The organism is Rhodococcus ruber NBRC 15591, assembly GCF_001894945.1.
Lineage (GTDB): Bacteria > Actinomycetota > Actinomycetes > Mycobacteriales > Mycobacteriaceae > Rhodococcus > Rhodococcus ruber.
Window position 1 is genome coordinate 1 of the sequence record NZ_BCXE01000033.1, and the last position, 55,636, is coordinate 55,636.

A 55,636-nucleotide genomic window follows, 5' to 3' on the forward strand; every position below is an offset into this window, starting at 1 on the left:
TTCGAGGGGGCGGATCAGGTAGGGGGTGGCGACGGTGTTGTCGACGATCAGCGGCAGGGCGTGCTCGTGGGCGACGGCGGCGACGCCGGGGATGTCGAGGAGGTGGTTTTTGGGGTTGGCGATGGTTTCGCCGTAGAAGGCGCGGGTGGTGGGGCGGACGGCGGCGCGCCACTGGTCGAGGTCGTCGGGGTCGTCGACGAAGGTGACCTCGATGCCGAGGCGGGGCAGGGTGTAGTGCAGCAGGTTGTAGGTGCCGCCGTAGAGGTAGGGGCTGGCGACGAGGTGGTCGCCGGCGGCGGCGAGGTTGAGGATGGCGTAGGTCTCGGCGGCCTGGCCGGAGGCGAGGAGCAGGGCGGCGACGCCGCCTTCGAGGGCGGCGATGCGTTGTTCGACCGCGTCCTGGGTGGGGTTCATGATGCGGGTGTAGATGTTGCCGGGTTCGGTCAGGCCGAACAGGGCGGCGGCGTGGTCGGTGTTGTCGAAGGTGTAGCTGGTGGTCTGGTAGATCGGCAGGGCGCGGGCGCGGGTGTCGCCGCCGGCGGGCTGTCCTGCGTGGATCTGCTTGGTCTCGAAGCTCCAGCCGTCTTCGCGCCGGGTGTTCTCGCTGTCGGTCATGATGTCCTTACTGGCCGTGGTCGGGAGGTCGGGGCGGCTAGTGACGACAGCTCATGATCACAACCCTCATGACGAATACCTCCATCGGACCGGCTTGTCGTGCGGCGTGTCGCCGGACGACCGGGTCATCACCCGGAGCACCCCACCCTGGCCGGAGGGTTGCCGACCAGCAAGCCGGGGCTTCACGCTGGTACTCATGACCTGGCGCGAGTCTAGCGGCTCGGACGGACGCTTCGGTAGGCGACCCGTGCCTGCCGGGAGAGGGCGCCTGAGCAGGTGAAAGTTACCCGCGGGTAGCCGGGGGTGCGCTTGGCGGACCGGGGCGATAGCAGTACGCTCGTCTTGTTTGGACCGTGTTCCGCACGTGTGAGCACGCCATAAATGGTTCATTGAGCCGACCACGATCGCACCCACAAAGTGGGATCGACTTGGGACCAGGGACACTTCCTAGGAGGACGCGAAGCGCACATGTCCAAGATCAAGGTTGAAGGAACGGTCGTCGAACTCGACGGCGACGAGATGACCCGCATCATCTGGCAGTTCATCAAAGACAAGCTGATCCATCCCTACCTGGATGTGAATCTCGAGTACTACGACCTCGGCATCGAGCACCGCGATGCGACCGACGACCAGGTCACCGTCGATGCGGCCAACGCCATCAAGAAGCACGGCGTCGGCGTCAAGTGCGCGACCATCACTCCCGACGAGGCCCGGGTCGAGGAGTTCGGCCTGAAGAAGATGTGGCGCTCGCCCAACGGCACGATCCGTAACATCCTGGGCGGCACCATCTTCCGTGCCCCGATCATCATCTCGAACGTGCCGCGCCTGGTACCGGGCTGGACCAAGCCGGTCATCGTCGGCCGTCACGCCTTCGGCGACCAGTACCGCGCCACCGACTTCAAGGTCGACCGCCCGGGCACCGTCACCATCACCTTCACGCCGGAGGACGGCTCCGAGCCGATCCAGCACGAGGTGTGCCGGATTCCCGAGGACGGCGGCGTCGTCATGGGGATGTACAACTACAAGAAGTCCATCCAGGACTTTGCGCGGGCCTCGCTGTCCTACGGCCTGCAGCAGAACTACCCGGTCTACCTCTCGACCAAGAACACGATCCTCAAGGCCTACGACGGCATGTTCAAGGACGAGTTCCAGCGGATCTACGAGGAGGAGTTCAAGGCGGAGTTCGACGCCGCCGGACTCACCTACGAGCACCGTCTCATCGACGACATGGTCGCTTCCTCGCTCAAGTGGGAGGGCGGCTACGTCTGGGCCTGCAAGAACTACGACGGCGACGTCCAGTCGGACACCGTCGCGCAGGGCTACGGTTCGCTGGGCCTGATGACCTCCGTGCTCATGACCCCGGACGGCAGGACCGTCGAGGCCGAGGCCGCGCACGGAACCGTCACCCGGCACTTCCGGCAGCACCAGGCCGGCAAGCCGACGTCGACGAACCCGATCGCGTCGATCTTCGCCTGGACCCGTGGTCTCGAGCACCGCGGCAAGCTCGACAACACCCCCGAGGTGATCGAGTTCGCCCAGCAGCTCGAGGACGTCGTCATCAAGACCGTCGAGGCCGGCCAGATGACCAAGGACCTCGCCCTGCTCATCGGGCCCGAGCAGGCATGGCTGACCACCGAGGAGTTCCTCGCCGCGCTCGACGAGAACCTCCAGAAGGCCCGCGCCTGACGCACGGACCGCACACGACGGGACGCCCCTGCCGGGGGCGTCCCGTCGTCGTTCCGGGTCGGGACCGTCCGCTACGGTGACCGGCGTGCCTCATGTCGTCTCCACCGTCAACGTCAACGGTGTCCGTGCCGCCGCCGGCAAGGGCCTGCTCGCCTGGCTGGCCACCGAGCCCGCCGACATCGTGTGCCTGCAGGAGGTGCGCGCCACCGAGCAGCAGTTCCACGCGGCGATCGCGCCGGCCCTCGATGCCGGGTGGTACGTCGTGTCGGCCGAATCGGAGGCCAAGGGCCGTGCCGGGGTGGCGATCCTGTCCCGGCGCCCCGCCGACTCCTCGCGCGTCGGGTTCGACGAGGACGAGTTCGCCGCCTCCGGACGGTACGTCGAGGCGGACTTCGGCGATCTGACCGTCGGCAGTCTGTACCTGCCCACCGGGGAGGCCGGCACTCCGAAGCAGGAGGAGAAGGAGCGGTTCATGGCGTCGTTCGCGGCGCACCTGAACCACCGCGCCGCCGAGGCCGAGGCCGCGGCCCGGCACATGGTGGTGTGCGGGGACTGGAACATCGCCCACACCGAGCGTGACATCAAGAACTGGAAGGGCAACGTGAAGAAGTCCGGGTTCCTGCCCGGCGAGCGCGCCTGGCTCGATGCCCTCCTCGCCGACGGCCGCTGGGTCGACGTGGTGCGCGCCCTGCACCCGGACGTCGACGGCCCGTATTCGTGGTGGTCCTACCGCGGCAAGGCGTTCGACACCGACGCCGGCTGGCGGATCGACTACCACCTCGCGACGGCCGGGCTGGCCGCCCGGGCGAAGGAGGCCCGCGTCGAGCGGGCCGCCACCTATGCCGAGCGCTGGTCGGACCATGCCCCGGTCACCGTGCAGTTCCGCTGACCCGGGCGGACCCCGCGATCGGAGCCGACCTCCCGGGAGCGGCTCTCCACGCACGTGAAAGTATCGACAACCATGGCGAGCACTGCAGAACAGAACACCACCACGCCGACCGCCCGGCCGCGGGTGCTGTCGGGTATCCAGCCGACCTCCGATTCGTTCCATCTCGGGAACTTCCTCGGCGCGCTGCAGCAGTGGGTTCCGTTGCAGGACGAGTTCGACGCCTACTACTTCATCCCCGATCTGCACGCGATCACCGTGCCGCAGGATCCGAAGGGGCTGCGACGGCGCACTCTGCGCGCGGCCGCTCAGCTGCTCGCCGTCGGCATCGATCCGGACCGGTCGGTGCTGTTCGTCCAGAGCCAGGTACCCGAGCACGCCGAGCTGGCGTGGGTGCTGAGCTGCATCACCGGCTTCGGTGAGGCGGGCCGGATGACGCAGTTCAAGGACAAGTCCGCCAAGGAGGGCACCGAGCACGCCAGCGTCGGTCTGTTCACCTACCCCGTGCTCATGGCGGCAGACATCCTGCTGTACCGGCCGCAGCGCGTGCCGGTGGGAGAGGACCAGCGTCAGCACCTCGAGCTGACCCGTGACCTCGCGCAGCGGTTCAACACCCGGTTCGGCAAGACGTTCGTTGTTCCCGAGCCGCAGATCATCAAGGGCACCGCCAAGATCTACGACCTGCAGAACCCCACGGCGAAGATGAGCAAGTCCGCGGCCACCCCGGCCGGCCTGATCAACCTGCTCGACGATCCGAAGGTGTCGGCCAAGAAGATCAAGTCGGCGGTGACGGACAACGAGCGCGAGATCCGCTTCGACCCCGAGAACAAGCCCGGCGTGAGCAACCTGCTCACCATCCAGGCCGCGCTGTCCGGCCGGCCGGTCGACGAACTCGTCGCCGGCTACGCGGGCAAGGGGTACGGCGATCTCAAGGCCGACACCGCGGAGGTGCTCACCGAGTTCGTCGTGCCGCTGCAGGCGAAGGTCGACGAGTACCTCGCCGACGAGGCGGAGCTGCTGCGCATCCTGTCGACCGGTGCCGATCAGGCCCGCGAGGTGGCTTCCCGGACACTCGGGCAGGTCTATGACAGGGTGGGATTCCTGCCCCGCAAGTAGCCGGGGCGTGCCCCGCACACAGCCCGGGGCGGCGGAACGCGGAAGGAGCTGCCCACCGATGGCCGACGATTCCACCGAACCGTCGAAACCGGGGTTTCTCGAGCGGCAACGAGCGGCGCATCCGTCGCTCGACCACCTGGTACGGGCCGGCCTGCGGTACCAGGAGCAGAAGGGCGACTACTACGCCGCGGGAATCACGTACTTCAGTGTGCTGTCCCTGATTCCCATCCTGATGCTGTCGTTCTCGGTGGCCGGTTTCGTGCTCGCGGGCCGGCCCGAGACCCTCGAGCAGCTGCAGACCGCGATCGCCCAGAACATCCCCGGCGAGCTCGGCGCGACGGTGCAGGGCCTGGTGGACTCCGCGATCGCCTCCCGCAGCGCCGTGGGAACCGTGGGCCTGCTCACCGCCGCGTACGCGGGGATCGGCTGGATCACCAACCTGCGGGACGCGCTCACGGCGATGTGGGACCACCCGCATGTCAAGGACGGGTTCGTGCGCACCAAGGTCAACGACGCCCTGACCCTCCTCGGCCTGGGACTCGCCATCGTGGCGTCGCTGGCCCTGTCGGCCGCGAGCAGCGGACCCGTCATGGACCTCTTCGTCGGGGTGCTGCGGCTCGAGAACGTGCCCGGCATCGGGGTGGCGCTGACGGTGACGACGATCGCCCTCGCCGTGTGCGCGACGTGGTTGCTGTTCACCTGGGTGATCGCCCGGCTGCCCCGGGAGCCCGTCACCTTCCGCAGCGCGATGCGGGCCGGCCTGCTCGCCGCCGTGGCGTTCGAGGTGTTCAAGCAGGTCGGCTCGATCTACCTCTCCCGGGTCACCAGCGGTCCCGCCGGGGTAGCGTTCGGCCCGATCCTCGGCGTGCTGGTGTTCGCGAACCTGACCGCCCGGATGCTGCTGTTCGCCACGGCGTGGGCGGCGTCGTCCAAGGAGAATCTGGTCCTGGCCCACGTGCCGCCCCCGGAGCTGGCTCGGATCACGCCGCGGGTGGAGGTGCACGAGGGTCCCGGCCTGCGCGGCGGTCTGGCGCTCGTCGGTGCCGGTGCGGTCGGCGGGGCCCTGCTCAGCGAGCGCTCGCGCGCCATTCGTCGAGCTGTGCGAGCGCGGTTTCGGCGGTAGCGACCGCCTCGTCCCGGTCGACGCGGGCGAGCAGCAGCGTGCTCAGCGACAGCGACGCCAGCACCCGCACCCGGTGGGCCAGCGTCTCGCCGTCGGCGGCGGGATCGAGGGCGCGCAGCGCGTGGGCGAACGCGGTCGCCAGCTCGGTGCGGTAGGCGGCGACGACCGCGCGTTGCGCCTCGTCGTGCGCGGCGAGGCCCGCGGCGCTGTTGAGCAGCAGGCAGCCGCGGCGCGGCGAGTCGTCCGGCAGGGCCGCGACGGTGCGGGCCAGCGCCCGGAAGTAGCGTGCCGCCGCATCGGCGGCGACGGGTTCGTCGGTGAGGACGCGCAGCCGGGGACGCACGACGCGGTCGAGGTAGTCCCGCACGGCGGCGTCGAACAACCCGCGCTTGCTGCTGAAGGCGTTGTAGAGACTCGACCTGTTCAGGCCGGTCGCCCGCTCGAGCTCGGGGACGGACGTGGCTTCGAAACCCTTGTCCCAGAACAAATCCCGTGCTCTTTCCACGACATCGGTGGCGTCGAACCCCGGTGGTCGTCCCATGCGTCCTTCCGATCCTCCGTTGTGCAATGACCGGTCCAGTATATATTGGAAAGGTCAGTTCAATACTCCGGAGCCGCCGGGACTGTCCCGGCGGCTCGATACGTGAGGAAGGTTCACACCCGGTGACCTCTAGCACCCAGATCCAGCTGGTCCGGCGCCCCGTCGGCTGGCCGTCGCACGACGACTTCCGCACCGTGACGGCCGACCTGCCCGACCTCGGCCCGAACCAGGTCCGCGTCGTCAACGAGTTCGTCTCGGTGGACCCCTACATGCGGGGACGGATGAACGACGTGAAGTCCTACATCCCGCCGTTCGCCCTGGGGGAGACCATGACCGGCGGCGCCGTCGGCCGCGTCGTGGAGTCGACGTCGCCGGCCCACCCCGTCGACTCGGTCGTACTGCACGATCTGGGCTGGCGCGACGTCGCGCAGGGCGACGCCGCCGCCTTCCGCGTGGTCGACGAGCTGCCGGGGGTCCCGAACTCCGCCTACCTCGGCATCCTCGGGCTGACGGGACTGACCGCCTACGTCGGTCTGATGCACATCGCCCGCATGCAGCCGGGGGACACCGTCTTCGTCTCCGGGGCCGCCGGGGCGGTGGGCACCGCCGCCGGACAGATCGCCCGGCTCGAGGGAGCGAGCCGGGTGCTCGGCTCCGCCGGCTCCGAGAGCAAGGTCGCGATGCTCACCGAGCGCTACGGCTACGACGACGCGTTCGACTACAAGTCGGCGCCCGTGCGGCGTCAGCTGCGCCGGGCCGCGCCCGACGGGATCGACGTGTACTTCGACAATGTCGGGGGCGACCATCTCGAGGCGGCCCTCGACGTCCTGCGCGACGGCGGCCGGGCCGCCCTGTGCGGCGCGATCGCCTTGTACAACAACACCGAACGCACGGCGGGCCCGGACAACATGGCCAACATCATCACCCGCGGCCTGACCCTGCAGGGCTTCACCCTCGGCCACTACACCCACGTCTTCCCCGAGTTCGCGGCGAAGATGGGGCCGTGGCTCGCGGCCGGCGACGTGGTGTTCGACGAGACGATCGTCGACGGCATCGGCAACTCGGTCGATGCCTTCCTCGACCTCATGCGCGGGCGCAACGTCGGCAAGATGCTCGTCCGAACCGCCTGACGTCCGGAGCCGGAACGGCCGGCGTCGTGCAGCGGAAGATTCGCTCCAGTGCCGGGCGGGCGCACCTTCCCGGCCGTAGAGTCGGGCGCATGAAAGCCCTCCAGTACACCGAGATCGGCTCCGAGCCGGTCGTCGTCGACGTCCCCACCCCGGCGCCCGGGCCGGGTGAGATCCTGCTGAAGGTCACCGCGGCCGGCTTGTGCCACTCGGACATCTTCGTGATGGACATGCCGGCAGAGCAGTACATCTACGGTCTTCCCCTCACCCTCGGCCACGAGGGCGTCGGCACCGTCGCCGAACTCGGCGCCGGCGTCACCGGATTCGAGACGGGGGACGCCGTCGCCGTGTACGGGCCGTGGGGGTGCGGTGCGTGCCACGCGTGCGCGCGCGGCCGGGAGAACTACTGCACCCGCGCCGCCGAGCTGGGCATCACCCCGCCCGGTCTCGGCTCGCCCGGGTCGATGGCCGAGTACATGATCGTCGACTCGGCGCGCCACCTCGTCCCGATCGGGGACCTCGACCCCGTCGCGGCGGTTCCGCTCACCGACGCGGGCCTGACGCCGTACCACGCGATCTCGCGGGTCCTGCCCCTGCTGGGACCCGGCTCGACCGCGGTCGTCATCGGGGTCGGCGGACTCGGGCACGTCGGCATCCAGATCCTGCGCGCCGTCAGCGCGGCCCGCGTGATCGCCGTCGATCTCGACGACGACCGACTCGCGCTCGCCCGCGAGGTCGGCGCCGACGCGGCGGTGAAGTCGGGCGCCGGGGCGGCGGACGCGATCCGGGAGCTGACCGGCGGTGAGGGCGCGACGGCGGTGTTCGACTTCGTCGGCGCCCAGTCGACGATCGACACGGCGCAGCAGGTGGTCGCGATCGACGGGCACATCTCGGTGGTCGGCATCCATGCCGGCGCCCACGCCAAGGTCGGCTTCTTCATGATCCCGTTCGGCGCGTCCGTCGTGACGCCGTACTGGGGCACGCGGTCCGAGCTGATGGACGTCGTGGACCTGGCCCGTGCCGGCCGGCTCGACATCCACACCGAGACGTTCACCCTCGACGAGGGACCCACGGCCTACCGGCGGCTACGCGAGGGCAGCATCCGCGGCCGCGGGGTGGTCGTCCCGGGCTGACACGACGACGAAGGCTCCGCACTCGGATCGAGTGCGGAGCCTTCGTCGGGTACGGGGATCAGCGAGCGAACAGCAGCGCGCGCTTGACCTCCTGGATCGCCTTCGTCACCTGGATGCCGCGCGGGCACGCGTCGGTGCAGTTGAAGGTGGTGCGGCAGCGCCACACGCCCTCGACGTCGTTGAGGATGTCGAGACGCTCGGCGGCGCCCTCGTCACGGCTGTCGAAGATGAACCGGTGCGCGTTGACGATGGCGGCGGGACCGAAGTAGCTGCCGTCGTTCCAGTACACCGGGCACGAGGTGGTGCAGCACGCGCACAGGATGCACTTGGTGGTGTCGTCGAACCGGGCACGGTCGGCCTGCGACTGGATCCGCTCGCGGGTGGGCTCGTTGCCCGTGGCGATGAGGAACGGCTTCACGGCGCGGAACGCGTCGAAGAAGGGCTCCATGTCGACGACGAGGTCCTTCTCGACCGGCAGGCCGCGGATCGGCTCGACGGTGATGGTCACCGGCTTGCCGTCCTTGGGCAGCATGTCCTTCATCAGGATCTTGCAGGCCAGGCGGTTGACGCCGTTGATCCGCATGGCGTCCGAGCCGCACACCCCGTGCGCGCAGCTGCGGCGGAACGTGAGGGTGCCGTCGAGGTAGCCCTTCACGTAGAGCAGCAGGTTGAGCATGCGGTCCGACGGCAGCGCCGGAACCTGGAAGCTGTCCCAGTGCTGACCCTTGCCGTCCTCGGGGTTGAACCGCGCGATCTTGAGGGTGACCATCGTGGCGCCCTCGGGCACGGGTGGCAGGTTCGAGACGTCGGCTTCGTTCTTCTCGAGGGTTGTCATCAGTACTTCCGCTCCATCGGCTCGTAGCGGGTCTGCACCACCGGCTTGTAGTCCAGGCGGATGGGGGAGATCAGCTCCGTCCCCTCCTTGTAGGCCATGGTGTGCTTGAGGAACTTCTCGTCGTCGCGCTTCGGGAAGTCCTCGCGGGCGTGACCGCCGCGCGATTCCTTCCGGTTGAGCGCACCGGCGACGGTGACCTCGGCCATCTCGAGCAGGAAGCCCAGCTCGACGGCCTCGAGCAGGTCGCTGTTGTAGCGCTTGCCCTTGTCCTGGACGGTGATGTTCTTGTACCGCTCCTTCAGCGCGTGGATGTCCTCGAGCGCCTTGGTGAGCGTCTCCTCGGTGCGGAACACCGAGGCGTTGTTGTCCATGGACTGCTGCAGCTCGCTGCGGATGTCCGCCACGCGCTCCTTGCCGCCCGCGCCCAGGATCCGCTCGAGCCACTCCACGACGTTGCGGGCCGGGTCCTCCGGCAGGTCCACGTGGTCGTGGGTGTTGGCGTACTCGGCCGCGGCGATGCCGGCGCGACGGCCGAACACGTTGATGTCGAGCAGCGAGTTGGTGCCGAGACGGTTGGCGCCGTGGACGGAGACGCAGGCGCACTCGCCCGCGGCGTACAGGCCCGGGACCTCGTCCTCGTTGTTGCGCAGCACCTCACCGTTGATCTTGGTGGGGATGCCGCCCATCACGTAGTGGCAGGTCGGGTACACCGGCACGAGCTCGGTGACGGGGTCGACGCCGAGGTAGGTGCGGGCGAACTCGGTGATGTCCGGGAGCTTCTCCTCGAGGACGTCCTCACCGAGGTGCGTCACGTCGATGTAGACGTAGTCCTTGTTCGGGCCGGCGCCGCGGCCCTCGAGCACCTCGAGCACCATCGAGCGGGCGACGATGTCGCGGGGCGCGAGGTCCTTGATGGTGGGGGCGTAGCGCTCCATGAAGCGCTCGCCGTCGGCGTTGCGGAGGATGCCGCCCTCGCCGCGCACGGCCTCGGAGATCAGGATGCCCAGGCCCGCGAGTCCCGTCGGGTGGAACTGGTGGAACTCCATGTCCTCGAGCGGCAGGCCCTTGCGGAAGATGATGCCCATGCCGTCACCGGTGAGGGTGTGCGCGTTGGACGTCGTCTTGTACATCCGGCCCGAGCCGCCGGTGGCGAACACGATCGACTTCGCGTGGAAGATGTGGATCTCGCCGGTGGCGAGCTCGTAGGCGATGACGCCGGTGGCGACGGGACCCTCGGGGGTCTGCGTCAGCGAGATGTCGAGGGCGTAGAACTCGTTGAAGAACTCCACGTCGTGCTTGACGCAGTTCTGGTAGAGCGTCTGCAGGATCATGTGACCGGTGCGGTCGGCCGCGTAGCAGGCGCGCCGTACCGGGGCCTTGCCGTGGTCACGGGTGTGGCCACCGAACCGGCGCTGGTCGATCTTGCCCTCGGGGGTGCGGTTGAACGGCAGACCCATCTTCTCGAGGTCGAGCACCGCGTCGATGGCCTCCTTGGCCATGATCTCCGCAGCGTCCTGGTCGACGAGGTAGTCGCCACCCTTGACGGTGTCGAAGGTGTGCCACTCCCAGTTGTCCTCCTCGACGTTCGCGAGGGCGGCGCACATGCCGCCCTGCGCGGCGCCGGTGTGGCTGCGGGTCGGGTAGAGCTTGGTCAGAACTGCGGTGCGGGCGCGGGGACCGGCCTCGATGGCCGCACGCATGCCGGCGCCGCCGGCACCGACGATGACCACGTCATAACGATGTTCCTGCATGAAGTCGTAGCTCCCCTAGCTCGCAACGATGTTGGGGTCGAAGGTGAAGATCACATAGGTGCCCAGGCCCATGATCAGGATCATCGACACGACCAGGATCGTGTTGAGCCAGAATCGGGTCGAGTCCTTGCGGGAGTAGTCCGCGATGACGGTGCGCAGGCCGTTGCCGCCGTGGAGCTGCGCGAGCCAGAGCATCGACAGGTCCCAGAACTGCCAGAACGGGCTGGACCAGCGTCCGGCGACGAATGCGAAGTTGATGCGGTGCACGCCCTCGTCCAGCATCAGCATGATGAACAGGTGGCCGAGCACCAGGATGATCAGGGCGAGACCGGACAGGCGCATGAACAACCAGGCGTAGAGCTCGAAGTTGTTCTTCGCGGCGCGGCGCGGGGAGCGCGGATTGTCGAGGCTGGCCGGGCGGTCGTACGCCGTGCCGAGAGTCTTGGCTTCAGTCATCTCAGTGCCCCGCAAACATGTTGTAGAAGATGCGACCGGCGGCCGGGATCATCACCACGAACCAGATCGCCAGGACCGTCCAGAGCATCACCCGCTGGTACTGCGGGCCCTTGGACCAGAAGTCCACGAGCATCACGCGCAGGCCGTTGAGGGCGTGGTAGAGCACCATCGCCACCAACCCGAGCTCCATGAGACCGACGACGGGATTCTTGTAGGTCTCGATGACACTGTCGTAGGTCTCGGGATTCACCCGGACGAGTGCCGTGTCCAGGACGTGGACGAAAAGGAAGAAGAATGTCGCCACGCCTGTGATCCGGTGCAGAACCCAGGACCACATGCCCGGGTCTCCCCGGTAAAGCGACCGTGTGCGCCCCGGTGCGGGAGCGGCTTCAGTCGTGCTGCTCATCGAGTGCTGTGCCTCCAACGTCAATGGTGGACGCGTCGAGCCTCTCCAGCCTCTGGGGGATTCCGCAGCACGGGCTCGACGTGAACCTGAACCGACTTCGACCGACTTTAGTCCTATCCGAAAGTCGGGAACTAATTCGCGTGGCGGTTCGTACGGCCGCCAAATAACAAGTTAGGTATGCCTTTCCAACTGTGATCTGGCCCGGGCGGGGCGGTGGACCGTGGAATCGGCCACCGTGACAGGATGGGCAACCATGCCGGACGTAGACTGGAAAACCTTGCGCGCCAAAGCACATGAGGTGATGGGCCGCGCGTACGCACCCTACTCCCGTTTCCCGGTGGGGGCTGCGGCGCTCGTGGACGACGGACGGATCGTCGTCGGATGCAATGTGGAAAATGTCTCACACGGAGTGGGCCTGTGTGCCGAATGTGTACTGGTCGGTAACTTGATCTCCGGTGGTGGCGGGCGGTTGCGCGCCGTCGCCGTCTGCGACGCGCGTGGGGCCGTCCTGAGCCCGTGCGGGCGCTGCCGGCAGATCCTCGCCGAACACGGCGGTCCCGAACTCGAGGTCGACACGCGTCGCGGTCCGCGGCCCCTCTCCGAACTGCTGCCGGACGCGTTCGGGCCCGGTGACCTGGACGCGGTGCGCGAGGCGGGAGGGACCGATCGTGCCTGACGCCCTGTCGATCATCACCCGCAAACGGGACGGCAAGGAACTCGGCGGCGCCGAGATCGACTGGATCATCGAGGCGTTCACCCGTGGTGTCGTCGCCGACGAGCAGATGGCGGCCCTCGCGATGGCGGTCTACTTCCGGGGCATGACGCGCGCCGAGACCGCCCGCTGGACCACCGCCATGATCGACTCGGGCCGGCGTCTCGACTTCACCGGACTGGGCCTGCCCACCGTCGACAAGCACTCCACCGGCGGCGTAGGCGACAAGATCACCCTTCCGCTGGCTCCGCTCGTCGCTGCCTGCGGCGTCGCAGTACCCCAGCTCTCCGGCCGCGGACTCGGCCACACCGGCGGCACCCTCGACAAGCTCGAGGCGATTCCCGGCTGGCGGGCGGAACTGAGCACCGCCGAGATCGCCGAAATCCTCGCCGACCCGGCGGTGGGTGCAGTCGTCTGCGCGGCCGGCGCCGATCTCGCCCCGGCCGACCGCCGCCTCTACGCCCTGCGCGACGTCACAGGCACGGTCGAGTCCATCCCCCTGATCGCCAGCTCGATCATGAGCAAGAAGATCGCCGAAGGCACCGGCGCCCTCGTCCTCGACGTCAAGGTCGGCTCCGGGGCGTTCATGAAGAACCTGGGCGACGCCCGCGAGCTCGCCCGCACCATGGTCGAGCTGGGCGAGGACGAGGGGCTGCACACCACCGCGCTCCTCACCCGGATGGACGTCCCGCTCGGGCGCACCGCCGGCAATGCCCTCGAGGTGCGCGAGGCCGTCGAGGTGCTCGCCGGCGGCGGCCCGTCGGACGTGGTCGAGCTGACCCTCGCCCTCGCCCGCGAGATGCTCGCCGCCGTCGGTCGCGACGACGTCGACCCCGCAGACCGGCTGCGCGACGGCACCGCCATGGACCGGTGGCGCGCGATGATCGCCGCGCAGGGCGGTGACCCCGACGCGCCGCTGCCCGCGGCCCGGTACACCGAGGAACTGCGCGCACCCGGCGACGGCGTGCTGGCCGAACTCGACGCGATGGCGGTGGGCGTGGCCGCATGGCGACTCGGCGCCGGCCGGGAACGGCAGGGCGAACCCGTGCAGGCTGCGGCGGGGATCGAGCTGCACGCGAAGCCGGGGGACCGGGTCCGCGCCGGGGACACGATCGCCACCCTGCACACCGACACCCCGGTGAAGTTCCCCGCCGCGATGGCGACCCTCGGCGAGGGCGTGCACATCGCCGATTCCGCGCCGGCGACACGACCGCTCGTCGTCGAGCGGATCACCGCCTAGCCGACTACCGTCGGGGCATGACGGAGCCGGCGACGACACTGACCGAACCCGCGCTGCGGACCGCGCCGAAAGTACTTCTGCACGACCACCTGGACGGCGGTCTGCGGCCGGGAACCGTGCTCGAACTGGCCGAGGCCTGCGGCTACCGGCTGCCGGCCGGCACGGAACCCGAACTGGCGCGCTGGTTCCGGGACTCGGCCGACAGCGGCTCGCTCGAGCGTTACCTCGAAACGTTCGCGCACACGGTGGCCGTCATGCAGACCCCGGACGGCCTCGAGCGGGTCGCCCGCGAATGCGTGCTCGACCTCGCCGCCGACGGCGTCGTCTACGCCGAGGTCCGCTTCGCCCCCGAACAGCATCTCGAGCGGGGACTCGACCTGGACTCCGTGGTCGAGCACGTGCTCGAGGGCTTCCGATCGGGGGAGTCCGCGGTGGAGGCCTCCGGTGCCCAGCCCATCCGGGTGCGGCTGCTGCTCACCGCGATGCGGCACGCCGCCCGGTCCCGTGAGATCGCCGAACTCGCGGTGCGGTTCCGCGACCGCGGCGTCGTCGGGTTCGACATCGCCGGTGCCGAGGCCGGCTACCCACCGAGCCGGCATCTCGATGCCTTCGAGTACATGCGCGCCGCCAGCGCGCACTTCACGATCCACGCGGGGGAAGCATTCGGACTGCCGTCCATCCACGAGGCCATCGCGTTCTGCGGCACCGACCGCCTCGGTCACGGTGTGCGCATCGTCGACGACATCACCGTCGCCGAGGACGGCACCGCCACTCTCGGTCTGCTGGCGAACTACGTGCGCGACAAGCGGATTCCGCTCGAACTGTGCCCGAGTTCGAACGTGCAGACCGGCGCCGTCGACACCCTGGAACAGCATCCGTTCGACCTGCTGGCACGCCTGCGGTTCCGCGTCACCGTCAACACCGACAACCGGCTGATGAGCGACACGACGATGAGCAAGGAGATGATGCGGCTGGTCGAGACGTTCGGGTACGGCTGGTCCGACCTCGAGCGGTTCACGATCAACGCGATGAAGTCCGCGTTCCTGCCGTTCGATCAGCGGCTCGAGATCATCGACGACGTGATCAAGCCCGGCTACGCCGTCCTGATCGGCTGACAGTACCCGCGGCGGACAGTACCGTCGGCGGACCTCACCTCGTAGGGTCGGGGGTATGAGGGACCGCGTCCCGCCCTCGGCAACTCTCGGCGACGTGCTCGCCGCGCGCCGACGCCGCCGGTTCGTCGGGCGTGCGGCCGAACTCGAGCTGGTACGTGCCGCCCTCGACGCACCCCGGTCCCCGTTCTCGGTGCTGTACCTGTACGGACCCGGAGGGATCGGCAAGACCAGCCTGCTCGACGAGGTCGCCGATCTCGCCGCGGGGGCCGGGTCGGCTCTCGTGCGTCTCGACGGGCGGGACCTCGTCCCCCATCCGGCCGCCGTCCTCGCCGCGTTGGAGAAGCACCTCGACGTGGGCGCGGACCGAATCGCCACCGCGTCCGGGCAACGCCTCGTGACGGTGATCGACACGTACGAGGCACTCGCACCGATCGACGGCTGGATCCGCCGGAATCTGCTGCCGCGGTTCCCGGACGACGCGGTGACCGTGATCGCGGGGCGGGATCCACCGTCGCCGCAGTGGCGCTCGGATCTCGCCTGGGGCGAGCTGCTGCGGGTGGTGTCGCTGCGCAACCTCGCTCCCCGGGAGAGCGTCGAATACCTGCGCGCCGCCGGGGTCCGGGACGACCTGCACGAGCGTCTCTGCCGCGTGACCCACGGCCACCCCCTGGCGCTGTCGCTGCTCGCCGACGCGGTGCTCCGCGGCGGCAGCGCCGACGCCGATCCGCTGACCCCCCACCTGGTGGGAACTCTGCTGCGCCGGTTCGTCGACGAGGAACCCGGCACGGTCCACCGGCGGGCACTGGAGGTGTGCGCACTCGCCCGCGTGACCACGGAATCGCTCCTGCGGGACGCGCTCGGCGCGGACGACGACTGTGCGCACGACGCGTTCCGGTGGCTTCGGAGCCTGTCCTTCGTCGAGACCGGCGCCGACGGGCTCCATCCTCACGACCTGGCCCGCGACGTCATCGACGCCGACCTGTGGTGGCGGGACGCCGACAGCTATGCCGACGTCTTCCGCCTCGTGTGGCGGCACATCCATCGGGCGCTCGACTCGACGACCGGCCGGCGGCAACAGCAGGCGATCTTCGATCTCAAGTTCGTGTTCCGCAACCTCGCCGGCGTGCTGTCGCCCGTGCAGTGGGAGAGCTGGGGCCGGCACTATCCCGAGCCCGCCACCGCTGCCGACCGCGCGGCGGTCGTCGAGCTGATCGGGACCGCGGAGGGAGAGGAGTCCGCCCGGCACGCACAGTGGTGGCTCGCACGGCAACCCGACGGCTTCTTCGTGCTCCGGTACCTGGACGGGACCGTCCGCGGCGTGATCGGGCTGCTGGATCTCACCCGCGCCGCCGAGGCGGATCGGGTCCGCGACCCGGGTGCCGCGGCGGGATGGCGGGTCGCACAGCGATGTACGCCGGTGCGCGAGGGCGAGGTCGTCACCCAGACCCGGTTCGTCGTGGACCGGGAGGAGTACCAGGACCCCTCGCCGACGCTCAACGCAGTCCCGATTCTCACGATCCAGCGATGCCTCACCACCCGGGGCCTTGCCTACGACGTGCTCGCCCTGGCCGAGCCGGACCGGTGGGACGACTACTTCGCCGTGGCCGATCTGCCGCGCGTCGCCGGCGGCGATTTCGTCGTCGGTGGCCGCCGGTTCGGTCTGTTCGCCCACGATTTCCGGCGCGTCCCGGTCGACGCCTGGCTCGAGCGGGTGACGGACCGGGCGCTGGCCCGCGGTCCGTCCCCGTCCGCGCCCGGCGCACCCGTGCTGCTCGTCCTCTCCCAACCCGAGTTCGCGCAGTCGGTCAAGCAGGGCCTGCACGACCTGCGGCGGCACGATCTCCTCGCCCGCAATCCGCTGCTGCGAACTCGAGTGCTCCACGACCGGACCGGCTCCGGGGAACCCGACGTCGCGCTGCTCGAGGAGGTGCTCCGCGACGCGGTCGCCACCCTGGCCGACCACCCCCGCGACGACAAACTGCTGCGGGCCGTGGATCGGACGTACCTGCGACCGGCCGCAACCCAGGAATCGGCCGCAGCGGCGCTCGGACTGCCGTTCAGCACCTATCGCAGGCATCTGACCGCAGGTGTGGAGCGGATCGTGTCGTGGCTGTGGGACCAGGAGGTGTACGGCCGCCGGCAGTGAGCACGACCGAGCACCGAACGGACTGGTGACCGAGCACAATCCGGCCGCATGCTTCTCGCACTCGAACGAGGAGGTGCCGGAAATGGTGACACGAATCGGTGATCGTGCCGTGGTGCTCGGAGCGGGAACGGCCGGTTTGCTTGCCGCACGGGTGTTGTCGGATGCGTACTCGGATGTGGTGGTGATCGATCACGACCGGCTGCCGGACGGTGCCGCGGCGCGGCGCTGTGTACCGCAGGGACGGCACATCCATGTGCTGGTGGCCGGCGGGATGCGCGCCATCGAGAATCTGCTGCCCGGCCTCACCGCGGAGCTCGTCGCAGACGGGGCGCCGCTGGTGGACCAGTGCGGCGACGTGCGCTGGTATCTCGGCGGCCACCGCCTCCGGCAGACGGAGAGCGGCCTGACGGCGGTGAGCGCGAGCCGGCCGAATCTCGAACATCGGATCCGGTCCCGCGTCGCCGCACTGCCCGGAGTGCGGATCGTCGACCGGTGCGACGCGCTGGGGGCGATGGTGAGCGGTGACGGTCGACGGGTCACCGGCGTGCGCGTGCTCCGCCGGGCGGACGGCAGCGTCGAGGAAGTGCTCGACGCCGATCTCGTCGTCGACGCCACCGGGCGTGGTTCGCGAACCCCGGCGTGGCTCGAGCAGCTCGGATACCCCCCACCCGAGCGGGAGGAGGTCCGCGTCGATCTCACGTACGTCACCCGTACCTACCCTGCCGATCCGGCACGCATGGGCGGCGACCTGGGTATTCTGCTCGCGCCGTCCCCGCCGGACCCGCGCGGCGCCGCCCTCCAGACGATCGAGAACGGTCGCTGTCTCGTGACGGCGGTCGGCATGCTCGGTCACCGGCCCCCGGCCTCACCGGAGGGCTGGGTGGACTTCGTGCGGTCCTTGCCGTGGCCGGACGTGTACGACGCGATCCGGGACGCCGAGCCGCTCGACGCACCCCGGTCGTACCACTTTCCGGCGAGCCGGCGCTTGCGATACGAACGGTGCCGGCGGCTGCCGCAGGGGCTGCTGGTGATCGGCGACGCGGTGTGCAGCTTCGACCCGATCTACGCGCAGGGCATGAGCGTCGCGGCGTTCGAAGCCGTGCTCCTCGCCGAACACCTTGCCCGCGGCCGGGAACCGGACCCGCACCGGTGGTTCCGGGACGTGGCGAAGGTCGTCGCCGTGCCCTGGGACATGGCGACCGGCGGTGACCTCGCCTGGCCGGAGGTCCAGGGCCGGCGCGGCGCGAAAGTGCGCGTGGCCAACCGCTATCTGCCGCTCGTCCACGCCGCTGCCGTGCAGGATGCCGAGGTGGTCCGCGCATTCTTCCGGGTCGCGGCGATGGTGGACCCGCCGGGGCGGCTGGTCGCCCCGCCGATACTGCGCCGGGTGCTCCGGCGATCGATCAGTGCTTGTGCAGCCGGGCCTCGAACTCCCGCTCGAGAGCCCGCCACGCCTCTGCCTCCGCGGTGAACGGCGCGCTGGGCGCGAGCCGTGTCGGATCCGGTTCGAGCACGTAGTTGACGAACCAGCCCAGCTCGGTGGAGCCGGCCAGCGTGGCGTCGGTGCTGTCGTCCTCGGCGTAGTTCGCGGCGTCGGTGAACAGCTCGACCGCCAGATCCAGCTGATCGGCGTCCACCGCCTCGGTGCCGTGCTCGATGTCGTCCGCGATCCCGGGCAGCACGTACACGTTCTCGTCCGTCACGTCGATCTCGAGGGAACCGTCCGTCGCCGCGTGCCGGATGTCGTCGTAGGTGCTCAGCGCCGCCAGGTCGTGGTCGTGGTGGTCGGCGAGATAGCGCGCCAGCGCCCGCTCGGTGGGGAACACCAGGATCGTCCCGTCCCGGCCGAGGAACAACGCATCGTCGTCGACGTAGCAGCGCAGGGTGAACCACGTGCCGTCGGAGGCGATGATCTTGACCGGGTCGATCCCGACCGCGGTCCAGAAGCTCGTCTCCTCGTCCTCGTCCCCGTCGACGAACTCGTACTCCTCGTCCTCCGCCTCCTCGGCCGCGTCCTCGGCCTCGACGACGTTCTCCTCGGCCGCGACGAGTTCCGCCTCGGCTTCGGCGACGAGTTCGGGGTCCACCTCGGGCGACTTCACGACGCCGTCGATCGCGTCGAGCACCGCGTCCCAGTCCTCGGCGACGGCCGCGCCGACCCGATTCCACAGTTCCACGCCCTCGCGGCCCTCGAACGCCGCGACTCCGTGGCTCAGCAGCGCCTCGATCTCGGCGCGCTCGAAGAACTTCGTCACCGGCTCGAGTTCGCACACGTCGCCGAGGACGGACGCGATGTCGAACGTGTTCTGCAGTTCGGCGACGGACTCCGGATCCGCGTCGTCCGCCACGAGTTCCGGCACGCCGATCAGGTCGTACGAATGGCTCTCGTCCGGCTCGAACTCCTCCGCCGCGAGTTTCGACACGACCGGCCAGGCCGGATGCTCGACGAGGTCGTTGTCGGCGCCGGAGCGGACGAACGCAACGAGCTCGGCCACCGCGCCGAACGCATACAGATCGTCACCGTGGCCCAGGAACGCCTCCCATTCGTCGTCGCCCTCGCGCCACCGCGGCGCCCAGAGGGTCGCGACGTCGCCGTCGGTGAGACCGAGCTCGATCGGGACGATGTCTCCAGCCATGGTCGCCAAGCCTAGCCACCTCCGGGCCGAAGACATAGCGGAGCGGCGGTGAGACAGCCGTCACCCGAGCGCGCCACGGAGATCCCCGAGCAGACGGGCCCGTTCGGCGGCGGCGACCCGTGCGGCCTCGTGCGCCGTGGCCAGGATCGATGCCGCCACGTCCCGGGTGCGGTGCCCGCGCAACGTCTCGGCGAGCCACAGTCCGGTCAGGGCGCCGTTGCCGTCCACCTCGGCCCGCACGAGACCGTCCGGACTCGTCGCAGTGCCCGAGACCACGCCGAGCGCGGCCACGCAGTCCTGCAGGGCCCCGAGCCTCGTGCGCACACTCTCCACGATCTCCGTCACGCGCTGGTCGCTCGCCGACATCGCGCTCACCACCGGAGCGCCGCACGAGTTCCGGCCGCGTGCCCGTCGTCGCGGCGCGCCCGCTGCACGGCATCGTGGGTGGTCAGGCCCAGCCGGTTCAGCAGTCCTTCCGGCATGCCTCCGTCCGCCAGTTCCTCTCGGTGCCGCGCGGCGGCCTCGAGTGTCGTGAGTCGGCACAGCGACACGATCTGCTCGGCCAGTTGTGCTGTGCCGTAGCGTAGTTCGCTCTGATCGATGTGAAGGTCGACGGGCAGGCCCTGTTCGGTGGTGCGCACCGAGATGGTGCCGGCCCGGTTCCGGGCGGTCGCCGTCGTGATGGTCGTCTCCGGGGTGTCCATACCGGACTTGGACGCGCACCCGCACCGATCGGTTCCCGTGTCACCCGGTGGGCCGGAAGAATCCCTGGAATCCCATCCCGCTGTTCGTGGTCCGGATCGGCGACACTTGCACCGGGTCACCCGCCTCGACCATGAGGCCGTTTCCGACGATCATCGCGACGTGCCCGTCCCACACCGCGAGATCGCCGGGTTGCACCGCGCTCGCATCGACTGCGGTTCCCACGTCCTGATCCTGGGCCAGGCGCGGAATCTGTACTCCGGCCTGTCCGTACGCCCACTGGGTCAGTCCGCTGCAGTCGAGGCCCTGCCCCGGCACGGTCCCACCCCACACGTAGGGCGTGCCCTGCTGGGAGAGCGCGTGACGCACCGCATCGGCCGCCGCTCGATTCGGTGCGACGGCCACGCTGCCGTCCGGTAGCCGCACCTCGGTTCCGGGGCCGCCGAAGGCCCGCGGCTCGCCGGACTGCGACGCGGCCGGACCCTGGCCCGGCGACACGGCCGGATCCTGGCCCGGCGACACGGCCGGATCCTGGCCCGGCGGTGCGGCCGAGGCAGGATCCGACGGCATCAGCTCTGCCATCCGTGCCGTGTGCTCCGCCAGCGCCGAGGTGACCCGGGCCAGGACGTCGAGTCCCGCTGCGATGTGCTCGACGGCCGCCACCAGCAGCATCATCTGTGCCTGCGGGAGGGCGGCAAGGGGAGCGGAGCGCTCGGCCAGCGTCGTGAACGAGTCGATCAGCCGGGCGATCTCGGCGGCGCCGGTCACGACGGTCGTCGTCGCGTCCACCGCGACGTCGGCGATGGCCGTCCCGCGGTCGGCGGCGGCGACGAGGTCGGCCAGGGCCCGTTCGCCGCTGCGGACGGCGGTCTCGGCGGCAGCGCCCGCCCAGTCCCACGCGAGCTCGCCCAGCGCGGCCCGGCCCACCGTGTGTACGCCCTCGACCAGTTCCGTGCAGGAGCGCAGTGCCGCGGCCGGATCGGTGGCGACGGCGCCGGTGCCGAACGCCGACAGCAGCTCGGCCAGGGGAGCGGTGAGCAGATCCACCTCCGGCATGCCGGTCACCGCGGCGCTCCGGCGGCCTTCAGCAGTGCCGACTGGGCGGTGACGGCGTGCTCGTAGGCGGCCGCGGTGGCACCGGCGACCGCACCCATTGCCGCGAAGGTGCCGCCGAGCCGGGTCAGTTCCGTCTCGTGGGCGCGGTGGGTGGCCGCGAACGCGGCGAGGAACGCGGCGCCGACCGGACCGAATGCCGTCGTGAGTGGCGCCGGATCCACCGCGTGTGCCTCGCCGGCGGCTTCGTGGAGCCGCTCGGCCATGGCCGTAGCGGTGCGTCCGAACGCCGCGATCGTCTCGGGTCGGGCACGTACCACGTCGTGGTTGCCGGTGCCTGCGTCCATTCGGGCTGCTCCCCCTCGGTGAAACGGATCGTCCTTCGACCGGTTGGACGCAGCGGGTGGTGCCCCGGTTCCGCGTCGACGAGCCGGATTTGTTCCCCGCCACGGGTTGTGGGACCTTGGAAGCGAGCCCGGAACCCGGGTTCCCGGACGAGGGGCGCCGTACCCGGTGTGCGACAAGACGGCCCGAGGGAGCCTGTGATGTCGTGGTTGGTGCTGGTGGTGTCCGGGGTGCTGGAAGCGGTGTGGGCCACGGCATTGGACAGATCCCGAGGCTTCACCCGTCTGGTTCCGACGGTCGTGTTCGTCACGGCGCTGACCGCGAGCATGGCGGGACTGGCCTATGCGATGCGTCGATTGCCGGTGGGAACGTCCTACGCCGTGTGGGTGGGGATCGGCGGGGTGCTCACCGTGGTCTACGCGATGGCGACCGGGAACGAATCGGTCTCGGCATGGAAGATCCTGTTCCTGACCATGATCGTCGGCGGCGTGGTGGGACTGAAGTTCGTCCACTGACACGGTCGCGGGTGCCGCCGCTGTCCTACTCGACGAAGCCCTCCTGCACGAGCCAGTCGTAGGCGACCTCGGCCGGCTCCTGGCCGTCGACGTCGATCCGTCCGTTCAGTTCGATGAGAGTCTCGTCGGTCAGTTTCCGGGAGACGGGAGCGAACAGCTCCGCGATCTGCGGGTTCTCGGTGAGGGTCTCGTCGCGGACGACGACCGCCACGTTGTAGATGGGGAAGAACTTCCGGTCGTCCTCGAGCACGGTCAGATCGAGGGCCTCGATCCGGCCGTCCGTGGTGAACACCTCGCCGAAGTTGCAGTCGCCGCGCGCCGTCGCCTCGTAGATGGCGCCGGTGTCGAGCGTCCTGATGTTCTCGCGTGGGACACCGGATCCGAGCGGAATGCCGTAGGTGTCGAGCATCGGCTGCAGGCCGTCGTTGCGGTTGGCGAACTCGGATTCGACGCAGAAGGTGCGTTCGGCGACCGGGATGTTCGCGATGTCGGAGAGCGACGCCACGCCGAGTCGCTGGGCCTCGGCGCTGGTGGCCGCGAAACCGTAGGTGTTGTTCATGGGGGCGGGCGGCAGCCACACCAGGCCGTTCTCGCGCAGGTCCTCGTCGCGCACGGCCTCGTACTGCTCGCGCTCGTCGGGGATCGCTTCCTCGTGTCCGAGATAGGCGATCCAGGCCGTGCCGGTGTACTCCCACTGCAGATCGACCTGTCCCTCGAGCTGCGCCTGGCGGGAGCTGGCACTGCCGGGGATGTTGGTCAGATCCGTGACGTCCGCGCCCGCCGAACGCAGGAGGATCACTGCCATCTTCCCCAGGAGGATGCCCTCGGAGAAGTTCTTCGATCCCACCGAGATGCTCGCACCGTCGAGCGGCTCGACGGACTGCAGCGGGCCCGCGAGTTCGCCGGTGGGGACGAAACCGCCGGCGGTTCCCAATCCGCACGCGGCCAGCGTCGACGCCGCGAGGAGCGCTCCGGCGAGCCGGGACAGCAGGCGCGCGGTCACGGGCGGAGCCCCTTCGGCCGGACCGTGAACTCGAGCATGCGCCCCGCCCAGTCGACCAGAAGGGCGAGCAGCGCCACCAGCAGCGCGCCGCTGACGAGGACGGGATAGCGGAAGAGGGTGATGCCGGTGACGATGAGGGATCCGAGGCCGCCGGCGTTGATGAAGGTGGCGAGGGTGGCGGTGCCGACCAGCAGAACGAGCGCGGTGCGGACGCCGGTCATGATCACCGGCAGGGCGAGGGGCAGCTCGACCCGGAGCAACACGCCGAGCCCGGACATGCCGAGGCCGCGCCCGGCCTCGACGAGGGTCGGATCGACGCCTTCGATGCCGGTGATCGTGTTCCGCAGGACGGGCAGCACGGCATACAGGGTCAGGGCGACGACGGCGGTGCCGAATCCGAATCCCAGCCAGATGGCCAGCAGCACGAGCAGTCCGATGGCCGGCGCCGCCTGCCCGGCGTTGGCGACACCCACCGCGACGGGCGCGAGGGCGCGCGACGCGGGCCGGGTGAGGACGATCCCGAGCGGCACGGCGATCACCACGACGAGGATCGCCGAGACCACCGTGAGTTCGATGTGTTCGCGGAGGAGGGTCGAGATGGTGGCCCATTCGAGCTGGCGGGCCTCGATCGAGTCGAGGTCCGCGTTCGCGCGCCACAGCGCCCAGGCGGCGAACACCACGGCGACGACGAGTGGCAGGACGAACAGCATCGCGATACCGCCGCGCCGGCGCGGGGGAGGACCTGGACGGGTTCCGGCCCGGGAGGACGCCGGTTCGGTGTCGATGCTCATGTGTGCTGTCCCGTCTCACCGGGGCCTGCGGCCGCGGACTGCGACTCACCGCCGCGGATCCGTCCGGTCACCGATTCGAAGTTGATCAATCCCTGGAATTCGCCGTGCCGTCCCGTCACGATCGCGGCCCCGTGAGCGGAGGCGAGCATCGTGTCCAGTGCGTCGTTGAGGGTGGCGTGCCGGTCGAGGGTGACCAGGTCGTCGGGGTCGCCGTCCGGGACGGTGCCCGAACCCTGCAGTTCGCGCACCCACAGCCAGGCCACGGGACGACGGCGCCGGTCGAGGACGACGACGGTGTCGTCCCCGCGTGCCCTGGCGCGTGCGACGGCCTCCTCGGCGGAGCTGCCGACTTCCGCGGTGGTGGGTTCGGCCAGTTCGACCTCCGCGACGCGGCTGAGCGAGAGCTGTTTGAGTGTGGAACCGGCACCGACGAATTTCTCCACGAACGGGCTCGCGGGTGCCGACAGGATCGTCTCGGGGGTGTCGTACTGTGCGACGTGCCCGCCCTCCTGCATGATCAGGATCCGGCTGCCCAGTTTGACGGCCTCGTCGATGTCGTGGGTGACGCACACGATCGTCTTCCGCAGATCGTCGTGGATGCGCAGCAGCTCGTCCTGCAACCGGAGCCGGGTGATCGGGTCCACCGCGCCGAACGGCTCGTCCATCAGCACGACGGGCGGGTCGGCGGCGAGGCCCCGGGCGACGCCGACCCGCTGCTGCTGCCCGCCGGACAGTTCCCGCGGGTAGCGGTCCCGGTACCGGTCCGGGTCGAGGTTGACCAGTTCGAGCAGTTCGGTGACGCGGTCCGCGGTTCGCCGCCGGTCCCAGCCCAGCAACCGGGGCACGATCGAAATGTTCTGCGCGACCGTCATGTGCGGAAAGAGGCTGCCGCCCTGGATCACGTACCCGATCCGCCGCCGCAGGTCGTCGACGTCCGCGGACCGGATGTCGTCGCCGCCGATCCGGATGGTTCCGGACGTGGGTTCGACGAGACGGTTGATCATCTTCAGCGACGTGGTCTTGCCGCAGCCCGACGGGCCCACGAACATCACGATCTCGCCCGCGGGGATGTGCAGGCTCAGACCGTCGACTGCCGGGCGCGCCTGCCCGGGGAACGTCTTGACCACGTCGATCAGGTCGATGTCGGTGCCGCTGATCTGCGCTGCGGACGGCGGCGGCGTGTTCATGTCAGGCACGGATTCCCTTCGAGACGGTGACCTTGCCGAGCGCGAGGAGCAGCGCGTCGAGCGCCAGCGCGAGGACGACCACTCCGATCGTGCCGACCAGGGCCGAGTTCAGTGCGTTCGCGCCGCCGATCTGCGACAGGCCCGTGAAGATGAACGAGCCGAGACCGGGGCCGAGCACGTAGGCGGCGATCGCGGCGATGCCCATGGACATCTGCGTCGAGACCCGCACCCCGGCGAGGATGACGGGCCAGGCCAGCGGGAGCCGGACGCGGGTGAGCGTGCCGATCTCGCCCATGCCGATTCCGCGTGCGGATTCGACGAGGGTGCCGTCGACGCCACGCAACCCGACCACCGCGTTGCGCAGCACCGGCAGGGTCGCGTAGAAGGCGACCGCGAGGAATGCCGGTGCCACCCCGATCCCGACGAGCGGGACGAGGATGCCGAGCAGCGCGAAGGACGGGACGGTCAGGCCGACGGCACTGAGGGTGTTGGCCACCGGTTCGAGCCGGGGGATCCGGGTGACGACCACCGCGAGCACGACGGCGACGACGGTGGCGAGAAGCACGGCCTGCACGACGAGGCTCACATGCTGGTACGCGCTGAAGGCGATCTGCGCCTTGCGCTCGTCGATGTAGTCCCACATGCCCACCCGTCCCGTCCGTCCGCAGGCCCGACTGTCACGATGGCACACGTGCCCCGCGGTCGGGGCGAGTCCGGAAAACGGGACTGCGGCGGACCGTGCGGGCGGGCTGCGCCGGTGGGCTGTGCCGGGAAGCAGCCGGCGACGGCGGGCGAGCGACGGCGTTCTATCCTTCCGGCATGGATTCGCTCGTCGTCGACCACCCGCTCGCCGCTGCCCTCCTGACCACGCTGCGCGACGAGCGCAGCGACAACGCAGCCTTCCGCTACGCGCTGCGCCGGCTGACCCAGATGCTGGTGTACGAGGCGATCCGGGACGCCCCGGTCGAGCAGTTCGAGGTGCGCACGCCGGTGGCGACGACGGTCGGTGTGCGCCTTCGGCAGCCACCGCTGCTGGTGCCGGTGCTGCGTGCGGGCCTCGGGATGGTGGAGCAGGCCCATGCGCTCATCCCGCAGGCGCGGGTGGGCTTCGTCGGACTGGCCCGCGACGAGAAGACGTTCGAGCCCGTGCCGTACCTCGAGTCGCTTCCCGACGACCTGTCCGGGCTGCCGGTGTACGTGCTCGATCCGATGCTCGCCACGGGAGGTTCGATGGTGCACACGATCGACCTGCTCGTCGCGCGCGGCGCGACCGATGTCACGGCGGTGTGCGTGGTCGCGGCTCCGGAGGGGGTGGCAGCCCTGTCCGAGTCCGGTCACCCGGTCCGGCTCGTGACCGCGTCGATCGACGACGGTCTCAACGAGAACAAGTACATCGTTCCGGGTCTCGGGGATGCCGGCGATCGGCAGTTCGGCCCACGCTGACCCCCTACGCGGACCCGCTCGGGCGGTATCGGCGATCCGCCCGAACGTCCGTATCGCGCATTTTATCCGAATGGTCTGTTTTGTTGCAGGATAACAATAGAGTTTCGGATGAGGTTGGACGGTGGTGCCCGGCCGCGCGGGCGACGGGCGGTGCATGGACATCGAAATGCCAGCCCGGAAGAGGTTTTCGGTGCAGAGCGTGGGGCGCCGAGGATCCCGATCCGAGCGGCAGCGACCGGGCGGGCACCGTCTCGATTCGGGGAAGTTGATCAACTCTCCTTTTCCACGGGCCCGTTCTGGTTACGCTCCCCGTGATCGGTTGGAACGTCCACTGTCCTCGACCGCCCACGAAAATGAGGTCCGCTCGATGATCAACACCTTCTCCGGCAGCAGATTTCGACAGTGCGCCCGGGCCACCGCACTCGGTGCGGCCGCCGTGCTGGGCATGGTGGTGGGGTCCGGTAGTGCCGGAGCCGCTGTCGACAACGCCCGGACGCTGCCCCTCGGCAACAACAACGCCATCGAAGTCCTTCAGGCCGACACGTCGATCCAGTCCTATCCGCCGCTCGACAGCTCGCCCGTCAGTTTCGAGTTCTTCCACGACGAGGTGGTGTCGGTCAACTTCACCGGGCCCGATGCCGACTCGTTCCAGGACACCAAGCTGACCATCGGATACCAGATCGGCTACCCGGTCGCGCTCAACGGGGCCGTCGTGCACATCAACACCCCCAGTCTCGACTGGGAGGTCGGCAACGAATTCGGTATCGGCGTCGAGCTCGCCCCCGAGTTCGGCCTCGGGCTCGACGCGAGCACCGGCGCGACGATCGGCGGGTCGATCATCCCGTCGCAGGAGATCGAGGTCGATCTCTCGCCGGGCGGCATCACCGACGTGGCGTTCGTCGAGGACATGGAGTTCGACGGCCGGTCGGCGACCGTCCGGCTGGCCGGAGTCCACGGCTCGGTCTCGGGGGCACTCGGCCCGGTCACGATCCGGCCGTACGCCCGGGCTGTCACCTCGAACAACGACACCGTCATCACCTACGGTGTGCCACACCGTCTCTGAGGGTGGCCGTTCCTCCGCCGGGCCGGTGGCGACCGCGAGAAGCGGCCGTCACCGGCCCGGTGTCGCGCGTCAGCGCTCACCGAGGCCGGTCGCCCACGCGCGCAACGCCTTCAGTCGCGCGGTCGCGCCGTCGCGGTCACCGTCCGCGGCGACGGACTCGAGGTAGCACTTGAGCTTCGGCTCGGTGCCCGACGGCCGGACCACGACCCGCACCGACGCGCCCTCGAGTACCACGGCGTCCGTGCGCAGCGGGCCGCTCGCCGCCGCGAGGTCGGTGGCCGTGACCGGCTCTCCGGCGAGTTCGGCCGGCAGCGCGGACCGCAACCGGCTCATGATCGCCCCGATCCGGGCGAGATCGGCCACCCGGATCGAGACCTGATCGCCGAGGTGCAGCCCGAACTCTCGGTGGAGGGCGTCGAGCGCGTCGACGAGAGTGCTTCGGCGAGACTTCAATTCGGCGGCATAGTCCGCGACGACGACCGCCGTCGCGATGCCGTCCTTGTCGCGCACCGCATCCGGGTCGACGCAGTGACCGAGGGCCTCCTCGTACGCGTACACGAGTCCGTCGCCCGCGCGAGCGAGCCACTTGAAGCCCGTGAGGGTCTGCGCGTAGCGGGCGCCCCGGGCGGCGGCGAGTCTGCCGAGCAGGGCCGAGGAGACGATCGTCGTCGCCACCAGCGCGCCGCGCGGGGCACCCGCGAGAATCCGGTCCCCGAGCAGCGCCCCGGTCTCGTCGCCGCGCAGCATCCGCCAGCCCTCGGGCGTGGGGACGCCCACGGCGCATCGGTCCGCATCGGGATCGAGGGCGAGCGCGATGTCCGCGCCCACGTCGGCGGCGAGTGCGAGCACGGCATCGGCGGCCCCCGGTTCCTCCGGATTGGGGAACTCGACGGTGGGGAAGCGGGGATCGGGGGCGAACTGGGCGTCCACCACGTGCACGTCGCCGAAGCCCGCGGCGTGCAGCGCCGCGACGGCGGTCTCGCCGCCGACGCCGTGCAGCGGTGTGAGCGCGATGCGCAGGGTGCGCGCCGTGCCGCGCGGTAGGGAGGCGACGCGCGCCAGATAGCGCGCCACCAGGTCGTCCCCGGTGGGCGCGACGGCGGTGCGCGGCACGGACGACGCCGCGCCGACGGCGTCGATCGCCCTCTCGATCTCGCGGTCGTCCGGCTCGACCAGTTGTGCACCGCCCCGGGTGTAGACCTTGTAGCCGTTGTCCGGGGCCGGGTTGTGGGACGCGGTGATCTGCACGCCCGCGACCGCATCGAGGGCCCGCACGGCGTACGCCGTCACCGGGGTCGGCAGCGGGCGCGGCAGGGCCACGACGTCGAAACCGGCGGCCGCGAGGACCTCGGTGGCGGCGGCGAAGAACTCGGCGGATCCGGTGCGGGCGTCGCGGCCGACGACCACGGTGCCGCCGCCGCACCCGCGCGCGTCGAGCCATCGGGCCAGGCCCGCGGTGGTGCGGACGACCACGTCCTCGTTGATGCAGCCGGGTCCGTCGCCGACGGGACCGCGCAGCCCGGCGGTCCCGAAACGCAGGCTCACAGCCGGCCCGCCAGCTCGCGCAGCAGGTCGCCCATACGGGTCGCGGCGGCCCGTCCCGCCGCGAGTACCTCGTGGTGGTCCAGGTGCTCACCGGTGAGTCCCGCGGCGGCGTTGGTGACCAGGGAGATGCCGAGCACCCGCGCGCCCGCGGCACGCGCGGCGATGGTCTCGTGCACGGTGGACATGCCCACCAGGTCGGCGCCGAGCGTGCGCAGCATGCGGATCTCGGCGGGGGTTTCGTAGTGCGGGCCGGGCAGTCCTGCGTACACGCCCTCGTCGAGGGTGGGGTCGATCTCGCGGGCGAGGGCGCGCAGCTCCGGACAGTAGGCGTCGACGAGGTCGACGAACTGGGCGCCGCGCAGGGGCGAACGGCCGGTGAGGTTGAGGTGGTCCGAGATCAGCACCGGCTGACCGACCGTGTGGTCGGGCCGGATGCCGCCGGCGGCGTTGGTGAGCACGACGGTGTGCGCGCCGGCCGCGACGGCGGTGCGCACCGGGTGCACGACACGGCTCAGGTCGTGCCCCTCGTAGGCGTGGGTGCGGCCGGCGAGGAGCAGCACCGGGGTCTCGCCGACCCGCACCGAATGCACGGTGCCCGAATGCCCTTCGGCGGTGGGCGGGGCGAACCCGGGAAGTTCGCCCATCGGGACGTCGGCGACCGCCGGGCCGAAGCGCTCCACCGCGGCGCGCCAGCCCGAGCCGAGGACCACCGCGACGGGGTGTTCGGGCACGCCGGTGCGTTCGGCGAGTGCCGCGGCGGCGCGGGCGGCCTCGGCAGGGGGGTCGGCGATGGCGTCGGGTGTTCCCATGTCGGTCGACCCTAGCGCCAAGCCTGTTGTTACTCGTCGGTAGGTTGTGGCGCTATCCTCTCCGCATGCCATACCTCGACCGCGACGGCGACGTCTTCGTCCTCCATCTCGGCGACCGCTCCGGCGGCGACACCGAGAACCGCTTCCATCCCGGCTGGCTCTCCGCCGTCCACGAGCTGCTCGACGAGGTCGTCGCCCACGACGGCCCGGCCGCGCTCGTGACCGCGGCCACCGGGAAGTTCTGGAGCAACGGCCTCGACACCGACTGGATCTTCGGCAACCTCCCCGACCTTCCGGGCTACCTCGATTCCGTGCACGAGTTGTACGTGCGGATCCTGACCTTCCCCGCGGCGACCGTCGCGGCGGTGCAGGGCCACGCGTTCGGTGCCGGTGCGATGCTCGCGCTGACCCACGACTTCCGCGTGATGCGGTCCGATCGCGGCTTCTGGTGCCTGCCCGAGGTGTCCCTGAACATGCCGTTCACCGTGGGCATGTCCGCGCTCCTGCGCGAGCGGCTGCCGATCCAGGCCGCGGTCGAGGCGACCACGACCGGCCGCCGGTTCGGCGGCGCCGACGCCCTCGCGGCGGGCATCGTCGATCGCGCCGTCGACGGTGATGCCGTGCTGGCCGCCGCCGTCGAACGGGCCGCCGCGCTGACGGGCACCCGCGGCGCCAACCTGGCGGGCATCAAGCGTGGTCTGCATGCACCGCTGATCGCGGCACTCGAGACGAAGACGGACGAGTCGAACTTCCGCCTCGGGTGAGGTGCGCGCTTTCCGCCCGTGCCAGACTGAGCGGGTGACGAGCGATGCGGACAGGGCGATCGAGGCTGCGTCGGACGGCCTGATCGCCCTGTCGCATTCGATCCATGCCGAGCCGGAACTGGCCTTCGACGAACACCGCAGCGCCGCGAAGATCGTGGACCTGCTGCGCAGCGGCGGATTCGAGGTCCGCACCGGGATCGCCGATCTGCCCACCGCATTCGACGCCCGGTTCGGCAGCGGAGACCTCGTGGTCGGCCTCTGCGCCGAATACGACGCGCTGCCCGGCATCGGGCACGCGTGCGGGCACAACATCATTGCTGCTGCCGCCGCCGGCGCGGGCCTGGGACTGGCCGCCGTCGCCGACGCGCTCGGCGTCACCGTCCGCGTCATCGGCACACCCGCCGAGGAGACCGGCGGCGGCAAGGTGCTCATGCTCGAACGCGGGGTGTTCGACGACGTCGGCATGGCCCTGATGGTGCACCCGGGTCCGTTCGACATCACCGGGGCGACGTCGCTGGCCCTCGCGGACATCGCGGTCAGCTACACCGGCCGCGAGGCGCACGCCTCCGCGGCTCCCGAGTACGGCCGCAACGCCGCCGATGCGGCGACCGTCGCGCAGGTCGCCGTCGGCCTGCTGCGGCAGCACCTGCTGCCCGGTCAGCAGATCCACGGGATCGTCAGCGACGGCGGCACCGCCCCGAACATCGTGCCCGCGCACACGGAACTGCTGTACTACCTGCGGGCGGCGACCGCGGAGTCCCTCGCCGACCTGTCCGAGCGCGCCGGCAGCTGCTTCGCCGCCGGGGCCCTCGCCGCCGGCTGCACGCACGAGATCCGCACCGTGTCGCCGACCTATACGGAACTGACTCCCGACCCGTGGCTGGTCCGGGCTTATCGTGAGGAGATCATCGGTCTCGGGCGCACGCCGCTGCCCGTCGAGGAGGAAGGATCGCGCCCGCTGGGCAGCACGGACATGGGAAACGTGACGAACGTGGTGCCGGGTATCCACCCGGTGATCGGTCTCGACTCCGGTGGCGCGGTGACTCACCAGGCGGCGTTCGCCGACGCGTGCGTCACCGCCTCGGCGGACCTCGCCGTCCTCGACGGCGCCCGCGCGCTGGCCGCGACGGCGGCCCGGGCGGCGGCCGATCCCACGCAACGTGCGCGGCTGCTCGAGAACGTGGCACGCCGATGAACCCGTACATCGAGAAGTGGCTGGGCGAGCACACCGACGACCTGTCGGGGTGGCGCCGGCACATCCACGCCAATCCCGAACTGGCCCGCCAGGAGTACGCGACCACCGAGTTCGTCGGGAGCACGCTCGCGGCCGCCGGGCTCGAACCGAAGGTGCTGCCGCGCGGCACGGGCCTGATCTGCGATCTCGGTCCCGACGGGCCGCGGATAGCCCTGCGCGCCGACATGGACGCGCTGCCCATGCAGGAGATGACGGGCCTGCCGTTCGCCTCCACCGTGCCGGGTGTGGCGCACGCCTGCGGGCACGACGCCCACACGACCGTGCTCCTCGGCGCGGCCCTGGCGTTGAACTCGGTGCCCGAGCTGCCGGTGGGGGTGCGGCTGATCTTCCAGCCCGCCGAGGAGGTGATGCCCGGCGGCGCGCTCGACGTGGTGGCCGCCGGCGCGCTCGAAGGCGTGGCCCGGATCTTCGCGCTGCACTGCGATCCCAGACTCGAGGCCGGCAAGGTGGGGGTGCGGGTCGGGGCGATCACCTCGGCCGCCGACACGGTCGAGCTGGTTCTCGACTCGCCGGGAGGGCACACCTCCCGCCCGCACCTGACCGGCGATCTGGTGTACGGACTCGGCACCGTGATCACCGGGCTGCCCGGCATGCTCAGCCGGCGCATCGACCCCCGTACGAGCACGGTGATGGTGTGGGGCGCGGTCGCGGCGGGCAAGGCCGCGAATGCGATTCCCCGCACCGGGATGCTGACCGGCACCGTCCGCACCGGCGACCACGAGACGTGGGAACTGCTCGAACCGATGGTGCGGGAGATCGTGCACGGCCTGCTCGCGCCCACGGGACTGAGCTACGAGCTGGACTACCGGCGCGGGGTGCCGCCCGTCGTCAACGACGAGGTGTCGGCCCGGATGGTCGAGGACGCGGTGCGGGCGATCGACCCGGACGCGCTGGCGGACACCCCGCAGTCCGGCGGCGGGGAGGACTTCTCCTGGTACCTCGAGCAGGTTCCGGGTGCGATGGCCCGGCTGGGTGTGTGGCGGGGGAGCGGGCCGAAGCTCGACATCCACCAGCCCGATTTCGACCTCGACGAGCGCGCCCTGGCGGTCGGCGTACGGGTGATGACGAACCTGGTCCTGGGATCAGGTTAGGCTTGCACAACCTGTACATCGCCTGTGAGCCGTCGCTCACGCCAGGAGGTCCGGAATGCAGTTTCGACGCAGAGCCGTCGCAGTAGTGTCGGCCGGGGTACTCGCCGCCGCGTTGGCCGCGTGCGGCAGCGACTCGGGTGGGTCCGAGGGCGACTCCACCGGCGCGCTCACCCTGTACTCCGGGCGCAGCGAGAACCTGGTCGCCCCGCTGATCGACCAGCTCGAGGGCACGCTCGGCTTCGAGGTCGACGTCGTCTACGGCAGCACCCCGGAGATCACCGGGAAGCTGGTGGAGGAGGGTGACTCCTCGCCCGCCGACGTGGTGTTCACCCAGGACGCGGGTGCCCTCGGCCTGCTCGACCAGGCGGGGCTGCTCGAGACGCTGCCGGCCTCGGTGACCGACCTGGTTCCCGCCGACTACCGCGCTGCCGACGGCACCTGGGTGGCGACCTCCGCACGTGCCCGCGTACTCGTCTACAACGACGAGAAGGTGCAGCCGCAGGACCTGCCCACCGGCATCGACGGTCTGCTGGACCCGAAGTGGAAGGGCCAGATCGGCTTCGCCCCGACCAACGCGTCGTTCCAGGCGTTCGTCACCGGGCTGCGCGTCGCCCGCGGCGAGGACGGCGCCCGCGCCTGGCTCGAGGCCTTCAAGGCCAACGAGCCGGTGGCGTTCGAGGGCAACGGCCCGCTGATGGAGGGGGTCGACGCCGGCCAGGTCACCCTCGGTCTGACCAACCACTACTACTGGTACGGACTCGCGGACGAGCGCGGTGCCGAGAACCTGAACGTGCAGGTGTACTACTTCCAGGCCGGTGATCCGGGCGCACTGGTGAACATCGCCGGGGCGGGCGTCGTGCGGACCACCGACCAGAAGGAACAGGCGGAGCAGTTCGTCGCCGCGCTGCTCTCGCCCGAGGCACAGACCTACTTCGCCGACGAGACGTCCGAGTATCCGGTCGTCGAGGGTGTCGAGACGAAGGATCAGCTGCGTCCGCTGTCCGAGATCGGTAATGCCGACATCGAACTCGCCGAACTCGCCTCGCTCGAGCAGACCCAGGCGTTGCTGCAGGAGCTGGGATTCATCTGATCCAGCTCGCCTCGCTCCGTCCCACCCGGCGCAGCCGGCCCGTTCTCACGCTGGCCGCGCTGGGTGTCTCGGTCTTCGCACTCGCCCCCGTGGCGCACCTGGTCATGCGCGCGTTCGCCGACGGCCCCGACCGGGTGTGGTCGCTGGTGTTCCGGCAGCGCACCCTCGATCTGGTGTGGCGCAGCGGCATTCTCGCGCTCACCGTCACCGTGGCCTGCCTCGTCGTCGGCGTCACCGCCGCATGGCTCACGGCACGCACCGACCTGCCCGGCCGGCGGTGGTTCGCCCTCGCGCTGAGCGTTCCCCTCGCCATCCCGTCGTACGTGTCCGGGTTCGTGTACATCGCCCAGTTCCCCGGACTCGCGGGCTTCGCGGGTGCTGCGCTGGTCCTGACCGCGGCGAGCTTCCCGTACGTGTACCTGCCGGTGTCCGCCGCGCTGGCCTCGGTCGACCCGGGGCTCGAGGAGGTGGCGCGCACCCTCGGCCGGTCCCGGCTGCGCACCACGCTCACCGTCACCCTGCGACAGGTGTGGCCCACCGCGGCGGCCGGCGGCCTGCTGGTGGCGCTGTACACCCTCAGCGACTTCGGTGCCGTCGCGCTGATGCGGTACGAAGCGTTCACCCTCGCCATCTACGGCAGCTACCGGGGGTTGCTCGACCGCACCCCCGCGGCGGTGTTCGGCCTGGTGCTCGTCGTGCTCGCCGTCGCGCTGACCGTCTCCGAACGCCGGGTGCGCCGGGGGGCGACCGCGCGCATCGGCTCCGGCGCCCCACGGCCCGCCGCGCCCGTGCCGCTGGGCCGGCAGCGGTGGACGGCCCTGGCGTTCCTCGCCGTCGTGCTGACGGTCGGCGTCGGCGTGCCGCTCGCCGGACTCGCGCGCTGGCTGTGGTTCTCGCAGCAGGCCGCGATCGACTGGGCGGGGATCTGGACGGCGACGACGTACACCCTGTGGGTGGCGGCCCTCGGTGCGCTGCTGACCACGGCGCTGGCCCTGCCGGTCGGCATCCTGGCGGCGCGTTCGACCTCGCCGGTCTCGCGGTTCACCGAGAGCGCCGCCTACGTCGGATTCGCGCTGCCCGGCATCACCGTGGGCCTGGCCCTGGTCTTCTTCGGGATCCGACTGCTGCCGCAGTGGTACCAGCACACCCCGATGCTCGTGATGGGCTACGCGGTGTTGTTCCTGCCGCTCGCCGTCGGCTCGATCCGCGCGGCGGTCGCCTCGATTCCGCTCGGCCTCGAGGACGCGTCCGCGACCCTCGGCAGCGGACGGATGCGGACCGGCATCCGGGTGATGATCCCGCTGGCCGCGCCCGGAGTCGTCGCGGGGGCGGCACTGGCGTTCCTCACCATCGCGAAGGAACTGCCGGCGACGTTGTTGCTCGTGCCGATCGGGGAGGACACCCTGGCGTCACGGATGTGGAAGTACACCGAGACCCTCGAGTACGGGTCGGCGGCCCCGTACGCGGCGATCCTGGTGCTCGTCGCCGCGCTGCCGTCCCTGGTGCTGGGCCGGTTGCTGCGCGGCCGGGTCGATGCGGAAAGTGGCGGTGAGGAATGAGCGGGCTCTGTCTCGAGGGCGTCTGCGCCCGGTACGGGCGGACGGAGGTCGTCAGCGACGTCTCGCTGACGGTGGAACGAGGCGCGCTGCTGGCCGTGCTCGGGCCCTCGGGCGGGGGCAAGACCACCCTGCTGCGGGTGGTCGCGGGTCTGCACCCGGCGAGCGCGGGACGCGTCGTCGCGGACGGGCGCGACCTCACGGCGCTGCCGCCGGAACGCCGGGGGGTGGGACTGGTCCCGCAGGAGGGCGCTCTCTTCCCGCACCTGAGCGTCGCACGCAACGTCGGCTACGGGCTCGTGCAGCCGACGTGGCGGTCGATGGTGCGGCAGCAGGCCGTGCGGCAGCGCCGCGTGGAGGAACTGCTGGAACTGGTCGGCCTGGCCGGCACCGGTCAGCGCAAGCCTTCCCAGCTGTCCGGCGGTCAGCAGCAGCGGATCGCGCTGGCCCGGGCGCTCGCGCCCAATCCGGCCGTCGTCCTGCTCGACGAGCCGTTCAGCGCTCTCGACGCCGGGCTGCGGTCCAGCCTGCGCACCGAGGTCCGCACCCTGCTGCGGGACCAGGAGGTCGCCTCCGTGCTCGTCACCCACGACCAGGCCGAGGCCCTGGCCATCGCGGACACGGTCGCGGTGATGCTCGGCGGGCGTGTCGCCCAGGTGGGCACGCCGGAGGAGGTCTACCGGTGGCCCGCGACGCTCGAGGTGGGCGCCTTCGTCGGGGATTCGGTCGTGCTCGACGCCGATGCGGCCGGCGACCGCGCGCACACGGTGATCGGTGCGGTTCCCCTCGCGACCCCGGCCCACGGCAAGGGCCACGTGCTCGTACGCCCGGAACAGGTGCAGGTCGCTGCGGCCGACGAACCGTCGAAGTTCACCGTGCTCGACGTCGCCTTCGGGGGCGCACTGACGGAGGTGCGGGTGACCGGGGCCGGGCAGACGATCCGGGCGCAGCGGGCCGCGTCGCACGACGTGCAGGCCGGGGATCCGGTGACGCTGCGGGTCGGCGTCCCGGTGCCGTTCTACCCGGCTCGGCCGGCCGAGGCCGAGAAGACGGCCTAGAAGCTGTCGGGCCGGCCGGGCCCGACGTTGCGGCTGTTGCGGGTGCGCAGATCCCGCACGTAGTCGGCGGGGGCTCCGGCGATCTCGGCGGCGTCGGCCATCACGCCCAGGTAGCGCGCCGACGGCAGGCCGCCCTCGTACGCGTCGAGGACGTACAGCCAGGCGAGCACGGGCCCGTCGTCGGTGTCCACCCGCAACCGGATCTTGCGGTGGATGCCGAGTTCGGAGCCCTCCCAGCGGTCGAGGCTGCGTTCGTCCTCGTCGGGCACGTCGTAGAGCACGACGAACACCTTCGAGTCGGGATCCTCGACGACGGTGGCGAGCGCGCCCTCCCAGCCGATGTCGCCGCCGCTGAAGGTCAGCCGCCAGCCGTGGAGCCAGCCGGTTCCGGCCATCGGCGAATGCGGGCAGCGCTGCAGCATCTGCTCGGGATGCATGTTGGAGCCGTAGGCGGCGTAGATCGGCACGGGGTACAGGCTAATGGCTGACCGTCCGGCGCAGGACACGGGGCGCCGGCCGCTTCGTGGCGGCGTCCGCGTGCGCGGGACGGTGCCCGTGACATAGCGTGTCTGCGGACGTTCGGCAACCCCGGCGCCCGCACACACCGGACCGAGGACCATCTCGGAATCGATACAGAGGAGAACAATGACCCGGATCGTGATCATCGGCGGCGGCCCCGCGGGCTACGAAGCGGCGCTGGTGGCGGCCCAGTACGGCGCGGCCGTGTCACTGATCGATTCGGACGGGATCGGCGGCGCCTGCGTCCTCTTCGACTGCGTACCGTCCAAGACGTTCATCGCGTCCACGGGCATCCGCACCGACATGCGCCGGGCTGCCGACCTCGGCGTGCGGCTCGAGAGCGCCGGGGTGGCGCTGCCCGAGGTCAACACCCGTGTCAAGAGCCTCGCCCGGGCGCAGTCCGCGGACATCCGCACCAAGCTCGAGGCGGCCGGCGTGCAGCTGCTCAGCGGCCGCGGCGAGCTCATCGACACCCAGGTCGGAATGGCGGCGCACCAGGTGCGCGCCGACCTCTTCACGGGCGAGGAGCGGATCCTCGATGCCGACGTCGTGCTCATCGCGACCGGCGCGAGCCCGCGGGTGCTGCCCGGCGCGGAGCCGGACGGTGACCGCATCCTCAACTGGCGTCAGCTCTACGACCTCGACGCGCTGCCCGAACACCTCGTGGTCGTCGGCTCCGGTGTCACCGGCGCCGAGTTCGTCTCCGCCTATACGGAGGTCGGCGTCCAGGTGACGCTCGTCTCGAGCCGCGACCGGGTGCTGCCGCACGAGGACGAGGACGCCGCCCTCGTGCTCGAGGACGCCTTCGCCGAGCGGGGCGTGAACCTGGTCAAGCACGCCCGTGCCGACGCCGTCGAGCGCACCGGGGACGGGATCCGGGTCAAGCTGGCCGACGGCCGCATCGTCGAGGGCAGCCATGCGCTGATGACGGTGGGCTCGGTGCCGAACACCGCCGGCCTCGGCCTGGAGAAGGTCGGCCTGCAACTCGACCGGGGCGGCTACATCCAGGTCGACCGGGTCTCGCGCACGTCCGTCTCGGGGATCTACGCCGCCGGCGACTGCACCGGGCTGCTGCCGCTGGCATCGGTGGCCGCGATGCAGGGTCGCATCGCGATGTACCACGCCCTCGGCGAGGGGGTCAGCCCGATCCGGCTCAAGACCGTCGCCTCCGCGGTGTTCACCCGGCCCGAGATCGCCACGGTCGGCGTGAGCCAGGCCGCGATCGACAAGGGTGAGGTCCCGGCCCGCACCGTGATGTTGCCGCTGCACACCAATCCCCGCGCGAAGATGGCGGGGCTGCGCCGTGGTTTCGTGAAGATCTTCTGCCGTCCCGCCACCGGCGTCGTGATCGGTGGCGTGGTGGTTGCCCCCACCGCCTCGGAGCTGATCCTGCCCATCGCGATCGCGGTGCAGAACAATCTCAGCGTCGACGACCTCGCCCACACCTTCTCGGTCTATCCGTCGCTGACCGGGTCGATCACCGAGGCGGCGCGTCAGCTGATGCGGCACGACGATCATCTGGACTGAGCGGGATGGTCGGCGTCGACGTTCTTGACTCTCTCGCTGGGGGAGGGTCGACGGTGGAGGCATGCGAACGAACAGCATCTTCCCCGTGGTCCCCGCTCACGACGTCGCCCGCAGCCGCGACTTCTATGCCGGGCTGCTCGGTCTGCGTGTGGTTTTCGACAGCGGCTGGTATGTCCAGTTGCAGGCGGCGACCGACGAGACCGTGCAGCTCGGTCTCGTGGCACGCGGCCACGAGACGATTCCCCGAGCCCATCTCTCCGCTCCGGCCGGCGTGCTGATCTCGGTGGAGGTCGACGACGTGGACGCCGTGTATGCGCGCGCCGGCGACCTCGCACTCCCGGTCGCGTCGGACCTGCGCGACGAGGACTTCGGGCAGCGGCACTTCATGACCGTCGATCCCGACGGCCTGCTCGTCGACGTGATCACGGTGATCCCGTACGCGCCGGAGGTTGCCGGAAGCGGGGCGGTGGTGACCGGGTGAGCCCGGCCGACGGCTGGCTGAGCATCGGCGAGTTCGCGCGGATGTCGCGGCTGAGCGTCAGGACGCTGCGCCACTACGACCGCGAACGGCTGCTCGCTCCAGGCCGGGTCGATCCGCGTACCGGATACCGGTACTACTCGCGGGAGCAACTCGCCTCGGCTCTGCGCATCGCGGTGTTGCGCCGAGCCGAGGTGTCCGTCCCCGCGATCCGTCTCCTCCTGCAGGATCCCGGACACACCGAGGCCGTCCTCGCCGCGGAGCGGGAACGGATCGAGCGCGAGGCCGACCGTAAGCGCCGCGCGCTCGCCCTCGTCGCGTCGCTCGCCGAGGCCGAAGCCGGCGGACTCTCCGTGCGCCGGCACCGGGTCGAGGATCGAACGGTCTTGTGGCGCAGTGGGGAATCGACCGCCGAATCTCTCGATTCGGATGTGACGAATCTCGTGACGGCGCTGCTGACCGAGGCGTCGAGCGCCGGGCTGCCCACCGACGCGCCGGTGGTGGGGCAGTACCCGGCCACCCTCGACGGCGTGGTGCAGTTCGGCGTCGGTCTCGAGTTGCGGTCCCCGCCCGGACGTGCGGAAACTGCCACGACGACGCTGCCGGGCGGGGCGTTCGCGGGCGTGGACTTCGTCGGTCCGGTCGCGCTGCTCCCGGTCGCCTACCACGCACTGTTCGGGTGGCTCGACGAGCGCGGTCTCGCGGCCGAGGGGCCGTTCCGGGAGTACTACCTCGCCGACCCGCGCGACGTCGCTCCCGATGCGATGCGTACGCGGGTGCTGCACCCCGTCCCCGGTGACCACGTTCCGGGATGAGGGGTCCCCGAGGCCGGCGCGCCGAGGCTCCCGCGCCGGCCTCGCCCCACCGGATCGACCGACTCAGGCCCAGCCGTAGGTCCGTTCGACCGCCCGGTTCCACTCGGCGTAGAGCCGTTCCCGCTCGGCGGCGTCCATCTTCGGTTCCCAGGTGCGGCCGGCCGCCCAGTTGTGGCGGATGTCGTCCTCACCCTCCCAGAAGCCGACCGCCAGGCCCGCCGCGTACGCCGCGCCGAGCGCGGTGGTCTCGGAGACCACGGGGCGGACCACGGGGGCGCCGAGGATGTCCGACTGGAACTGCATCAGGGTCTCGTTGACGACCATCCCGCCGTCCACCTTCAGCGTGTGCAGTTCGACACCGGAGTCGGCGTGCATCGCCTCGATGACCTCACGGGTCTGGTAGGCGGTCGCCTCGAGTGCGGCCCGCGCCAGGTGCCCCCGGTTGACGAAGCGGGTGAGACCGGCGATCACCCCGCGCGCATCGGGTCGCCATCGCGGTGCGAACAGTCCCGAGAACGCCGGTACGAAGTAGGCACCGCCGTTGTCGGGGACGGTCGCGGCGAGGTCCTCGATCTCCGCGGCCGTGCGGACGAGCCCCAGATTGTCGCGCATCCACTGCACGAGCGAGCCCGTGACGGCGATCGAACCCTCGAGGGCGTACACCGCCGGGGCGTCGCCGACGCGGTAGCAGACGGTGGTCAGCAGCCCGTGCTCGCTGCGCACCGGCGTCGTCCCGGTGTTGAGAAGCAGGAAGTTGCCGGTCCCGTAGGTGTTCTTGGCCTCACCCGGCGACAGGCATGCCTGGCCGAACGTCGCGGCCTGCTGGTCTCCGAGGATGCCGGCCACCGGGACGCCGGCCAGCGGTCCGCGGTCGCGGGCGTATCCGTAGATCTCGGACGAACTCCGGATCTCCGGCAGCATCGACATCGGAATGCCGAAATCCGCACAGATGTCCGGATCCCATTGCAGCGTCTCGAGATTCATGAGCATCGTGCGCGAGGCGTTGGTGACGTCGGTGAGGTGCACCCCCGGCTGCCGGTTGCCCGCGCCGGTGCCGCCGGTGAGATTCCACAGGATCCAGCTGTCCACCGTCCCGAACGCGAGTTCGCCGGCCTCCGCCTGCTCCCGGGCGCCCTCGACGTTGTCGAGGATCCACCGCACCTTCGGGCCCGCGAAGTACGTCGACAGCGGCAGGCCCGTGGCGTCGCGATACCGGTCCACGCCCGCGTCCCCGGCGAGCTGCTCGACGAGGCGATCGGTGCGGGTGTCCTGCCACACGATCGCGTTGTGGACGGGCCGGCCCGTGGAGCGTTCCCACACCACCGTGGTCTCACGCTGGTTGGTGATCCCGATCGCGGCGATGTCGGCGCGCGTGAGATCCGCCTTCGCCAGGGCCAGGGCGGCGACCTCGCGAGTGTTGATCCACAGTGTTTCCGGATCGTGTTCCACCCAGCCGGCGCGGGGAAGGATCTGTTCGTGCTCGGTCTGGGCCCAGGCCACGATGCGACCGTCGTGGTCGAAGATGATGCAGCGACTCGACGTGGTCCCCTGATCGATCGCGGCGATGTATCGGGTCACGGCAACCTCTCCGGGCGTGTGGTTCGGGACGGCAGTCTGCGGACGAACCTACTACCCTGAGTGCGGAAACGTCGGCGACTCACGGGAGCAATGCGGTGACCAACCAACCAGGCGTCCAGGTCCTCGGGCCGCAACAGCGCCGTGACGCATGGCGACGACTCGGCTCGGAGCACTTCGACGTGGTGGTCGTCGGCGGCGGTGTCGTCGGCGCCGGCGCCGCCCTGGACGCCGCCACCCGCGGGCTGCGGGTCGCACTGGTGGAGGCGCGGGACTTCGCCTCGGGCACGTCGAGCCGCTCGTCGAAGATGTTCCACGGCGGGCTGCGCTATCTCGAGCAGCTCGAGTTCGGCCTCGTCCGTGAGGCGCTGCGCGAGCGCGAACTGTCGCTGTCGACGCTGGCCCCGCATCTGGTCAAGCCGCTGAAGTTCCTCTTCCCCCTCACCCACCGCGGGTGGGAGCGCCCGTACGTCGCTGCGGGCATCTTCCTCTACGACCGGATGGGCGGCGCCAAATCCGTGCCCGCGCAGAAGCATCTGACCCGGTCCGGCGCGCTGCGCATGGCACCCGGGCTCAAACGCAACTCGCTCGTGGGCGGGATCCGGTACTACGACACCGTCGTCGACGACGCCCGCCACACCATGACGGTGGCTCGCACCGCCGCCCACTACGGCGCCGTCGTACGCACGTCGACCCAGGTGGTCGGGTTCCTGCGCGAGGCCGACCGGGTCTCCGGTGTACGGGTGCGCGACTCGGAGGACGGCTCGGTCACCGAGGTGAGGGCGCACGTGGTGATCAACGCCACGGGGGTGTGGACCGACGAGATCCAGGCCCTGTCCCGGCAGCGCGGCCGGTTCCGGGTGCGCGCCTCGAAAGGCGTGCACATCGTGGTGCCGCGCGACCGGATCGTCAGCGACTCGGCGATCATCCTGCGCACCGAGAAGTCCGTGCTGTTCGTGATCCCGTGGGGCAGCCACTGGATCATCGGCACCACCGACACCGACTGGAATCTCGACCTCGCCCACCCCGCCGCGACGAAGGCCGACATCGACTACATCCTCGACCACGTGAACCGGGTCCTGGTCGTCCCGCTCACCCACGGCGACATCGACGGCGTGTACGCGGGACTGCGGCCGTTGCTGGCGGGGGAGAGCGACGAGACGTCGAAGCTCTCGCGCGAGCACGCCGTCGCCCGGGTCGCGCCCGGTCTCGTCGCGATCGCCGGCGGCAAGTACACCACCTACCGGGTGATGGCCGAGGATGCCGTCGACCTGGCGGCCGAGGACATCCCCGCCCGCATCGCCCCGTCCATCACCGAACGGGTGCCGCTGGCGGGGGCCGACGGCTACTTCGCGCTCGTGAACCAGACGATGCAGCTCGCCGAGCGGTACGGCCTGCATCCGTACCGGATCAAGCATCTGCTCGACCGGTACGGGTCGCTGATCGACGAGGTGCTCGAGGCGGCGGCCGACCGTCCCGAGTTGCTCGAACCGCTCACCGACGCCCCCCAGTACCTGCAGGTGGAGGTCGTGTACGCGGCGGCCGCGGAGGGCGCGCTGCACCTCGAGGACATCCTCGCGCGCCGCACCCGCATCTCCATCGAGTACCCGCACCGCGGCGTGCACTGCGCCGAGCAGACCGCCCGCCTGGTGGCACCCGTCCTGGGCTGGGACGCCGCGACGGTGGAGCAGGAGATCGCGACCTACCGGGCGAGGGTCGACGCCGAGATCGAATCGCAGAGCCGGCCCGACGACGAGTCCGCCGACGCGCTGCGGGCGGCTGCCCCGGAGGCGCGCGCGGAGATCCTCGAACCGGTGCCCACCGGCGCCTGAGACGCCCTCGGCGCGACGGCGGCCCGGCCGTCGAGGACGCCGACGTCGGTGGGTCGACGTGTCAGTGGGTCAGGACGACCTTGACGAGCACCACGGTCGCGGCCACCGTGGTGAGCGCGACGGCACTGACCAGCGAGGTCCGGCCCGGCCGCTCCCCCTTGAGGCGACCGATGACGAAGACGATCCCCCCGATCCGTGCCAGCACGGCGACCTCGGCGAGCAACTGGGCGGTGCGCGGTTCGAGCCAACCCAGCCAGCCGATTCCCAGGATCACGCACGGCAGCACCGCCGAACTCAGGATCGGCACGGAGTTGCGCAGTTCGGCGAGCTTCTCCGCCCGGGTCAACGGGGTGCCCTGGCGCACGGTGTGCCCGACCGCCTCGGCGAACACGTGGGCGACGAACGTCGACAGTGCCGTGCCGAGCACGATCGCGATGCCGACGTACTTCGGCCCGGTGACGATCGGCACGAGGGCCGCGAGCACCAGCACGTTGCCGTAGATGTAGGCGCTGATGCGACTGGCGGCGTTGCCGCGGTCGAGCGGCATGCGCCGGGAGAACAACGGGCCGTGCAGGAGTGCGTTGGCATCGGAGTCCATGCCGACCAGGGTGACAGACCGGGGAGCGTACCGAGACGGCAACCGCGTGCATCCGTCGCGGCCGGCCCGGCGCGTAGGATCCGACGTCGCAGACGGTCGACGACGGGATCGCGGTGGTGGAGAGGGTGCGACGGCGCTGGGGCGGCACCGACATGGCGGAACGCCGGCGGGCACGCCGCGACGCGCTGCTGTCGGCGGGCATCGATCTGCTCGGCGCGCCCGACGGACCGGCGGTCAACGTACGCGCCGTGTGCCGGGCGGCCGGACTGACCGAACGGTACTTCTACGAGAGCTTCGACGACCGGGACGCGTTCGTGCGCGCCGTGTATGCGGCGGTCGGGGAACACGTGCGCGCAGTGCTGGAGGGCGCGGTCGGCACGGTCCCGCAGCCGCGGGACGTTCCCGGGGCGGCGGTCCGGGCCTTCGTCGAGCTGATCGTGGACCGCCCGGCCGTGGGCCGGGTGCTGCTGCTCGGCCCGCTGCGGGAACCGGCCCTCGGCGGGCAGGGCCTCGATCTCGCTCCCGCATTCGTGACGCTCGTCCGGCAGCAGCTCACCGCGATCGCCGATCGCGACGAGCGGCACCTGGTGGCCGTGGGGTTGGTCGGGGCACTGACGAGCCTGTTCATCGGCTACCTGGACGGCACCGTCACGGTGGCGCCGGAGCGGTTGGTGCGGCACTGTGTGAGCCTGCTGGTCCAGGCCGGAGGTGTACGGCCCCGGCCGGAGGGGTATCCGCACCACGACAGCACGCTCGACGAAAGGAGGGGCATCATGCCCAGGTCGTCGATCAAGGACGAGAAGCTCTATCAGGAACTACGTGACGACGGCGCCTCCAAGGAGAAGGCCGCCCGAATCTCGAACGCGGCCGCGAATCGTGGCCGTTCCTCCGTCGGGCACAAGGGCGGCAAGTCGGGGTCCTACGAGGATTGGACGGTCGACGAGTTGAAGAAGAGGGCGAAGGAACTCGGGATGTCGGGTTACTCGTCCAAGCGCAAGAGCGAGCTCATCGACGCTCTGCGCAACCACTGAGGCGCAACCACTGAGGCGCAACCACTGAGCCGACCGCGCGGTCGCCGCGCCGGCTCGGCCGGCGGAGCGGGGGCGACTCACCCGTCCTCGCTCCGCGGCTGACAGTGCGGGCACCAGTCGATCTTGCGGTCCGGGTCCCCGGCCGACCCCAGCATCCCGGTGCGGATCACCGTGCCGCACCGGCGGCACGGCTTGCCCGCGCGCCCGTACACCCATGTGCCCCGGCCGGGCCGGCGGTCGCCGGTGGTGATCCGGCTGACGCGGTCCCGATTGAACATCAGCAGCCGGTGCGCCAGATCGACCCAGGCGGCCGGATCTCCCGCGTCCGCAACCGGAGTCGCCGGGTGTACGCCCCGCAGGAAGCACAGTTCGCACCGGTACACGTTGCCCACCCCGGCCATCACCCGTTGATCGAGCAGCGCCAGACCGACGGGGCGGCCCGGGTCGCGCGCCAGGTTCGCCGCCGCGACGGCCGGGTCCCAGTCCGGCCCGAGCAGATCCGGGCCCAGGTGTCCCACGGCCTCCGCCTCGCGGTCGCGGTCCAGGACCTCGACGGTGCCGAGATCGAAGCCGACGGCCTCGGCGTCCGCGACCGCCAGCACGATCCTCGCGTGGTATCCCTGACGGCGCCAGCGCGTCCCGGGTGGGTGGACGTCCCACACTCCCTCCATCTTCAGGTGGGTGTGGACGGTGTGTGCACCGGCGCGGATCAGCAGGTGCTTGCCGCGCGCGAGCACCTCCTCGACCACGGTGCCGGTGAGGTCGACCGTCGCGTACCGGGGCACGCGGATATCGCAGCGCGTCAACGGCTTTCCCGCCAGTGCGCCGCGCAGGAGAGTGGCCGCCCGGAAGACGGTGTCGCCCTCGGGCATCAGGCCCTCAACCGGAAGCCGCGCGGGGTGGCCGAGAAGCCGGCCTCGGCGAGGAACTCGGCGAACGAGTGGCCGTGGATGGAACTGCCGTCGACCTTCTCGACGACGAGAGTGTCCAGGCCCCCGCCCTTGACCGTCCCGGCCAGCGACGTGCACGCGCCGCGGAGAGTTCCCGGGTCGTCGCTGAACGTCAGCACCGTGCGGCCGCCGCGTTCGACGAACAGTCCCAGTTCGCCGTCGACGAGTACGACGAGTCCGCCGGCCTTGCGGCCGGGACGGTGCCGCGGCGAGTCCTCGGGGGCGGCCGACTTGGGCCACGGCAGGGCCGCACCGTACGGATTCGCCGGGTCGCAGGCGGCCAGGGTCACCGCCGGGGTGTCGGTGTGGCGGCCCTCGAGCGATTCGCCGTAGGACCGCAACCGGTCCACGACCTCCGGCGTCGAGAACTGGGCACCGCCGAGCGTGTCGACGAAGTAGCCGCGCCGGCACCGACCGGTCTCCTCGAACCGGCTCAGCACCTTGTACATCAACGCGAAGCCGCCCGGCACGCCCTCGGCGACGACCGCGCCGCGGGTGACCACGCCGTAGCGCTCGAGCAGCAGGTCCGCGGTGGCGTGGGTGCGCACCGTCGGGTCGGTTTCCCGTTCGGGCAGCAGCGACCACCGGCCGCCGACCGTCGGGGGCCCGCTTCGGCTCGGCAGTGCCGGACGTCCGCGGTACATCCGGGCGCGCGGGGCCCGCCGGGGCGTGCGATGCGCGGGGGTGGCGCGTGAGGTGTCGCCGACGAGGGCGCGCAACGCGGCCGGCGCGTCGCCCGAGACGAGTCCGGCCCACACGAGATCCCAGAGAGCCGAGGAGGTTTCCGCGTCCGTGGTGCCCAGGGCGTCGGTGAGCTGGCGGAAGAAGTACGCCCCGCCGCCCGCGAGCGTGTCCAGGATGCCGTGATGGACGTCGGTCCTGTCGATCTCGGCTGCCGGTGCGAGGGTCAGCGGAGCAGTGTCGGCCAGGTGCAGCGAGACCCAGCCGTCCTTGCCGGAGATCTGCCCCGAGCCGGCCCACACGACTTCGCCCGTCGTGGTGAGTTCGTCGAGCATCGTCGGGGAGTAGTCCCGCACCCGGGGGGCGAGGATCAGCGGCTCGAGTGCGCTCGCCGGCACCGGCACCCCGGCCAGCTGCTCGACGACCGTGGCCACTCCGTCCACTCCGCGCAGGCCGCCGCCCACGTGCTGCCACGCCGGCAGGAACCGGCCGAGGGTGGCGGTCCCGACGGGTTCGACCTCCTGTCGTGCCGCAGCGAGCGACCGTCGGCGCAGCCGCCGCAGTACCTCGGTGTCGCACCACTCCGCGCCCGTCGCGCCGGGGCGGAACTCTCCTGCGCTGACCCGTTTCTCGGCAGCCAGCCGATGCAGCACGTCCTGCACCACCGCGGTGCCGAGTCCGAATCCGGCCGCCGCCTCCGCCGCGGTGAACGGGCCGTGGGTGCGGGCGTACCGGCCGATCAGGTCGCCCAGCGGATCGGGCACCGGCTCGACGAACGCCGTCGGCACGCCGATCGGCAACGGGACCCCGAGGGCGTCCCGGAGACGTGAGGCGTCCTCGATGGCCGACCACCGCTCCCGGCCGGCGAAGGACACCTTCAGCACCCGGCGCTGTGCGTCGAGTTCGTCGAGCCAGGCGGCCGGATCGGCGGTGGTGCGCTCGGCGATTTCGGCGTCGGTGAGGGGGCCGAGCAACCGGAGCAGGTCCGCGACACCCTCGGCGTCGCGGGCTCTGCGGTCGGGGGCGAGGTGCTGCAGCTCGAGCTCGGCCCGGGCGATGACGTCGGCGTCGAGCAACTCGCGCAGCTCCACCCGGCCGAGCAGTTCGGCGAGCAGGGTCGAGTCCAGGGACAGGGCCGCGGCGCGCCGCTCGGCCAGGGGACTGTCGCCTTCGTACATGAACGCGCCGACGTAGTCGAACAGCAGCGAGGTCGCGAACGGCGACGCGGTGGCCGTCTCGACCTCCACGATCCGGACCTGCCGCCGGGCGACACGGCCGAGCAGGTTCCGCAGCGCAGGCAGGTCGTAGACGTCCTGGAGGCATTCCCGCACCGTCTCGAGCAGGATCGGGAAGGTGGGGTAGCGACGCGCCACGTCGAGCAGCTGGGCCGACCGCTGACGCTGCTGCCACAGCGGCGCCCGCTTGCCGGGATTGCGGCGGGGCAGCAGCAATGCGCGCGCCGCGCACTCCCGGAAGCGGGACGCGAACAGTGCCGAGCCGCCGACCTGCTCGGTGACGAGGTCCTCGATCTCGTCGGTGTCGAAGGCGAAGACCTCCGCCCCGGGCGGGGCGTCCTCGGTGTCCGGGAGCCGGACGATGATGCCGTCGTCCGACGCCGTGGGTGCGGCCTCGACGCCGTACCGGTCGAGCAGTCGCGCGCCCACGGCGAGTGCCCACGGTGCATGCACCCGCATCCCGTACGGGGAGTGCAGCACCAGGCGCCAGTCGCCGAGTTCGTCGCGGAATCGCTCGACCACCAGGGTGCGGTCGGTGGGCAGCTGCCCGGTGGCGGTGCGCTGCTCCTCGAGCAGCCGGGTCAGGTTCGCGGTCGCGTTGTCGTCCAGGCCGCCGCGACGGCACCGGGCGGCGGCGTCCTCCGGATCGGCGTGCCCGAGTTCGCGCACGAACGCCCCCAGGGCGGCGCCGAGTTCGGCCGGGCGGCCGACCCCGTCGCCGTGCCAGAACGGCAACCGGCCGGGCTGTCCGTAGGCGGGGGAGACCAGCACCCGGTCGAAGGTGATCTCCTCGATGCGCCAGCTCGTCGCGCCGAGCGCGAACACGTCGCCCACCCGGGACTCGTACACCATCTCCTCGTCGAGTTCCCCGACGCGCGTGGCCTTCTCGCCGACCATGTACACGGTGAACAGGCCGCGGTCGGGGATCGTGCCGCCCGAGGTGACGGCCAGCCGCTGCGCGCCGGGCCGGCCGGTGAGAGTGCCGGCGGTGCGATCCCACACCACCCGGGGCCGCAGCTCGGCGAACTCGTCCGACGGATAGCGCCCGGCCAGCAGGTCCAGCGTCGACTCGTACGCCGAGCGCGGCAGCGTCGCGAAGGACCCGCTGCGCCGAACCGTGTCGAACCACTCGTCCACGTCGACCGGCTCGAGCGCGACCGCGGCGACGGTCTGCTGTGCGAGCACGTCCAACGGGTTGGCCGGGACCTGCAGAGCCTCGATGTGCCCGCCCACCATCCGTTCGACCGTGACCGCGCAGTGCACCAGGTCGGTGCGGTGCTTGGGGAACAGCACCCCGCGGGAGACCTCGCCGACCTGATGGCCCGCCCGTCCGACGCGCTGCAGGCCGCTCGCCACCGACGGGGGCGCCGAGACCTGGATCACCAGGTCGACCGCGCCCATGTCGATGCCGAGTTCGAGGCTCGAGGTCGCGACGACGCAGCGCAGCCGCCCGGATTTGAGGTCGTCCTCGATCAGGGCCCGCTGGTCCTTGCTCACCGAGCCGTGGTGGGCCCGCGCCAGCAGCGGTTGTGCGCCGAACGCGACCTCGGTGGGCGCCCCGAGCTGCGCCGGGGGCCGCGGCCGGTGGTCCACCGCCTCGCCCTCGCGTTCGGCGTGGATCTCGTTGAGCCGGGCCGTCAACCGCTCGGCGAGGCGGCGGGAGTTGGCGAACACGATGGTGGAACGGTGCGCGACGATGAGGTCGACGATCTGCTCCTCGACGTGCGGCCAGATCGACCCGGCCTGCGGGACCGCGGGCATCCCGTCGTCCGACAGTTCCGGCTGTACGCCCAGTTCGGTCATGTCCTCGACGGGCACCCGCACCGTCAGATCCCACGTCTTGGCCGACGGCGGGGCGACGATGCGGATCGGCGCCGCCCCGGCGAGGAACCGGCCCACCTCCTCGTGCGGGCGCACCGTCGCCGAAAGGCCGATCCGCTGCGCGGGCCGCCCGAGCAGCACGTCGAGCCGTTCGAGCGAAAGCGCAAGGTGGGAGCCGCGTTTCGTGCCGGCGACGGCGTGCACCTCGTCGACGATGACGGTCTCCACCCCGGCGAGCGTCTCGCGCGCCGCGGAGGTGAGCATGAGGAACAGGGACTCGGGGGTGGTGATGAGGATGTCCGGCGGGGTGCGGATCAGGGCGCGCCGGTCGGTCGCCGACGTGTCGCCCGAACGCACGCCGACGGTGATCTCCGGCGGCTCGAGGCCGAGCCGGCGCGCGGTCTGGGTGATGCCGACCAGCGGCGAGCGCAGGTTCCGTTCCACGTCCACCGCGAGGGCCTTGAGCGGGGAGACGTAGAGCACCCGCGTGCCGGGGTGCCCGGCCGGGGTGGCCGCGAGGCGGTCGAGCGACCACAGGAACGCCGAGAGCGTCTTGCCCGACCCGGTCGGGGCCACCACCAGGGTGTGCGCGCCGGTCGAGATCGACTCCCAGGCCCCGAGCTGCGCGGCGGTCGGGGCCTCGAACGCGCCCGCGAACCACTGCCGGGTGGGCTCGGAGAATCGGCTCAGGACATCGGTCACCGTTCCATGGTGCACCGCCGGTACGACACCGCGGGCACCTCGCGGGTTCCGGACCCGGGTACCCGGCGTCAGTCGGCCAGCGCGAACCGCGCCAGCTGGGCGCAGTGGTGCGACGCCCAGCGGCACCTGCCGGTACGCATCACGCGGCCGACGAGTGCGGCAGCGGCCGGCTCCCACGGCATCGCGGCGAACTGCGCACGGCTGGCCGGCTCGCCGGACCAGCCGATCGACACGATGGGTCCGTCGAGCCGGAACCGCAGCTCCGAATGCGTTGCCGCGAGCACTTCCACGCTCGTGCCGGCCGTCGCCTCGAGGTCGTCGACGGCGACGCTGACCCGTCCGCCGAGCCGGCGTGCCTGCGCGGCCGGAGCCTCGACGTACAACCCCGCGGCCTCGATCGCGCCGACGTGCACGCTCACGAGCGGTTCGGTGGAGCCGTCGCGCGGCGGCAGGCACACCACCGACCAGTACTCGCGTTCACTCATCCGCGGGTTGGGTATCGCGGCGCGGACGTAGTCGCGCAGCCACGTCGTCGCCGCGGTGAACTCCGGGTACTGCTCGAACGTCCGGTAGCGGGTGTCGCGCAGCGGCAGACCCGCCGGGGACAAGGGCGTACGGGCGTTCACTGGATCTGGTCCTCGTGCACGCGGTCACCGTACTCGATCTTGTTTCAGAGGATGACGCCCGGATTGAGAATCGAGTCCGGGTCGAGTGCCGCCTTGATCCGCCGGGTCAGGTCCATCACGTCGGGACCCACCTGATCCGGCAACCACGCCTTCTTCAGCCGGCCCACCCCGTGCTCGCCGGTGATGGTGCCGCCCAGCGCGATCGCCAGGTCCATGATCTGCCCGAACGCCAGGTGCGCCCGCGCCGTCTGGTCGGCGTCGGTGGGGTCGTACACGATCAGCGGATGGGTGTTGCCGTCCCCGGCGTGCGCGATCACCGCCACCGTCACCGCATTGCGCTCGGCGATCTCGGCGACGCCCCCGACGAGTGCCGGCAGTGCCGGCAGGGGAACGCCGACATCCTCGAGCAGCAGGCTGCCGGTCCGTTCGACCGCCGGGATGGCCATCCGCCGCGCCGCCGCGAACGCCTCGCCCTCCTCGGGGTCGTCGGTCGAGAACACCTCGTCGGCGCCGGCGTCCTCGCACGCCTTCACCATCGTCGCGATCTCCTGCGCCGACGCCGTACCGGGCGCGTCGGACCGGGCGATGAGCATCGCCTCGGTGGTGCGGTCCAGCCCCATGTGCAGCGCGTCCTCGACCGCGTTGATCGAGGCACGGTCCATGAACTCGAGCATCGCCGGGCGCAACGTCGCCGTGACGGCCAGCACCGCGTCGGCCGCGGCCTGGACCGAGCCGAACGTGGCGACCATCGTCGACGCCGGCGGCTGCGGCGGGAGGAGCCGCAGCGTCACCTCGGTGATGACGCCGAGGGTGCCCTCGCTGCCGACGAACAGCTTGGTCAGCGACAGCCCCGCCACGTCCTTGACGCGCGGTCCGCCGAGCCGCACCGCGGTGCCGTCGGCGAGCACCACCTCGAGTCCGAGCACGTAGTCCGTGGTGACGCCGTACTTCACGCAGCACAGCCCACCGGCGTTGGTCGCCGCGTTGCCCCCGATGGTGCACATCTCGAACGACGACGGGTCGGGCGGATACCACAGCCCGTGCTCGGCCGCGGCCCGCTTGACCTCGGCGTTGAGCAGTCCCGGCTGGACGACCGCCGTGCGGGTGACCGGGTCCACGGCGACCGCCCGCATCCGCTCGGTGCTCAGCACGATCCCGCCCGGGACGCCGCCCGCCCCGCCGGACAGGCTGGTGCCCGCGCCACGCGGCACCACCGGCACCCGGTGCGTGCTCGCCCACCTCAGTGTGGCCTGCACGTCCGCCGTGCGGGTGGCCCGCACGACCGCGCGCGGCACCGCCGCGTCCGGGTCGCGGGCCCAGTCCTGCCGGTACCCGGCGAGCAGGTCCGGATCGGTGATCAGCGCGCCGTCCGGGAGCTGGTCGGCGAGTTCGGCGAGATCGGCGGGCACGGTCAGCCTGCCGGGGTGAGGTAGCGGGCGCGCAGCTTGTGCTTGACGAGTTTGCCGGTGGGCGTGCGCGGCAGGTCGTCGGAGAAGTCGATGCTGCGCGGCGCCTTGAAGTGGGAGACGCGCTCGCGGACGAAGTCGAGGAGCTCGCGCTCGACCTCGGGCCCGGGCTCGACGCCGTCGGCGAGCTGGACCACGGCCTTGACCTCCTCGCCCATCTCCTCGTTGGGGACCCCGATCACGGCGACGTCGTACACCTTGGGATGCAGGGTGAGCACGTTCTCCGACTCCTGGGGGTAGATGTTCACGCCGCCGGAGATGATGGTGAACGCCGCCCTGTCGGTGAGGTACAGGTAGCGCTCCTCGTCGAGGTATCCGATGTCGCCGCTCGTGGTCCACGTCGGATGGTCGGGATGGGTGGCCTGGCGGGTCTTCTCGGGATCGTTGTGGTACCGGAACGGATGCTCGTCCCGTTCCCACCACACGGTGCCGACCGCGCCGGTGGGTAGTTCGCGGCCCTCGTCGTCGCAGATGTGGACGATTCCCATGACCCCGTCGCGCCCGACCGACCCGGGATGCGCGAGCGCCTGCTGCGAGTCGATGAACGTGGCGCCGGCACCCTCGGTGGAGGCGTAGTACTCGTACACGACCGGACCCCACCACTCGATCATCGCGCGCTTGATCTCCGGCGGGCACGGTGCCGCCGCATGGATGGCGACCTTCAGGCTCGACACGTCGTACCTGCCGCGCACCTCCTCGGGAAGCTTGAGCATCCGCACGAACATCGTCGGGACCCACTGGCTGTGCGTGACCCGGTATCGGTCGATCAGGGCGAGTGCCTCCTCGGGCTCGAACCGGTCCATGAGGATCACGGTGCCCCCGACCGACTGGATGGTGCCGCAGAAGCGAAGGGGGGCAGCATGATAGAGGGGAGCGGGGCACAGGTAGACGGTGTCGGCGTCGAATCCGTACATCGGCGCGAACACCGCCGTGTAGGGATCCGGGACGTCCTGCACCTGGCCCTCGGGCAACTTCGGCTCGATGCCCTTGGGCCGTCCGGTCGTTCCGGACGAGTACAGCATGTCCTGGCCACGCGGCTGCGACTCGAGGGGTGAGGTGTCGAACGCCGCGAGTGCCTCGGAGTAGTCGTCGAAGCCGGGCAGCACACCGCCGTACACGAGCCGTCGGTGCACGTTCGGGTAGGCCTCGGTGCCGGTGTCGATCGCGGTGGCCGCACCGGCCGAGGCGACGAGCACCTTCGCACCGCAGTCGTTCACCACGTACGCGGCCTCGGACGGGGTCAGATGCCAGTTCACCACCGTGAGGTACAGGCCGGACCGCAGCGCCGCCCAGTAGACCTCCATGACCCGCAGGTCGTTGTCGGAGATCAGCGCGATGTGATCGCCCGGCTCGAGGCCCGCGGCGCGCAGGTACTTCGCGAGGCGGACGGAGTTCTCGTCGAGCTGCCGGTAGGTGAGCGACTCGCCGGTGGCGGGCCGCACGATAGCGGGCTTGTCGGGCGTCGTGGCGACGAAGTTCCCAGGAAACATGTTCCCTGGTCTACCACAGCTGTGGTCCGGGTCACGTGAGTCGCGCGTCCGCGGTGCCGTCGCTCGACCGGACCGCCCGGCCGGGCGTACCCTCACCCGCACGTGCACGGCACCGCAACACGCGGACGGGAGGACGACGTGGCGCTCGCTCTCGAGAAGGACCGCCTGGTGTTCGAGTTCCCGGAGGTGCATCCCGCCGCCCGCATGGCCGTCTCCTTCCACCGCACCCTGCGGGTGCCGGACGACGGCAACACCTATCCGTTGCCGCCCGGCCTGGGCCGGTTCCCGCTGCGGACCGTCGCCGAACTCGACGAGGCCGCGCTGCCGTCTTCGTGGCGATCCCACGGCGGCCTCGTGATGCCGATGTGGCAGGCGGAGGCGTGCTGGCTCGGGTTCGAGTCCCGGTACCCGTTCCTGGTCAAGGTCGGCGCCGGGGACGTCGACGCGCTCACCGGCGAACCCTGGTCGCCGGAGCCGGACTTCGGACGCGAGGACTATCTCGAGGTGCCGGCGCAACCGTGGCTCGACGGCTACGTCGTGGCGCACGGCCGGGTGCGCCAGTTCGTCGCGATGCCGCTCGGGTCCGGCTACAGCCTCGAGGAGCAACTGCGGTCCGGGCCGGCGCGGGGCGGGATCCGCGTCGCGGCCCGCCCCATGCGGGCGCAGCGATGGGAGGAGCGCGCCGGATTCGACGCCCGGCGCCCGCTGCCCGCCTTCGCGCCGGCCCCGGCGATGGGACTCGGTGCCGGCGGATCCGTCGACCAGGGCGTCGCCACCCCGGTCGAGTCGCACGACGCGTGGGATCTCGACCACCGCTCCGTGGTCGAGGTGCACCTGGTGAACAGCGAGCAGTGGCGCGCGATCACGGACCAGGATCCACCGACCCGGCCCCCGGCCGCGAGCGACTACACGGCGCGCGGCTTCCCGTGGTTCGAACTCTACGACGAGACCGTCGCGCGGCAGGGGGCGGCGCCACTCGCGGACGTCGACACCGTCGCCGACGTCGGGCGCCGGCGGGGAGAGCCGTTGCCCGACAACGAGACCGTCACCGTGCCCGAACCCGTCCGGATCCGGCCGGCCCCGCGCGAGCCTGGCCGTCGCGGATGATCCGACGGTATCGTCTGTCGACATGGGGCGGATCACCCAGCGTGTCGAACCGGAACCGCTTGCCGACTGGCTGATCGGGCACGGTCGCGCGGCGGTCGCCTTCGACGAGGCCGGGTCGGTCACCGCGCTGCCCGCGCGGGTCCGGCGGCGCGACGGCCGGTTGTGGGTCGGTGTGCCGCGGGAATCGGTGCCGCCGTCGGCCGGACTCGATCGGGTCACCGTCCTGCTCGACGACGGCGAATTCTGGTTCGAGCTGCGGGCGGTGAACTGGCGCGGACGCCTGACGCCGGCGGACGCCCCCGACGGTCGGGAGGACCTCGCCTGGTTCGTCTTCACGCCCCGACGCGCCACCGCGTGGGACTACGCGACCCTGCACGAGGAGCGGGACT

Annotated in this window: 52 protein-coding genes, 1 pseudogene and 2 riboswitches (1 of these 55 cut by a window edge); of the genes and pseudogenes, 28 read left to right on the top strand and 25 right to left on the bottom strand. The window is 71.0% G+C overall.

Annotation, left to right across the window (positions count from 1 at the left end; all coding sequences use genetic code 11):
* Positions 1–615 (bottom strand): PLP-dependent transferase (locus tag RR3_RS18880; protein WP_174557588.1); only part of this gene is annotated, 615 nt, incomplete at its 3' end.
* Positions 616–701: 86 nt separating this feature from the next.
* A riboswitch (SAM riboswitch) is annotated at positions 702–817 on the bottom strand.
* Between the two features lie 266 nt (positions 818–1,083).
* Here RR3_RS18880 and RR3_RS18885 point away from each other — a divergent pair.
* From RR3_RS18885 to yhjD, 4 genes are all read left to right on the top strand, one after another.
* A complete protein-coding gene (locus RR3_RS18885; protein ID WP_010594845.1) occupies positions 1,084–2,301 on the top strand; it encodes an NADP-dependent isocitrate dehydrogenase in 1,218 nt (405 codons plus the stop codon).
* Positions 2,302–2,386: 85 nt separating this feature from the next.
* On the top strand, positions 2,387–3,190 hold the full coding sequence (locus tag RR3_RS18890; protein WP_026137507.1) for an exodeoxyribonuclease III: 804 nt from the start codon (positions 2,387–2,389) through the stop codon (positions 3,188–3,190).
* A 72-nt stretch (positions 3,191–3,262) separates the two neighbouring features.
* On the top strand, positions 3,263–4,303 hold the full coding sequence (gene trpS, locus RR3_RS18895) for a tryptophan--tRNA ligase (RefSeq protein WP_017679624.1): 1,041 nt from the start codon (positions 3,263–3,265) through the stop codon (positions 4,301–4,303).
* A gap of 58 nt (positions 4,304–4,361) precedes the next feature.
* Positions 4,362–5,426, top strand: a complete 1,065-nt coding sequence (gene yhjD / locus RR3_RS18900) for an inner membrane protein YhjD (protein ID WP_010594842.1) — start codon at positions 4,362–4,364, stop codon at positions 5,424–5,426.
* Here the strand turns inward: yhjD and RR3_RS18905 are convergent.
* Positions 5,371–5,967, bottom strand: coding sequence for a TetR/AcrR family transcriptional regulator (locus RR3_RS18905; RefSeq protein ID WP_026137506.1), 597 nt, complete (start codon positions 5,965–5,967; stop codon positions 5,371–5,373). The genes yhjD and RR3_RS18905 overlap by 56 nt on opposite strands.
* 122 nt (positions 5,968–6,089) lie before the next feature.
* Here RR3_RS18905 and RR3_RS18910 point away from each other — a divergent pair, with 122 nt between their 5' ends.
* Both RR3_RS18910 and RR3_RS18915 read left to right on the top strand, forming a co-directional pair.
* A complete protein-coding gene (locus tag RR3_RS18910) occupies positions 6,090–7,097 on the top strand; it encodes an NADP-dependent oxidoreductase (RefSeq protein WP_010594840.1) in 1,008 nt (335 codons plus the stop codon).
* An 89-nt stretch (positions 7,098–7,186) separates the two neighbouring features.
* A complete protein-coding gene (locus RR3_RS18915) occupies positions 7,187–8,227 on the top strand; it encodes an NAD(P)-dependent alcohol dehydrogenase (protein WP_010594839.1) in 1,041 nt (346 codons plus the stop codon).
* 58 nt (positions 8,228–8,285) lie between these two features.
* On the opposite strand, the gene RR3_RS18920 is transcribed toward RR3_RS18915, so the two are convergent.
* From RR3_RS18920 to sdhC, 4 genes are read right to left on the bottom strand one after another with little or no spacing between them, the layout of a single operon-like run.
* On the bottom strand, positions 8,286–9,062 hold the full coding sequence (locus RR3_RS18920; RefSeq protein WP_003935736.1) for a succinate dehydrogenase iron-sulfur subunit: 777 nt from the start codon (positions 9,060–9,062) through the stop codon (positions 8,286–8,288).
* The gene (gene sdhA, locus RR3_RS18925) at positions 9,062–10,813 is read right to left on the bottom strand and encodes a succinate dehydrogenase flavoprotein subunit (protein WP_003935735.1); all 1,752 of its coding nucleotides are present in this window, start codon (positions 10,811–10,813) and stop codon (positions 9,062–9,064) included. The genes RR3_RS18920 and sdhA overlap by 1 nt, the downstream gene beginning before the upstream one ends.
* Positions 10,814–10,828: 15 nt before the next feature.
* Complete coding sequence (locus RR3_RS18930) at positions 10,829–11,269, bottom strand: succinate dehydrogenase hydrophobic membrane anchor subunit (RefSeq protein WP_010594838.1); 441 nt, start codon at positions 11,267–11,269, stop codon at positions 10,829–10,831.
* A 1-nt stretch (position 11,270) separates the two neighbouring features.
* Positions 11,271–11,675: a succinate dehydrogenase, cytochrome b556 subunit gene (sdhC, locus tag RR3_RS18935; RefSeq protein WP_072786530.1), complete on the bottom strand. Its 405-nt coding sequence runs from the start codon at positions 11,673–11,675 to the stop codon at positions 11,271–11,273.
* Positions 11,676–11,928: 253 nt separating this feature from the next.
* On the opposite strand from sdhC, the gene RR3_RS18940 reads away from it, so the two are divergent.
* From RR3_RS18940 to RR3_RS18960, 5 genes are all read left to right on the top strand, one after another.
* The gene (locus tag RR3_RS18940) at positions 11,929–12,351 is read left to right on the top strand and encodes a cytidine deaminase (RefSeq protein ID WP_026137505.1); all 423 of its coding nucleotides are present in this window, start codon (positions 11,929–11,931) and stop codon (positions 12,349–12,351) included.
* Positions 12,344–13,627, top strand: coding sequence for a thymidine phosphorylase (locus RR3_RS18945; protein ID WP_017679621.1), 1,284 nt, complete (start codon positions 12,344–12,346; stop codon positions 13,625–13,627). The genes RR3_RS18940 and RR3_RS18945 overlap by 8 nt, the downstream gene beginning before the upstream one ends.
* Before the next feature lie 17 nt (positions 13,628–13,644).
* Complete coding sequence (locus RR3_RS18950; protein WP_010594834.1) at positions 13,645–14,742, top strand: adenosine deaminase; 1,098 nt, start codon at positions 13,645–13,647, stop codon at positions 14,740–14,742.
* A gap of 55 nt (positions 14,743–14,797) precedes the next feature.
* On the top strand, positions 14,798–16,888 hold the full coding sequence (locus RR3_RS18955) for an ATP-binding protein (protein ID WP_064066482.1): 2,091 nt from the start codon (positions 14,798–14,800) through the stop codon (positions 16,886–16,888).
* Between the two features lie 82 nt (positions 16,889–16,970).
* Positions 16,971–18,359, top strand: coding sequence for an NAD(P)/FAD-dependent oxidoreductase (locus RR3_RS18960; RefSeq protein WP_040272515.1), 1,389 nt, complete (start codon positions 16,971–16,973; stop codon positions 18,357–18,359).
* Here RR3_RS18960 and RR3_RS18965 read toward each other — a convergent pair.
* From RR3_RS18965 to RR3_RS18985, 5 genes are read right to left on the bottom strand one after another with little or no spacing between them, the layout of a single operon-like run.
* Positions 18,292–19,524: a SatS C-terminal domain-containing protein gene (locus tag RR3_RS18965; protein WP_010594830.1), complete on the bottom strand. Its 1,233-nt coding sequence runs from the start codon at positions 19,522–19,524 to the stop codon at positions 18,292–18,294. The genes RR3_RS18960 and RR3_RS18965 overlap by 68 nt on opposite strands.
* A gap of 60 nt (positions 19,525–19,584) precedes the next feature.
* Positions 19,585–19,890 (bottom strand): YbaB/EbfC family nucleoid-associated protein, encoded by a 306-nt coding sequence (locus RR3_RS18970; protein ID WP_010594829.1) that lies wholly within the window; start codon positions 19,888–19,890, stop codon positions 19,585–19,587.
* A 5-nt stretch (positions 19,891–19,895) separates the two neighbouring features.
* The gene (locus tag RR3_RS18975) at positions 19,896–20,228 is read right to left on the bottom strand and encodes a hypothetical protein (protein WP_010594828.1); all 333 of its coding nucleotides are present in this window, start codon (positions 20,226–20,228) and stop codon (positions 19,896–19,898) included.
* Positions 20,229–20,268: 40 nt separating this feature from the next.
* Positions 20,269–21,282, bottom strand: a complete 1,014-nt coding sequence (locus tag RR3_RS18980; RefSeq protein ID WP_040272521.1) for a C40 family peptidase — start codon at positions 21,280–21,282, stop codon at positions 20,269–20,271.
* 5 nt (positions 21,283–21,287) lie between these two features.
* Entirely contained in the window at positions 21,288–21,626 is a 339-nt protein-coding gene (locus tag RR3_RS18985) for a hypothetical protein (RefSeq protein ID WP_010594825.1), read from the bottom strand.
* 121 nt (positions 21,627–21,747) lie between these two features.
* Positions 21,748–21,814: riboswitch (guanidine-III (ykkC-III) riboswitch) on the top strand.
* 10 nt (positions 21,815–21,824) lie between these two features.
* On the opposite strand from RR3_RS18985, the gene RR3_RS18990 reads away from it, so the two are divergent.
* Complete coding sequence (locus tag RR3_RS18990; protein WP_010594824.1) at positions 21,825–22,139, top strand: DMT family transporter; 315 nt, start codon at positions 21,825–21,827, stop codon at positions 22,137–22,139.
* Between the two features lie 25 nt (positions 22,140–22,164).
* On the opposite strand, the gene RR3_RS18995 is transcribed toward RR3_RS18990, so the two are convergent.
* Genes RR3_RS18995 through RR3_RS19010 form a run of 4 tightly spaced genes read right to left on the bottom strand, consistent with a single transcriptional unit; the run spans position 22,165 to position 25,763 of the window.
* Positions 22,165–23,142: a glycine betaine ABC transporter substrate-binding protein gene (locus RR3_RS18995; protein ID WP_010594823.1), complete on the bottom strand. Its 978-nt coding sequence runs from the start codon at positions 23,140–23,142 to the stop codon at positions 22,165–22,167.
* Positions 23,139–23,933: an ABC transporter permease gene (locus tag RR3_RS19000; RefSeq protein WP_010594822.1), complete on the bottom strand. Its 795-nt coding sequence runs from the start codon at positions 23,931–23,933 to the stop codon at positions 23,139–23,141. Before RR3_RS19000 ends, RR3_RS18995 begins: the two co-directional genes overlap by 4 nt.
* Positions 23,930–25,120, bottom strand: a complete 1,191-nt coding sequence (locus RR3_RS19005) for an ABC transporter ATP-binding protein (protein WP_010594821.1) — start codon at positions 25,118–25,120, stop codon at positions 23,930–23,932. Before RR3_RS19005 ends, RR3_RS19000 begins: the two co-directional genes overlap by 4 nt.
* A 1-nt stretch (position 25,121) precedes the next feature.
* Positions 25,122–25,763, bottom strand: coding sequence for an ABC transporter permease (locus RR3_RS19010; protein WP_010594820.1), 642 nt, complete (start codon positions 25,761–25,763; stop codon positions 25,122–25,124).
* Positions 25,764–25,939: 176 nt separating this feature from the next.
* On the opposite strand from RR3_RS19010, the gene upp reads away from it, so the two are divergent.
* Entirely contained in the window at positions 25,940–26,563 is a 624-nt protein-coding gene (gene upp, locus RR3_RS19015; protein ID WP_010594819.1) for a uracil phosphoribosyltransferase, read from the top strand.
* 367 nt (positions 26,564–26,930) lie between these two features.
* Complete coding sequence (locus tag RR3_RS19020) at positions 26,931–27,626, top strand: MspA family porin (RefSeq protein ID WP_010594818.1); 696 nt, start codon at positions 26,931–26,933, stop codon at positions 27,624–27,626.
* Positions 27,627–27,695: 69 nt separating this feature from the next.
* Here the strand turns inward: RR3_RS19020 and RR3_RS19025 are convergent, their stop codons facing one another.
* Positions 27,696–29,171: a phospho-sugar mutase gene (locus RR3_RS19025; protein ID WP_017679612.1), complete on the bottom strand. Its 1,476-nt coding sequence runs from the start codon at positions 29,169–29,171 to the stop codon at positions 27,696–27,698.
* Positions 29,168–29,980, bottom strand: coding sequence for a purine-nucleoside phosphorylase (locus RR3_RS19030; RefSeq protein ID WP_010594816.1), 813 nt, complete (start codon positions 29,978–29,980; stop codon positions 29,168–29,170). Before RR3_RS19030 ends, RR3_RS19025 begins: the two co-directional genes overlap by 4 nt.
* Before the next feature lie 65 nt (positions 29,981–30,045).
* Here RR3_RS19030 and RR3_RS19035 point away from each other — a divergent pair, with 65 nt between their 5' ends.
* The 6 genes from RR3_RS19035 (at position 30,046) to RR3_RS19060 (ending at position 36,794) form a co-directional block, all read left to right on the top strand.
* Positions 30,046–30,744, top strand: coding sequence for an enoyl-CoA hydratase/isomerase family protein (locus RR3_RS19035; protein ID WP_010594815.1), 699 nt, complete (start codon positions 30,046–30,048; stop codon positions 30,742–30,744).
* A 34-nt stretch (positions 30,745–30,778) separates the two neighbouring features.
* The gene (locus RR3_RS19040) at positions 30,779–31,939 is read left to right on the top strand and encodes a M20 family metallopeptidase (RefSeq protein WP_010594814.1); all 1,161 of its coding nucleotides are present in this window, start codon (positions 30,779–30,781) and stop codon (positions 31,937–31,939) included.
* On the top strand, positions 31,936–33,090 hold the full coding sequence (locus RR3_RS19045) for a M20 family metallopeptidase (RefSeq protein WP_010594813.1): 1,155 nt from the start codon (positions 31,936–31,938) through the stop codon (positions 33,088–33,090). The genes RR3_RS19040 and RR3_RS19045 overlap by 4 nt, the downstream gene beginning before the upstream one ends.
* 55 nt (positions 33,091–33,145) lie before the next feature.
* The gene (locus tag RR3_RS19050) at positions 33,146–34,180 is read left to right on the top strand and encodes an iron ABC transporter substrate-binding protein (RefSeq protein ID WP_026137503.1); all 1,035 of its coding nucleotides are present in this window, start codon (positions 33,146–33,148) and stop codon (positions 34,178–34,180) included.
* A gap of 104 nt (positions 34,181–34,284) precedes the next feature.
* On the top strand, positions 34,285–35,739 hold the full coding sequence (locus RR3_RS19055; RefSeq protein ID WP_051059570.1) for an ABC transporter permease: 1,455 nt from the start codon (positions 34,285–34,287) through the stop codon (positions 35,737–35,739).
* A complete protein-coding gene (locus tag RR3_RS19060; protein ID WP_010594810.1) occupies positions 35,736–36,794 on the top strand; it encodes an ABC transporter ATP-binding protein in 1,059 nt (352 codons plus the stop codon). The genes RR3_RS19055 and RR3_RS19060 overlap by 4 nt, the downstream gene beginning before the upstream one ends.
* Here RR3_RS19060 and RR3_RS19065 read toward each other — a convergent pair.
* Positions 36,791–37,261, bottom strand: coding sequence for a gamma-glutamylcyclotransferase family protein (locus RR3_RS19065; RefSeq protein WP_006939627.1), 471 nt, complete (start codon positions 37,259–37,261; stop codon positions 36,791–36,793). The two genes, RR3_RS19060 and RR3_RS19065, sit on opposite strands and share 4 nt — an antisense overlap.
* Before the next feature lie 178 nt (positions 37,262–37,439).
* Between RR3_RS19065 and RR3_RS19070 the strand changes: the two genes are divergently transcribed.
* The 3 genes from RR3_RS19070 (at position 37,440) to RR3_RS19080 (ending at position 40,133) form a co-directional block, all read left to right on the top strand.
* The gene (locus RR3_RS19070; protein ID WP_010594809.1) at positions 37,440–38,840 is read left to right on the top strand and encodes an NAD(P)H-quinone dehydrogenase; all 1,401 of its coding nucleotides are present in this window, start codon (positions 37,440–37,442) and stop codon (positions 38,838–38,840) included.
* A 61-nt stretch (positions 38,841–38,901) separates the two neighbouring features.
* The gene (locus tag RR3_RS19075; protein WP_010594808.1) at positions 38,902–39,321 is read left to right on the top strand and encodes a VOC family protein; all 420 of its coding nucleotides are present in this window, start codon (positions 38,902–38,904) and stop codon (positions 39,319–39,321) included.
* Positions 39,318–40,133, top strand: coding sequence for a MerR family transcriptional regulator (locus RR3_RS19080; RefSeq protein ID WP_010594807.1), 816 nt, complete (start codon positions 39,318–39,320; stop codon positions 40,131–40,133). Before RR3_RS19075 ends, RR3_RS19080 begins: the two co-directional genes overlap by 4 nt.
* Positions 40,134–40,196: 63 nt before the next feature.
* Here RR3_RS19080 and glpK read toward each other — a convergent pair whose 3' ends face one another.
* Positions 40,197–41,711 (bottom strand): glycerol kinase GlpK, encoded by a 1,515-nt coding sequence (gene glpK / locus RR3_RS19085; RefSeq protein ID WP_010594806.1) that lies wholly within the window; start codon positions 41,709–41,711, stop codon positions 40,197–40,199.
* A gap of 95 nt (positions 41,712–41,806) precedes the next feature.
* On the opposite strand from glpK, the gene glpD reads away from it, so the two are divergent.
* Complete coding sequence (gene glpD, locus RR3_RS19090; RefSeq protein WP_010594805.1) at positions 41,807–43,540, top strand: glycerol-3-phosphate dehydrogenase; 1,734 nt, start codon at positions 41,807–41,809, stop codon at positions 43,538–43,540.
* A 61-nt stretch (positions 43,541–43,601) separates the two neighbouring features.
* Here the strand turns inward: glpD and RR3_RS19095 are convergent, their stop codons facing one another.
* Positions 43,602–44,138 carry a hypothetical protein gene (locus tag RR3_RS19095; RefSeq protein ID WP_010594804.1) on the bottom strand — a complete coding sequence of 179 codons (537 nt, stop codon included), beginning with the start codon at positions 44,136–44,138 and terminating at the stop codon, positions 43,602–43,604.
* Between the two features lie 152 nt (positions 44,139–44,290).
* On the opposite strand from RR3_RS19095, the pseudogene RR3_RS24550 reads away from it, so the two are divergent.
* A pseudogene (locus RR3_RS24550) lies at positions 44,291–44,842 on the top strand (TetR/AcrR family transcriptional regulator); the annotation flags it as partial.
* A gap of 69 nt (positions 44,843–44,911) precedes the next feature.
* Positions 44,912–45,169 (top strand): DUF7218 family protein, encoded by a 258-nt coding sequence (locus RR3_RS24555; RefSeq protein WP_003935700.1) that lies wholly within the window; start codon positions 44,912–44,914, stop codon positions 45,167–45,169.
* 77 nt (positions 45,170–45,246) lie between these two features.
* Here RR3_RS24555 and RR3_RS19105 read toward each other — a convergent pair whose 3' ends face one another.
* From RR3_RS19105 to RR3_RS19125, 5 genes are all read right to left on the bottom strand, one after another.
* Positions 45,247–46,041 carry a DNA-formamidopyrimidine glycosylase family protein gene (locus tag RR3_RS19105; protein ID WP_010594803.1) on the bottom strand — a complete coding sequence of 265 codons (795 nt, stop codon included), beginning with the start codon at positions 46,039–46,041 and terminating at the stop codon, positions 45,247–45,249.
* Positions 46,041–50,558: an ATP-dependent helicase gene (locus RR3_RS19110; protein ID WP_010594802.1), complete on the bottom strand. Its 4,518-nt coding sequence runs from the start codon at positions 50,556–50,558 to the stop codon at positions 46,041–46,043. The genes RR3_RS19105 and RR3_RS19110 overlap by 1 nt, the downstream gene beginning before the upstream one ends.
* A gap of 68 nt (positions 50,559–50,626) precedes the next feature.
* Entirely contained in the window at positions 50,627–51,184 is a 558-nt protein-coding gene (locus RR3_RS19115) for a hypothetical protein (protein WP_010594801.1), read from the bottom strand.
* Between the two features lie 44 nt (positions 51,185–51,228).
* Positions 51,229–52,599, bottom strand: a complete 1,371-nt coding sequence (locus RR3_RS19120) for an FAD-binding oxidoreductase (protein WP_167522881.1) — start codon at positions 52,597–52,599, stop codon at positions 51,229–51,231.
* Positions 52,596–54,140 carry an AMP-binding protein gene (locus RR3_RS19125; protein WP_064066484.1) on the bottom strand — a complete coding sequence of 515 codons (1,545 nt, stop codon included), beginning with the start codon at positions 54,138–54,140 and terminating at the stop codon, positions 52,596–52,598. The genes RR3_RS19120 and RR3_RS19125 overlap by 4 nt, the downstream gene beginning before the upstream one ends.
* A 138-nt stretch (positions 54,141–54,278) precedes the next feature.
* Here RR3_RS19125 and RR3_RS19130 point away from each other — a divergent pair, with 138 nt between their 5' ends.
* Both RR3_RS19130 and RR3_RS19135 read left to right on the top strand, forming a co-directional pair.
* Positions 54,279–55,247 (top strand): hypothetical protein, encoded by a 969-nt coding sequence (locus tag RR3_RS19130; RefSeq protein WP_010594798.1) that lies wholly within the window; start codon positions 54,279–54,281, stop codon positions 55,245–55,247.
* A 22-nt stretch (positions 55,248–55,269) separates the two neighbouring features.
* Positions 55,270–55,636 carry the 5' portion of a hypothetical protein gene (locus RR3_RS19135; RefSeq protein WP_010594797.1) on the top strand. It continues 5 nt past the right edge of the window, so only the first 367 of its 372 coding nucleotides appear in the window; it begins with the start codon at positions 55,270–55,272; its stop codon lies off the right edge, out of view.

What these genes read in the sequence shown, in the direction of transcription:
- RR3_RS18885 (WP_010594845.1), top strand. Translation starts at nt 1,084, where the DNA reads ATGTCCAAGATCAAGGTTGAAGGAACGGTCGTCGAACTCGACGGCGAC.
- trpS (WP_017679624.1), top strand. Translation starts at nt 3,263, where the DNA reads ATGGCGAGCACTGCAGAACAGAACACCACCACGCCGACCGCCCGGCCG.
- yhjD (WP_010594842.1), top strand. Translation starts at nt 4,362, where the DNA reads ATGGCCGACGATTCCACCGAACCGTCGAAACCGGGGTTTCTCGAGCGG.
- RR3_RS18905 (WP_026137506.1), bottom strand. Translation starts at nt 5,967, where the DNA reads ATGGGACGACCACCGGGGTTCGACGCCACCGATGTCGTGGAAAGAGCA.
- RR3_RS18915 (WP_010594839.1), top strand. Translation starts at nt 7,187, where the DNA reads ATGAAAGCCCTCCAGTACACCGAGATCGGCTCCGAGCCGGTCGTCGTC.
- RR3_RS18920 (WP_003935736.1), bottom strand. Translation starts at nt 9,062, where the DNA reads ATGACAACCCTCGAGAAGAACGAAGCCGACGTCTCGAACCTGCCACCC.
- sdhA (WP_003935735.1), bottom strand. Translation starts at nt 10,813, where the DNA reads ATGCAGGAACATCGTTATGACGTGGTCATCGTCGGTGCCGGCGGCGCC.
- RR3_RS18930 (WP_010594838.1), bottom strand. Translation starts at nt 11,269, where the DNA reads ATGACTGAAGCCAAGACTCTCGGCACGGCGTACGACCGCCCGGCCAGC.
- sdhC (WP_072786530.1), bottom strand. Translation starts at nt 11,675, where the DNA reads ATGAGCAGCACGACTGAAGCCGCTCCCGCACCGGGGCGCACACGGTCG.
- RR3_RS18940 (WP_026137505.1), top strand. Translation starts at nt 11,929, where the DNA reads ATGCCGGACGTAGACTGGAAAACCTTGCGCGCCAAAGCACATGAGGTG.
- RR3_RS18950 (WP_010594834.1), top strand. Translation starts at nt 13,645, where the DNA reads ATGACGGAGCCGGCGACGACACTGACCGAACCCGCGCTGCGGACCGCG.
- RR3_RS18955 (WP_064066482.1), top strand. Translation starts at nt 14,798, where the DNA reads ATGAGGGACCGCGTCCCGCCCTCGGCAACTCTCGGCGACGTGCTCGCC.
- RR3_RS18960 (WP_040272515.1), top strand. Translation starts at nt 16,971, where the DNA reads ATGGTGACACGAATCGGTGATCGTGCCGTGGTGCTCGGAGCGGGAACG.
- RR3_RS18965 (WP_010594830.1), bottom strand. Translation starts at nt 19,524, where the DNA reads ATGGCTGGAGACATCGTCCCGATCGAGCTCGGTCTCACCGACGGCGAC.
- RR3_RS18970 (WP_010594829.1), bottom strand. Translation starts at nt 19,890, where the DNA reads ATGTCGGCGAGCGACCAGCGCGTGACGGAGATCGTGGAGAGTGTGCGC.
- RR3_RS18975 (WP_010594828.1), bottom strand. Translation starts at nt 20,228, where the DNA reads ATGGACACCCCGGAGACGACCATCACGACGGCGACCGCCCGGAACCGG.
- RR3_RS18980 (WP_040272521.1), bottom strand. Translation starts at nt 21,282, where the DNA reads ATGCCGGAGGTGGATCTGCTCACCGCTCCCCTGGCCGAGCTGCTGTCG.
- RR3_RS18985 (WP_010594825.1), bottom strand. Translation starts at nt 21,626, where the DNA reads ATGGACGCAGGCACCGGCAACCACGACGTGGTACGTGCCCGACCCGAG.
- RR3_RS18990 (WP_010594824.1), top strand. Translation starts at nt 21,825, where the DNA reads ATGTCGTGGTTGGTGCTGGTGGTGTCCGGGGTGCTGGAAGCGGTGTGG.
- RR3_RS19000 (WP_010594822.1), bottom strand. Translation starts at nt 23,933, where the DNA reads ATGAGCATCGACACCGAACCGGCGTCCTCCCGGGCCGGAACCCGTCCA.
- RR3_RS19005 (WP_010594821.1), bottom strand. Translation starts at nt 25,120, where the DNA reads ATGAACACGCCGCCGCCGTCCGCAGCGCAGATCAGCGGCACCGACATC.
- RR3_RS19010 (WP_010594820.1), bottom strand. Translation starts at nt 25,763, where the DNA reads ATGTGGGACTACATCGACGAGCGCAAGGCGCAGATCGCCTTCAGCGCG.
- upp (WP_010594819.1), top strand. Translation starts at nt 25,940, where the DNA reads ATGGATTCGCTCGTCGTCGACCACCCGCTCGCCGCTGCCCTCCTGACC.
- RR3_RS19020 (WP_010594818.1), top strand. Translation starts at nt 26,931, where the DNA reads ATGATCAACACCTTCTCCGGCAGCAGATTTCGACAGTGCGCCCGGGCC.
- RR3_RS19030 (WP_010594816.1), bottom strand. Translation starts at nt 29,980, where the DNA reads ATGGGAACACCCGACGCCATCGCCGACCCCCCTGCCGAGGCCGCCCGC.
- RR3_RS19035 (WP_010594815.1), top strand. Translation starts at nt 30,046, where the DNA reads ATGCCATACCTCGACCGCGACGGCGACGTCTTCGTCCTCCATCTCGGC.
- RR3_RS19045 (WP_010594813.1), top strand. Translation starts at nt 31,936, where the DNA reads ATGAACCCGTACATCGAGAAGTGGCTGGGCGAGCACACCGACGACCTG.
- RR3_RS19050 (WP_026137503.1), top strand. Translation starts at nt 33,146, where the DNA reads ATGCAGTTTCGACGCAGAGCCGTCGCAGTAGTGTCGGCCGGGGTACTC.
- RR3_RS19055 (WP_051059570.1), top strand. Translation starts at nt 34,285, where the DNA reads ATGCGCGCGTTCGCCGACGGCCCCGACCGGGTGTGGTCGCTGGTGTTC.
- RR3_RS19060 (WP_010594810.1), top strand. Translation starts at nt 35,736, where the DNA reads ATGAGCGGGCTCTGTCTCGAGGGCGTCTGCGCCCGGTACGGGCGGACG.
- RR3_RS19070 (WP_010594809.1), top strand. Translation starts at nt 37,440, where the DNA reads ATGACCCGGATCGTGATCATCGGCGGCGGCCCCGCGGGCTACGAAGCG.
- RR3_RS19075 (WP_010594808.1), top strand. Translation starts at nt 38,902, where the DNA reads ATGCGAACGAACAGCATCTTCCCCGTGGTCCCCGCTCACGACGTCGCC.
- RR3_RS19095 (WP_010594804.1), bottom strand. Translation starts at nt 44,138, where the DNA reads ATGGACTCCGATGCCAACGCACTCCTGCACGGCCCGTTGTTCTCCCGG.
- RR3_RS24555 (WP_003935700.1), top strand. Translation starts at nt 44,912, where the DNA reads ATGCCCAGGTCGTCGATCAAGGACGAGAAGCTCTATCAGGAACTACGT.
- RR3_RS19105 (WP_010594803.1), bottom strand. Translation starts at nt 46,041, where the DNA reads ATGCCCGAGGGCGACACCGTCTTCCGGGCGGCCACTCTCCTGCGCGGC.
- RR3_RS19125 (WP_064066484.1), bottom strand. Translation starts at nt 54,140, where the DNA reads ATGTTTCCTGGGAACTTCGTCGCCACGACGCCCGACAAGCCCGCTATC.